Genomic DNA, 57671 nt, shown 5'->3' on the forward strand with positions numbered 1-57671 from the left:
GGCCAGTCGGCTCTGACTTTGACGGATGCTGGCGGTGTTGCGACCCTGACAAACACGGCAACGAACGCGAGCGTCTCGCTTGGCTACGCAGACGGTTCGCACACGGCAAACTACAACTCGGGCGCCGGCGACGGCACCGCGAACTCGCCGCGCAACCAGGCCATGCTTCACATGGCGGAACTGTACGGCGAAGGCAACTTCACATTCGGCATCACGCTGACGGCCGGTTCGACAGGCCCGACGCCCACGCCGACTCCATCCCCGACGCCTTCGGCCACGCCGACGCCGTCCGATACGCCGACTCCGTCTCCGACCCCGACGGCTACGCCGAACCCGGATGCACCGATCGTCTCGATCATCGATCCGGCGGATGGCGCGTACGTCAGTGGCAACTTCACGGTTGAAGCGCTCGCGAGCGACACCGACGGCACGGTCAGCAAGGTCGAGTTCTACGTCGACGGCAACAAGGTTGGCGAGGACACGACTCCGAACGCACGCCGCGGCAGCAAGTCCGCCGCGCGCGGCACGGGAACGATGAAGACCATTACCATCGATGGCGTGAACACCGGCAGCGAGTGGACCAGCTCCGAGCTGATTGCCACCGATGCTGCCTTCGATCACGCCAACGTTGTCGGCGCCTGGTCGACGCACGAGCCGCAGTTCGACTACACTGAACTGTACGCTGCGTGGGATGCGAACAACCTGTACGTCGGTATCCAGATCGTCGACGTGATCGACGTTGAAGATCCGGCCAACGCGGGTTCGTCCGCCGGCACGAAGCCCTTCCAGATGAATCTACCACAGTTTATCGGCATCGACGTCACCTCCGGCGGTTACGGAGTGGACACGGTGAACGGCGACATGTGGGGCAAGGGCCACGGCTTCGGCGGTTCGAACGAACTCGACTACGAGGTCTACTTCGCTTCGAACTTCTTCCAGGGTCCGTTTGTTTGCCCGTACAATGCGGGCTGGGATCCGGACAACGACGCCACGGGCCCGACGGGCAACGGCGTCTATCCGAACGAGCACGCAGGCCTTGACGGCGCTTCGGCGAACCATTGGGCCGGCGGCCCGATCACTGGCCCGGGAGGCAAGAACTACCTGACCTCCGGCCACGATACGAACCGCGACTCGTTCTTCGAAGTTGCCATTCCGCTCGAACTGATTGGCAGCCCGGACCTGAGCACGCAGTCCATCGGCCTGTTCGTCAGCCATGGCGATGGCCCGCTGATGTCCGGCGTCGATTCGCTGCCGGACGATCCGGCCACGGTCGATACGCCTGGCGTGACGGCTTCCAACTCGCCGAACGAGTGGGAAGACTACGACACCTATACCGAGCCCTTCGCGGTCGTTGGTGCCGGCGGAACGGCTACGCCGACTCCGTCTCCGACGCCGATCACGGGCGACAGCTACTCGATCACGATTGATGCCGGCACGCTCAGCGATGGCTCACACAGCCTCGAGGCGCGCGCCATCGACAACGATCTGCTCGAGGGCAGCGACACCATCACCATCAACATCGGCGCCACGCCGACCCCGACCGAAACCCCGACTCCCACCCCGACGCCGACGGACCGCGTTGTTGTCTCGCCGTATCCGCCGGTTGCCGGCCAGACCGTTACAGTGACCTACGATGCCAGTGCGGGCCCGATCACCGGTGCCGCCGCAGTGAATATCTACTGGGCCATCAATAACTGGGATGCCGGCTCGATCACCGAAGAAGCCATGACGAACGCCGGAGGCGAGATCTGGACGAAGGATCTGTCTCTGCCGGCGAACGCCACGCAGCTCGACATGGTCTTCAACGATGGCGCGGGCAACTGGGATAACAACAGTGGCAACGATTGGCACTTCACCGTGACGACGGCGACGGATACCCCGACGCCTACGCCTACGCCGACCGACACCCCAACGGCGACGCCGACGGATACACCTACTGCGACGCCATCGGATACGCCAACTCCGACCCCGACTCCAGGACCGGACGCGGAGATCTACACGACCAACGTGATTGGCAATCCGTACGCGGCGAGCAGCTCGTTCACCGTCGATATCGCGGTGCGCAACAACACGATCGCGCCGGTCGCTTCCTACACGATGCTCGTGACCTATGACGGCGACTCGGCTTCGCTGGTCAGCGTCAGCGACGTCGACCTCGGTGGCGATCCTCCGACTCTCGGCACCGTCTCCGGCAGCGGCACCAGCACTTCTCGCCTGGTCAACGCTCTCGGAAATGGATCGAGCACGCAGTACGAGTTGACGGTCTGCCGTTTGACCTTCAACACGACGGCCAGCCCGAACGGCTCCCACAGCGTGACGATCGCCGCCGACGGCCTGAACGAACCGCTGGTCGATCCGAGTGGTAACCCCATCTCGGCGACCTTCAACAGCAGCGAGACCGATCCGCTGTCCTCGACTCCGACGCCGACTCCGACTCCGTCCCCCACGCCGACCCCGATCGCAAACGGTGCGACCATCGTTCCGTTGCCGGCGGTTCCGGGCAACAGTGTGACGGTGATCTACGACGCGTCGCAGGGACCGATCTCTGCAGCCAGCGACGTCTACATCCACAAGGGCATCAACGCCTGGACCGAAGTTGATGCATCCGATCACCTCATGATCCAGGACGGCTTCACCGGCTACTTCACGTACACCTACACGGTGCCCGCCAACGCGGCGCAGCTTGATATGGTGTTCAATGACGGTGCTGGCAACTGGGACAACAACAGCGGCAACGATTGGCACTTCTTGACGACGTTGAACGACCAGGATTCGGACGGCGATGGATTCTCCGACGCAGTCGAAGACTCCTACGGATCCGATAAGGGCGATCCGAACAGCCGTCCGCTCTTCGGCGACTACAACGGCGACGGCGTCGTCAACATGACCGATGCGATGTTGTTGAGTCGTGCAACGACCGGCGGCGCACTGTTGCCCTACGACCCGATGCTCGACATCAACCTCGACGGCGTTGTCGACAAGTCCGATGCGACCCTGCTCTACTACTGGAGCATTGGATCCAGCACGGCGCCGATGATCCCAATGCCGTAACGGCGAACCAGAAACCATCAACCAAGAGGGGGCGGCTTTCGAGCCGCCCCCTTTGTTGTTTTCAGAGCTTCGCCATGCTGCGCCAGAAGCGGGCGCTGCGGATGGGATGGTCAAGGTGCCATTGCATCAGGCGCACAAGACCCTCGATGAGCTGGATGGCGTGGGAAGTTTCCAGCGCAGGCAGCTTGGAGAGGTCTTCGAGTTCCGTTCGCTGATTCTCATACAGCGCACGCACCGCTTCCGGTGGCAGGGGAAACTCCAAGTCCTGCATATTCGTGATGCGAGGCCAGCAAATCGTGCGCGGCTGCGGGCGTGTTGTGTGGATGCGGCCCTCTGCGATATCCAGCCAGAACACGTGCGGCTTGGCGCCTTCGTCCCAGGGACGCAGCAGCGCCGGATCGATGTTAGGCTCGTAGCCGGCGATGGAGAGCGCTCGCAGCAAGTGATGGAGCGCGGGCGTTGCGGGTGCCTGCGATTCGGCCTCCAGTGCATCCAGTCCCGCCTGCACAACATCGAACATCTGCGCGCTCTCCTGGTGGATCTCGCAGCAGGCGCTGGCGATCTCAACCAGGAGCGCACCGAGCGCCAGGCGCTCCAGATCGCCCCGCAGGGCATCGCGCGACTGGAGCGGGGCCGCTTCTTTCAGCGTCCCCATCTCCGACGTTTCCTTCAGGTAGACGGTGAGTTCCACAGACGCCAGGGGTTGCAGAACTCCGCGCAGGCGGTTCTTGGGATTCCGCAAGCCCTTCGCCATGATCGAAAGGCGGCCGAACGCACCGCAGAAGATATGCAGCACTTCCGACGTTTCGCCGGTTTCGTATCCTTGCATGACGATGGCGGGAAAGCGTTCGATGGCCATTGGAACTTATCGCTCGGATGATGTGTAAACTATGTGCTTCGCCTCTTCGATTGCCAGCGCATCTAGAGCCAATGTTCGTCTTCTTCCTGCTCTTTCTCGAGGAGATGACGTTCCCAGGGCGTCAATTCTTCCGGCTCTGAATCTTCTTCCGGCCGGCCGTAGATGTCGTAGACATCTTCTTCCGTCAGGGACTCGGCCCAGGCCTCTTCGACCGCTTCGCGCTGGGCTCGAATGCGGCGGCGGTGACGCAGGATGAAGTAGGCGAGCACCGTCAGCATGATGATCAGAATCCAAAAAGCGGTCCCGGTCGTCATCAGGATGAACAAATTGTGCATCCGCGACCCCAGCGAAAGTGTCAGGCGCGCATTCCACGCATCGCGAATCTTGGGATCCCAGAGCTCCTTCGTGAGACGCGGGCCGTAGTCGTCGTGCGCCAATTGGCGCATGATGTCGCCGACATGTCCCGGATCGTCGCCAACGCTGGCCGCCACGAGATCCACGGCCTTGTAGCTCACCGCGTAGGCGAGCGTCTGCATCTCCGGATCGCGCGGGAATTGTTCTTCCAGATCCTCGAGTCGAGGCAGCGTCCCGAACACTCGCGCGCGGGCCAGCGCCATCTCGCGGCGCGCATCCCATTCGCCGGACAGGTGCTGGACGAGGCCTTCATTCATCCAGAGCGGCAATCGTCTCCCCGTAGGAAGATTTCCCACCAGCAAGTGACCCAGTTCGTGCGTCAGAACCTGTGACTGCGCGGAAAGCGGGCTGCGGTGCCACGCCGTAGCATTGATCCAGACGGTCAGCTTCTCCGCGCTGGCGGCGGCGGCGATGTGCTCGGGCCGGAAGCCCGTCTGCTCGATGAAGTCGTCCTCATCCTCGACCCAGACGATGTAGGCCGTGCCGTCCCAATCGATCAAGGTCTCCCTCGCGATACGAATACGCGCTTCGTAAGCGAGGTCTTCGATCTGATCGCGCAGCTTCGGACGATCGTCCAGGCCGAGAACCTTGAGTGGTCCCTCTCGTGGACGGATTTCGTCCGTATCCTTCAGCACACGCAGGTGGAACGGCTCGTGTTCGGACGGAATCGTAAACTGGGCCCACCCACCGACGGCCAGCATGGCTATCGCGACAAGAAAAAGAGCCGTTTTGAGGTTCAGGTGAGGCATGAAGATACGTTCTCCGGCCCGGTGGGGGCTGTCAGCGAGAATCCTGGCAAGAAACGACCCCATGGGAATGGAACCGCCCCGGCGTGAACCGGGGCGGGATTGAAACCAGCAGGGGAGGGATTGGGAGATTACTTTTCCTTTTCGTCTTCCTCTTCCTCTTCCTCTTCGTCCTCCTCGTACTCCTCGTCTTCCTCTTTCTCCTCTTTCTCCTCGCGCACTTCCTCGCCCTCGCGCTCCTCTTCCTCGTCATCCTCGTAGCCCAGGATCCCCATGGACACATCGACGCCGGACTTCTTGGCCTTCTCTTTGTCCTTCTGGATCTTCTTCTTGTACATCTGGCGCAGGGCTTCGTTCAGCGTCTCCATCACCTGGGTCTTGGAGACCTCGCGGACGAAGGAAATCTCGTCGCAGAGGAACTTCTTGGCCTGGTCCATGATCTCCTTCTCTTTGCCCTTCAGATCGTCGTTCTGATCCAGGATATAGAGATCGCGCAGGAGGCGGGTGATGCGGGCGGGATCGCCGGACTTCATGATCTCGCGGTAGTTGACGTACTGCAGGCGCGCATCGCTGCGGTTCGGCGACGCCGGCACCTTCAGGTTGGCCAGCACGCGCTTGACTTCGTCGCGAGTCATGGGGCGGCGGATACCGCGCTTCTCGAGCTGATCCGCCGGCACGTACACCTGGGCATTCTGGGCCTGGAAGATGTACATGATCATGTCCTGACCATCCACGTGCATCCGCTTCATTCCGATCACGGTGCAGATGCCGATGGTCGGCTCGACGATCGTTTCGCCCTTGTTAAACTTCATCATGATGAATTCGTCCTCATTCTGGAAACTGGAGTCGTTGGGAAAGGAAAAGGCCGGCCTCTCGTCCCTCGCGAGAAGGTCCAGCCCAGAACGACTGATTGAATACGTCGCTTTTGGCGACACTCGATTTCAAGCGAAAAATGAATGACGGCGGCGGATGGCGGGCCGCCAGGGGCGCGGAACAGACATCCCGTGACCAGTGTTCAGTGGCCAGACAAGAGTGCTTTCGTCCTTCCGCTCCGGGACTTATTCGGAGACAGCCACCTCTTTGCCGGCCCAGTCGATGGCCTTGCCGTCGCCCCAGATGTCTTCGATGCGGTAGTAGTCCCGCGACTCCGGGCTCATGATGTGCACGACGAAATCGCCGTAGTCCAGCACGGCCCACGTTGAGGAGCGCGCGCCGTCCTGCAGCGGCGTCGAGTTGTCGATCTCTTTGATGCCGTTGACGATGGCGTCGCCGATGGCTTTCAACTGCAGGCGCGTGGCGCCTGTGCAGATTACGAACGCGTCCGTGAACGTGCAGACTCCCCGCAGGTCCAGGACGTCAATATCCTCGGCTTTCTTTGAATCGGCCAGGCGCGCGGCCTGAATTGCCCGTTGGATGGCATCCATCACGATCGATTGTCACCTTTCCCGTTCTTGGAATCGAGCCATTCAAGCATGGCCCGGGTGCGCGAGTGAGGCACTCGCCCCTTCTGATTGAGGTTGGTCAATTTGCCCTCGGCCACCAGTCGGGCGGCCCCGAGCATGTCCCGCGAGCCAATTTCGCGCCGGACCGGTTCGACGCCCGGCCAACTGCGCGATGGCTCCATGAAATCCGCCACATACACCGCCATCCCAACGGGCCGCATCTCTGGCTGGCCGGTGGGGTGAAAAGCAATCGCCTCCAGCACTTCCTCGTCCTCGACCCCATAGCGATCATGGGCTTCCTGGGCTGAAATCAATCCGTGCCAGATGGCGGAGTGCTCACGATCCTCCTCCGTCATGGGGAAGATGGTGACCTTCTCCACCAACTTGCGCTGGACATTCTTTGGATAGGGTTTGGCGAGGTCGTGCAGGAGAGCGGCGAGAAGAACGCGTTGGAGATCGATGCCCCATCGATGGGCCAGAACGACACTCATACCCTCGACTCCCAAAACGTGGGCCTGTCGATCAGGCCGGGTTCGGGCAAGCAGTTCTTCGCGAATCTGATGAATCAGCGCCGGTGAATACGTAGCGGATTTCCTTCCTTCCGGCGGCCCGAGGGTGCGCCAGTAGTATTATCGTCATGTTCCGAGTCCCTCGCGTGAAAGGCAACGGTTTTTCGGCCTGTGGAATTCTCGTCGCGGCCATTAAATGGATCGCCCAGGGCAAGAATCCCAACGGTCTGCCCTGGGCACATGTATTTTTGCGATGTCAGAAAGTCGAGTTAGTTGCTCGAAACGGGAAGCGGCGCTGCCAGGTCCGGATCGTCGTTCAACATGACCGCAGGTGAGGATTCGGGCGTGGAACTCATCAGGCTCGGGGAGCTGTAGAGCACCTGGTTCTTGAACTTCGGTGTCACCACGACGAAGACCTTCGAGCGCGATGTCACTTCCTGCTCCATGCTGAACAGCGGGCGGATGATTGGAATGTCCTTCAGCAGCGGAATTCCGCGGCGCACGAAGTTGTTCGTCTCCTTGTCCAGTCCACCGAGGCTCAGCGGCTGACCGTCGCGCAGCGTTACCATCGATTCGACGAGGCGCTCTGAGATGATCGGCTCGTCCAGTGCCGTGTAGCCGGCGAGGCTGTTGAGCACGAGGCGGATCTCGGCCGTTACCATCTCCGTTCCGATCACCGGCTGGATCACCATGTAGATGCCCTCGGCCTTCTCACTCGTCAGGGTCGACGGATCGCTTGCCGTGGAGCCCGGGCGAGCCGCGCCGAGTGTCGTGTTGACCTTCAGGGACGTTGTGTTCGGGACGATGGTCACCGGACGCGGACCGGCGGGGCTGTCGTAATCTTCCGCCACGGCGGAGACGCCCGGAGCCGTCTCGGTCAACTCCGACGGTGTCTGGAAGACCGTGTTGTAGCCGTACGAAGGACGGCGGCGCAGGCTGGACACGATGCCCGGGCGATTGTTCGTCGCCGTCACAGTGCTGCGCGTTACGACCTTGCCGGTGCCTGCCTGAACCGTGAAGTTCAGGAACGAGGCGAGCACCCCCGCATCGATCGTCACAAGGCTGTCGAGACGATTGAACGACTCACCGCCTTCGAAGTAATTGCCGGTGAACTCGAACTGACCGCCAACGGCGCGCTTCCATGCATCCCAATCGAGGCCCAGCTTGTCGATGTCGTCTTCTTCCAATTCCACAGCCAGAACTTCAAACTCTACCTGCGGCGCGGGAACGTCATAGTACTGTGCCACGACGATGTCCCGCTTCCCGTCGCTCACCGAATCTTCGATGTAGATCGTATTGGTATCATCATCCGCCGAGACGCTGCCTTCGCCGGAGAGCGTTGTGTTCGCCACGGCCGCGGCGACCTCGGAGGCACGACGGTACTTCGTGCGCATGTGGTAGTTGATGTTGCCCGTTGAGGAAACGACTCCAGGCAGATCGAGTGCCTTGATCGTCTGGACGACGGACGGCATTTGCTCGGCGGTTGTGACGACCTGCAGGTAGTAGGTCTTCTCGCCGGTCTCCGGATCGGTGTACTTCAACGGACGCGCGGTTCCTTCTTCTAACTGAACGGCGCGAAGTGCATGCGGCAGCAGTTCGAGAGCTTCGGCGTGCTCCAGCGGAATGACTTCGCTGATATAGTGATTGTACTGTTGCTTGTCGCCCGTGCGGAAAATGGTGAAGTCCGAGACGCCTTCCGGAACGTTGCGGTTCAGATTGATCTGTTCGTCCTGATTGTTGTCAGCGATCGCCGGCTGCTGCTGCGCCCAGCCGGTCGCGATCAGGCTCCCCGTCAGCAATGCAGCCGAAAGGAGTTGCGTACACTTCATCATTCCAGTTCCCCCATTGGGATAGAGTGATATGGCCGAGAATTTCCTATTGTATTCTTGCCTCGGCATCAAAACGAACAGGCTTCTCCCGATGGGGAGGCAAGGTGCAAGATGAATATCCTGACTGGAATGACAGAGGTTCGCAGGGGGGTAACTGAGGACTAACGGCGGGCTAACAAACGAGGCAATTTCAGCTCAGATATCCGCGAAGTTGACCAGCTCGCAGACGCGCACGAAGAGCCTTTTCCGCCAAGCCTTGGTCGCGGTCACTGACGAACTCCATCTGCGTGCGGAGAGCCAGAATGCCATCGGGCAGTTTGCCGAGTTCGCGCAGCTTTACGGCATCCTTTTCCGTCACGACCAGGAAGTCAGCCTTTGCCCGGCGGCGCGCCGAATCCCACGCCAAGACATCGGCGCGTGTGACCTGCGAATGATCCGCGAGAACCTTCATTGCACCAACGGTTGCGCCCAGATCCTGAACCGTGTGCTTCACCGAGGCGGGATTGCCAACTCCGCACGCAATCAGCACGCGCGCGCCTTCCAGGTCGGAGGCAGGTCGAGCACGGCGAGCACTGAGATCCATCAGCCCCGACACGGCGATCCGGGTCCGGACGACTGGCACGTGCGGCAGGCGGCGGCGGATTTCTCGACGAATGCGATCCGTGCGTTTCGACTGATCGGCGCGTGTCAGAACGATCAGGTGGGCCTTGGAAAGCACTGTTAGCGGCTCGCGCAACGTTCCGCGCGGGAAGAGGCGCAATTCCGTGATTGGCCGGGTGGCGTCCAGCAGGATGATCTCGGCCTGGCGCTCCAGGCGATGGTGCTGGAGGCCATCGTCCAGGATCAGCGTGTCGACCTTGAGGTTGTCGATCGCCGCGCGACCCGCGCGGGCGCGGTCGGAACAGGCGATAATCGGCGTTCGCTGCAGCGCGCGGGCCATCATGACCGGCTCGTCGCCGGCCTGGCGCGTATTCGAGCGCAGCCGCCGGCCATCGTGGACAATTGTCAAGCGGTCCTCGTCGGCCCGGCCGTAGCCCCGAGTCAGGATTGCCGTCGGGCGTCCATTCTCGCGCAACCACTCCGCCAGCCAGATCGTGAATGGCGTCTTGCCGGTTCCACCCAGGCTGATATTGCCCACAGAGAGCACCATGGCCGGCAGACGCGTGCGAGATTTGGCCCCCAAATCGTAGAGTGCGCGGTTTGCCCAGGCCCCCGCGCCATAAACCGGCGCCACGACCGCCATGGCGGACTGGACGGCTCGCTCCAGTCGCGTCCGGGGGATGCGTTTGTCGGCGATGCGTTGAAAGAGATTGTGAAGGGGCATGGACGGTGAGCCTCGAACGTTGCGCTGGTGTGTTCGTATGTTGGGCGAGGCCCTGGCAGCAACGGGGATTTGGCGTTTCAAGCCCTGGGGCAGAGTGGCTGCGGCTGGTCAGCGCAAAAAACGTACAAATAAAAGCGGGCGGCCCGCCCGAAGGGAATTTCCCTGTTCGGACGGGCCGCTCGCTGCTCAGTACATGGTGGGCGCAAAACGCGACTACCGAGAGTTACCCTCATGGATCGGCTCTCTCGGGGCAAGGACAAAATTGCGCATTTGTGCAAAAAAATGTGTGCGGAAAAAAGCAACCCTGCGCAGTTTCTGGATAATTCTGACCGGTTGTATCCGAAATCAATGTCAATTCCCACCCGAGGCCCGCATTCATGCCAAATCACCTTTACTCACAGTGAGCTTTCGAATTTCGCGCCGATTTTCTAATCTGACGTCACAAGACGGGCTGGAACAGCCGACAGAAATTCTCCACCAATCTCACGCCGGCCCACCGATCGAGGAACGGATCGCCCACTTCGATACTGCGCCCGAAGGCCTTTTCAAAGAGGCGCTCGACCATCTGGATCTCTTGCTTGGAGTAGAATAGCATCCCCAATTCGAAATTCAGCGCCAGGCTCCGCACGTCGAGATTCGCCGATCCCACGCCCGCCAGGCGATCGTCCGAGACGAACATCTTCGCGTGCATCATCGAGCCCTGGTACTGGTAGATCTTCACGCCCGCCTTGAGGAGCGGTTCCCAGTAGTATCGCATCGCGAAGTAGGGAACCCACCGATCCGGCCGGTTGTTTTGGGTCAGCAGGCGCACATCGACGCCGACCAGTGCCGCCGTCATCAGTACCTGCATCAGCGAATCATCCGGAACGAAGTAGGGCGTTGCGAGCCAAAGGCGCTGGCGGGTGCGCGTTCCGGCCAGGAACAGGACGCTGCGCGTGCGATTCACGATCTGGTCGGGACCGGAGGAAACCAACTGAACCCAGCCCCGGCGTCGCGCCTCTGCGTCCGTCTCGTGCGAGGAGTCGTACGTGGGCTCCCAATCCGTTCTGTCCGGAAGGCGCTCCTTGCGCTGCGTCGCGGTGAACTCCCAGTCGGCCCGGAACTCCTCCACCAGTGGCCTGGCCGCGGGCCCTTCGATTCGCAGGTGACAGTCGTACCAGGGGCCGAGCGCTCGATCGCGACCGAGGTACTCTCTGCCCACATTCATCCCGCCCGTAAACGCGACTCGACGATCAATGATGACTAGCTTGCGGTGGTTGCGGAAGTTGATCTGGATGCGTCGGCGCAACAGGTTCAGCGGCAGGAACGGGTGACAGAAAACGCCCCCTTCGCGCAGGCGATGCACAAAACGGCGATGCAACGACACAGAGCCTATCGCGTCGAAGAGCAGGTAGACGTTCACACCTTCGCGGGCCTTGCGCAGCAGCAGCCGCGCAAAACGTTCGCCGCATTCATCCGGCCGCAGGGTGTAGAACTGAAAACAGATCTCGTGGCGAGCATCCTCGATGGCTTCCTCGAGGTGATCGTAGAAGACATGCGCATCGGTGAAGAAACGCACGTCGTTGCCGACCGTGGAGGGGGTTTCGCCCAGTCGCGCCAGCATTCTTTGCAGTCGCTCGACTCCGGCGCGGGCCAGCGTGGTTTGGGCGACTGGGCTGTCGGACTTATGGATCGGGCCGCGGCCCAGCTGACGCAGAGGCTTGCGCACCTCCGGATCGCCGATCGTCCAGAACAAGATCACGCCCAGGAACGGCAAGAATGCCACGCCAAACATCCAGGCGATGGCGCTGGTGGAGTTGCGCTTGATCTTGAGAATGCGAGGAATAGTCAGCGCCGCCATCACCAGGTGAATGGTCGACGCTGCAGCGGTCATCTCGTTCAGGAACCACATGGTGAACGCCCCTCGCAATGGTCCACATGCAATTCCTAGTCCCGCTTTGCCGCGGCGCCAATGGATTTCGCCTTGGCCACGGTCTTGCTTCAAGTCAACGATAACAGAATCTTTCCGGGAGGCAGTGAATTGAATACACGGAAACTGGGAAATACAGATCTTGAATTCACCGTGATCGGCTTCGGCGCTTGGGCCATCGGTGGCCCGTGGGCGTTCGGGTGGGGGCCGACGGATGACGAACTGGCAGTCGCAGCCATCAAGGAAGGCCTCGATCGCGGCATCAATTGGATCGACACCGCGCACGTCTATGGCTTCGGCCACAGCGAAGAAGTCGTCGGCCGCGCGATCAAGGGCCGCGATCGCGACAGCGTGCTGGTTGCCACAAAATGCGGCCTGCTCCAGAATCCCGCCAAGCCATTCGAAGCGATGCCGAAGCTGAAGGCGGCCAGCGTGCGCGAGGAACTGGAAGGTTCGCTGCGCCGGCTCGATGTCGACTACATCGACCTTTACCAGATTCACTGGCCGAACCCGCCCGAGGATATCGAGGAAGCCTGGACCGAGATGGCGAAGATCCTCGAGGAGGGAAAGGTGCGCGCGATCGGCGTCTCCAACTTCAATCCGGAGCAGATGGATCGCGTTGCGAAGATTCATCCGATTGCATCGCTGCAGCCGCCCTACTCGATGGTTGCTCGCGATTCCGAGTTCAGCCAGATCCCGTACTGCAACAAGAACAACATCGGCGTCGTTTGCTACTCACCGATGCACAGCGGCTTGCTGACCGGCAAGGTCACGCACGAGTGGGTGGAGAACCTGGCCGACGACGATTGGCGGAAGACGAAGAACCCGAACTACCAATCGCCGGCGCTCGACATTAATGTCGAGTTCATCGAAGGCGTGCTGCGTCCCATCGCCGACGCGCACGGAGTCGCTCCGGGACAGATCGCCGTCGCATGGACACTGCGCGGCGACCTGATCACATCTGCCATCGTCGGCGCACGCAATCCGCGCCAGGTTGCAGAGACCGTACGCGCCGCAGAAGTCAAGCTGACCGAAGAGGATCTGCAGAAGATTGAGGAAGGCCTGAAGACGAGGACGGCCAAGTTGGAAGCCGCGAAGTAACTACGAGAAGTTTCCATCCGAAACAAGATGAAATCGGCCCGGCATTGCTGCCGGGCCGATTGGGTCATTGCATGTCGAGTATTGCTCAGGCGTTCGCCTTCTTGGCTTCGATCGCTGCCAGGATCTTTTCCGGCGTGTAGGGCGATTCGAACAGTCGCACGCCCACGGCGTCGTAGATTGCGTTGGCGATGGTCGGCAACGGTCCGTTGGTCGAGATTTCCGAGACCGACTTCGCACCGTAGGGGCCGGTCGGTTCGTGCGTCTCGATCAGGAACGTGCGCAGACGAGGTACATCCTGCGTGCTGTAGAGTTTGTAGTAGTTGAACGTCGGGTTCACCATGCGGCCCTGATTGTTGAAGATGTACCGCTCGGTGATGGCCGAGGACAGCGCATTGATGACTGCGCCCTCCGTCTGGCCTTCCGCCAGCGCCGGGTTGATCGCCGTGCCGCAATCGACGCAGGCGACGTATTCCAGACAGCGAACGTGGCCGGTCTCTTCGTCGACTTCGACTTCGGCGAAGTGCGCGGCGAACGGCGGCGGAGACGCGTGCGAAATTGCCGACGCGTGCGCCATTACCTGGTGCTGGTTCCGCATGTACAGCGTACGCAGCGCGATGTCCTGGAAGGTCATGCGCTTGTTCGCGTCGCCCACGACGGAGAACCCGCGGTGCTCGTGAACGAGCTGATCCTTCGCAACGCCGAGGTCTTCCGCGGCAACGTCCATCATCGAGTCGATCAGCTTCTCCGCGGCCTTCTTCACGGCCTGGCCGGAGAGATAGGTCGTGCTCGAGGCGTACGCGCCGACATCGAACGGCGTGATGTCCGTGTCGCTGGAGAACGCAACGACTTCGTCCAACGCAACCTTCAGCGTTTCCGCTGCGATCTGCGTCAGGACCGTGTCGCTGCCCGTGCCGAGATCGGTCGCACCGACGTGCAGATTCACGCTGCCGTCGTCGTTCAACTTCATCGCGGCCGCGGCCATATCGATTTCGGGAATCGACGAGCCCTGCATCAGGATGCACATGCCGACGCCGCGCTTCTTCGGGCCTGGCGCATTGCGTCCCTTGCGGAACTTGTCCTTCCAACCGATGGCTTCTGCGCCCTTCTTGATCGCTTCTTCGAGGCCGCACGACATGATGCTCATGTCGACGCCCTCGCGGCCTTCGCCGAGTGCCTTGAATAGCGGCGACGTTTCGCCTTCCTTGATGTGGTTCCGCAGCGAGAATTCCACCGGATCCATGCCGCACTTCTCGGCTGCCATGTCCATCAGCACGCCAAGAGGTAACATCCCCTGCGTTGCACCGTAGCCGCGATACGCGCCGCCGACGGGCAGATTCGTGTAAGCGGAACGGCCGGTCCAACGAAGGTGCTCGCAACGATACAGCGGGAGGCACTTCGAGCCCGCGTTTGTCAGCACGGTCAGCGCGTGTGCACCGTAGGCGCCGCTGTTCAGAATCGCGTAGAAATCGATCGCCTTGATGTCGCCATTTTTCATCAAGCCGACCTTCATCCGCATGCGGAACGGGTGGCGCGTGCGGGCGGAGACCAGATCCTCTGCGCGCGTGTATTCCATGATGACCGGCTTGCCGGTTTTCAGCGTCAGCATACCTGCGACCGGCTCGAGCAGAATCTCCTGCTTGCCGCCGAATGCACCGCCGACGCGCGGCTTGATCACGTGGATGCGCCCCGCGGGAATCTGCAGAACCTGCGCGCAGATGCGCCGCGCGTGATACGGAACCTGGGTCGCTGTGCGAATCACGAGACGACCGTTCGGATCCAGCCACGACACCGTCACGTGGGGCTCGAGCGCCGCATGCGAGGTGTAGTGATTGTCGAACGTTCCTTCCAGAATGAAGTCCGCTTCCGCCAGACCCTTCTCAACGTCGCCGACGGCGGCGTCACTCATGCCGGCGATGTTCTTCGTCGGATCCCACGGCAGGAAAGACTCGGCGTCTTCTTCATCGTGCAATAGCGGCGCGCCTTCGGACATTGCTTCGTCGACGTCATAGACGGCGGGAAGGACTTCGTACTCAACTTCGATCGCGCGCGCCGCGGCCAAAGCCGTCTCGCGATCCACCGCCGCGACGGCAGCCACGCGATCGCCCACGTAACGCACCTTCGTGTCGAACAGGAAGGTGTCGTACGGCGATGGCTCAGGATAGCCCTGGCCGGCCGTCGTGTGCGGAATGCGTGGCACGTTCTTGTAGCAAATCACCGCCTCGACGCCCGGCATCGCTTCGGCCTTCGACGTGTCGATGCTCTTGATGCGCGCGTGAGCGTGGGGCGAGGTCTTGATAATACCGATCAACGGATTCTTCGGCAGCAGATCCATGGCGTACTCAGCCTGGCCGCAAGCCATGCCGAGCGCGTCGACCTTGCGCTGGCTCGTTCCAACGAGGGCGTCCTTCGCCTTGCCGGTGGCATCCTGCTTCAGCGCCGCCGGGGCGGGCGCCGTGATTTTGCGTGTGTCAGTCACTTGGCGCCTCCTTTGGAGAGTCGTTCCGCGGCCAGAACGGCGGCGTCGAAGATCTTCACGTAGCCGGTGCAGCGGCACAGGTTGCCGTCCAGCGCGAGGCGAACATCCGCCTCGGTCGGCTTCGGATTGTCTTTCAGCAGCGCCTCGAGCGTCAGCGCGATGCCCGGGGTACAGTAACCGCACTGCACACCCGCCGCATCCACCAGGGCTTCCTGGATCGGATGCGGATTCGCCGGCGAACCAAGGCCCTCGATCGTCTTGATGTCGGCACCTTCGCAGCGCGCCGCCAGCGTCAGGCAGGAGTTCGCCGGCCGGCCGTCGATCAGAACCGTACAGGTTCCGCATGTGCCTTCGCGACAGCCGATCTTCGTGCCCGTCAGGTGCGCATTGTCTCGCAGCAGATCGACCAGCGGCAGATCCGGCGCCACGTCGAACTCGCGTTCTTTGCCATTCAGTTTGAATCGGATAATCATCGTTATGCCCCCTTGCCGTTGCCGGAACTGTCGACAGCCAGCGCTTCCGCCAGCGTCCGGCGCACGATCACCGGCGCCACCTTCGAGCGATAATCGCGGCTGGCGCGGAAGTCCTCGCGCACCGTCACGCCTTCGACCGCCGCGGCACCGGCCTTGGCCAGCACTTCATCGGACAACTCGGCGCCGGCCAGGATCTTCTCCGCCGCTTCCGAGCGAAACGGCACAACCGATAGCGCACCGACCGCCACGCGGGCTTCACTGCACTTGGCGCCGTCCATTGTCAGCTTCACGCAGGCCTGAATCAGCGCGTACTCGGTTTGCACTTCTGCATACTTGTGGAACGCGGCGCGCTCGCCGGTCTTCGGCATCGGAATCGTCACGTGCGTGACGAGATCGCCCTTGTTGAGCGTCTTGACCGGGTGCTGGGCGAAGAACTCAGCCGCGGGGATGTCGCGTCCGCCGGACGCGTTCTCGACGCGGACCGTTCCGTCCAGTGCCAACAGAATCGGAGGCAGGGTGGACCAGTAGTAGCACTGTACCACATTGCCGCCGACCGAGATCAGGTTGCGAACGTTGCAACTGGCGGCGCCGAGCAGCGCCTTCTCCAGCAGTCCTCCCCAGGCCTTCTTTACGCGATCGTCGCGGTGCATCTGGCCAAACGTCACCATCGCGCCGATGCGCAGCCCCGCAGGCGTTTCTTCAATCTTGTCCAGCCCCAGGCGCCCGAGATCCACGCCTTCGAAGCCCTTGGCGTCTTTCGTCTGAATAATCGAGACGCCTCCCCCGACCGGCCGCCGGGCCGCGCCGTCTTCAGCCAGCAGCCCCAGGGCCTCCTTCAGATCCGCCGGCCGGTGATAAGCGGTCATTCCAACTGTCATCTCCCGGTTTTTCCTTTCTGTCGCCGCGCCCCACGACACTTCCTGCCCGAGCGCGGACCCATAGTGTCCATCTGATGACTCAACCGAGCACGATCCCCATCACCCCCGGGGAAGTAAAGAGAAAAACCCCGCGGAGAGACCGAACGTCGTGCGCTACGAGATAGCCGAGCGGGATTAGCGGGTCACCCAATAGGAAGACGGCGGGGGAGCCTCGATATTGATCTTCTCGACACCTGTGTAGTCGATCGCCTGCGTGCCGGGCGCGGTTACCTTGCCGCTACCGTATTGCGGCAGATCTCCCCAGGGGCGCACGAAGAGCGTATCCAGGGTTCCTATCGAGCCATCGATGTCGTAAGAGACCTGGGGGCTGAGATCGACGTGGATCGTGTCGTCCCCTTCCCGACTGTCGATATTGACGACCTGGAGCCCCTGGAATTCGGGCGTCTGGATGTCGATGTCATCGGAATCGGCGCCACTGAAGATGCCCAACGCCCGCACGTCGATGAAGTCAATGCCGCCCGTCGTGGAGCCGCTCAGTGCCACGTTGTAATACGACGTGCCCGGCGTGCCGACCACGTTGACTGGGTCCTTCAAGGAGGAGAGGTCGATGATCGCATTCACCGGCGCGGCGGTGGCGCCGTCGATTGTGTCGTTGCCGTCGCCCGGCTCGTACCGCACATCCACGCGACCGATCGCCGGACTCAAATCCATCGTATCGTCATCCGGTCCGCCCCAGATCGTGACGCGGTCCGCGGAGAAAGTGCCGCTGCTGCTGACGCCGATCAGGTCCGTGCCGCCGAGCCCCATCGCCACGACGCGTTCGACGTTTAGCCCAACACATGTCGTGTCCAGAAAGCGCGAGACCGTTGGCGAGCCATCGAACCCGGAGTCAACCAGCAGGAGGTCGCCGTCTTCCGTGCCGAAGACAACCATCTCGTCGGCCTGCCCGCCCTGGCCATCGAAGTTGTTCGACCCGTCGCCCGGCCAGATTTCGATGCGATCGTTGCCGGGGCCACCATCGATATCGTCCGTGCCTGGGCCGGGAAGGATCGTGTCACCGAAGCTGCTGCCGATAATGATGTCGCTTCCGATGCTGCCTTCGATGCGGACCAGGAGGCCGGAGTTGAACGCCGGCGTCGCGACTGCGGAGAGATCGATCGTATTCACCGCATCGTCGCCAATCACGGTGATCGCGTTGACCGCGGCCGTATTGAGCTCCGACCCGAGCGGATCGCTGCCGTTGACTTTCAGAACACCGGCGTCATCGGTGATCGTCACCGAATCGCCGGCCGTCGTCTCGACGGTCAGCGCATCGACCAAGAGACTTGAAGTGACCGCGGCCGGCAACGGTGCCGCCAGGGCAGCCAGGACACCGGAGACAGAGAGTACAGTTCGCACAGATCGCATGAAACAGAAGGCCTTTCTCGCCTGGGAGGCAGGAGCAAATCGGAGGGATTGTAACATAAGCGCAACCGTGGAAGATCGCGACTTACGCTCGCAATCGAAATCCGCCTGTGACTTGGAGGCCCTTCTTGGAATCTGCAGGAACCAGTATGCGCCCTACGAGATCATCCACGGCGCAAGTTATGGCAAGTTGCTCAAACTGAAGGACTGGCTCCTCGATGGTCTCCCAGATCACGTTGCTGCGGGTGAACAGGCAGCACAGAGATTCCGCGCCGATCAACTGGACGAAATTCTCCCCGCGGCCTGGGCGAATGACGAATTCCTGGGGCTGATTCGAGCGATCGAGTTCAATCTCGACAAGTTGCAGGACTGATCCCCCTTCCCCTTGCATTCAGAGCCGCGCCAACCTAGCACACGGCCAACGACCGATCCCCGTTCGCAGGAGCCCCGCCGTTGGTTGCCCTCCCTGAAGCCGCCCCCAGTCCCTTTGTGTCCGCCCCACCCGCGATTCGCCTGACCAAGGCGTTTGCGACTCCGATGAAGAACACGGTCGCGACCGCGCGGACGTGCTATTCCGGGCGCGGAATTATCTCGGACGACGAGGTGGGGGAGCGCGAGCGATTCGGTCCGCTCGCCCAATCGATCTACGAGGCCGGGCACCACACGACGTTCCAGCACGCCAACTTTCAGTTCGCCATCGCGAATGTTTCACGCCAGTTTATCTGGTCCTTCCTGCACGCGCACCCATTCTACAACTCGGAGCAGGTTTCGCAGCGCTACGTCACGGTGAAGCCGGACACGATCTCGGTGCCGGTGCTGGATGGCCCGGCTGCGGCCTTGTACCGCGAGATCGCCGACATGCAGTTCGCGGCCTATCAGAAGTTGTGCGAGATGCTCTCCGGGCCAACAGAGGCGGAATTCTATCGCCGCTTCAAGCGCAGCGAGCGTATGGCGAAGTCGCACGCGCGGACAATCCGCAAGAAGTCGCAGGAAGTCGCGCGCTACGTCCTGCCTGTCGCGACGCACGCGTACCTGTACCACACGATTTCCGCCGTCACGCTGTTCAGGTACTGGCGGATGGCGAACCAGCGCGACACCCCGGCGGAACAGCGCTATGTGCTCGGCGAGATGGTTCGCCAGGTGCTCGAGCTGGATCCGGACTACGAGCTGACACTGCAGGGGCCTCTCGGGGCGGAGGCTCTTCCCGAGGAAGAGATCTTCTGCGCCCAGCCGGATCTCCTGGACGGCGGGCGTGCGGCGGCGTTTCGCGCGGAGTTCGACCAGTCCTTGGATGGCCTGACGTCGAAGCTGATTTCCCACACATCCGGTGCGGAGGCGCAGGTCGCGTCGGCCGTGCGGGAGATGTTGGGCCTTTGCCGCGCGGACCTGGCGGACGCCGACGCGATTGCGTTGGCAATGGACCCGTCGCGCAATCGGCTGCTGGGCGAGTCGCTGAACCTGACGACCATCGGGAAGCTGACCCGCGCGCTGCACCACGCGCACTACTCCTTCCGCCGCAAACTGAGTCACACCGCGGACAGCCAGGACCAGCGCCACCGCATGACGCCTGGGTCGAGGCCGTTCCTGGCGGCGCACTTCGATTCCGAGCCGGACGTGATCGTGCCGGAGCTGATCGCCCAGGATGAGGCCGCCCGCCGTTTCTTCGACGAGACGATGGCGCGCACCTGGGAAGGCATCGAGCGCCTGCGCAGCCTCGGCGTCGAGCCGGAGTGGCTCGGGTACTTGCTGCCGAATGCTGTGGCGATTCGTTTTACGGAAAGCTCGGACCTGCTGAACCTGCGCCACAAGCATCAGATGCGGCTCTGCTACAATGCACAGGAAGAGATCTGGCGGGCGTCCGTGGACGAGGCTCGGCAGATTCGCGAGGTCCATCCACAGCTTGGCCGGCTGCTGCTGCCGCCGTGCACGTTGCGATCGATGGCGCGTACGAAACCCATCTGCCCGGAAGGCGCGCGGTTCTGTGGGGTCGTGGTTTGGAAGAAGGATCTGGCCGAGTACGAGCGCGTGATTTAGCCGCGATCAAGCCGAATTTCGACTCAAGAAAAGGGTTGGATTGCCTCAGGCCGTCGGGCAAAAGAGATCCGGCTCGTTCGGGCAGTCGAGACTGGCGGGATGGGCGTACTCCGGGGGATGAGCTGTTCATGCACAAGATACACAGCCTGCTGATTTTGCTTGGTTTCATTCTGCTCGCGGCTTCGGCTGGAGCGGATGCCTTTGCTATTCCCGATACTCAGGTCGCCGATGGCGAGACGACGCTCATACTGACGTCGACGGCCACGCAGACCATTCCGTTCACGAATCCGCCCGATCTGGCTTTCATGGACGAGATCCCAATGGCAATCGTGGAGCCAAGCGCTGGCGTGACCACCGCGACCGGGCTGGTGGTTGAGGTGCATTGCCTTTGCCCCGATCCCGATTACTACACCTGGATGGCTAACCAGAACGGCCTCTACTTCGCCGATGGGTGGGACGTTGTTTACCTGGCAACCAGCTATCGCGAGGGCTTCCCCTATGACTTCGGCAAGTACCAGGTGATCGATATGTACCGCGCGATTGGCAAGACGCTGGAGATGTACCCCGACATCGATCGGCGGCGCATCTATCTGTGGGGAATCAGCGGTGGCGGCCAGATCGGGTTGAGTATGCTGGCCAGCTCAACGGTCGCCGGCGATGCGCAGGGCGAATATCCCGGGCTGTTTGCATCGTCGTTCTGCTCCGTTGCGATCACGAAGATCACCACGGCCGAAGATCGCGACCTGAATGGTTACGAGGTCGATCCCGATCCGAACGGCTGGACCGAGGAGAACGAGTGGCTGCAGCCGACGGTTGGTCTGTCGAATGTGGAATTGGCTTATCGCGCGGCCGAGCGACAATTGCGCACGCCACAGTACACGGCACAGTGGATCCCCACCGATCCGAACAGCGTCATTCGCTACTTTGAATTCCATGGTACGGCCGACGAGATCGTCGACTATCAGCATCATCTGGATTTCCGCGACGCCATCGGCAACCTTCGTCCGGGCGGGCTGCTGCCTTCCGGAGTCTGGGACAACGTGCTTTGGGCCGACGACTTCCTGCTCGGCACGATCGAAGGCGGCACGCACAACTTCTCCGGCGCTGTGGATCCGACCGAAGACACGTTTCCCGAAATCCTCGAAAAGTACGGTTCCCCATTTGGCTTCTTGACCATCGTGAATCCGAATCCGCTGCTCGCCGATCATGGCGTGATGCCGGAGCTGGACACGCACTTGATCTCCGACGTCAATGTGAACGGAGAAGTCGCCGCCCGCCGCGGTTGGCATATCCAGGGACCGTTGAACGCCGTAACGCTCTTCGAAACGACAAACACCTCTTCCGCATCCGGCTGGTTCTGCTACCAGTAACCGCCCGCAACCCTCGCCCGTTCTCGCCACAGTCCCATGCCGATCAGTCCCAACGACTTCGTTCATTTGCACGTCCACTCGGAGTACAGCCTGCTCGACGGCGCGAACCGCATCGGGCCGATGCTCGACTATGTGAAGACGCTCGGGATGGATGCGATCGCGTTGACTGACCACGGCGTGCTTTTTGGTGCGCTGGAGTTCTACAGCGCGGCGAAGAAGAAGGGCGTGAAGCCTATCGTTGGTTGCGAGGTCTACATCACGCCCGGCGAACGCACGGCACGCGGCCCTGGCGAGCAAAAGAAGACGCACCACCTGTTGCTGTTGGCGGAGAATTACGAAGGTTATCAGAACATCTGCAAGCTCTCGTCCATCGGTTACCTCGAGGGCTTCTACTACAAGCCGCGCATCGATTTTGAGACGCTGGCGCAGCACACGAAAGGCGTCATTGCCACGTCGTCGTGCCTTGCGGGGCTGATTCCGCAGGCGCTGCTCGATCGCGACGAAGCGAAGGCCGACAAGTACACCGCGCAATTTGCGGAGTTGTTCGGGCGCGAGCGCTTCTTCATGGAACTGCAGGACCACGGCCTGCCCGAGCAGCGCGAGACGAACCCGTACATCATCGGTCTGGCGCAACGCCACGGGTTGAAGCTGTTTGCGTCGAACGATTGTCACTACATGACACGCAACGACGCGCAGATGCACGACGTGCTGCTCTGCGTGCAGACCGGCGCGCGCATGTCGGATAAGAATCGATTCCGCTTCACCGGCGAGGAGTTCTACGTCAAGTCCGCGGCGGAAATGGAAGGCCTGTTCGGCGACATTCCGGAAGCGCTGACGAACACGCGCCTGATTGCCGAGATGTGTAATCTCGAAATGCCCGAACGCCAATATCGCATTCCGCGTTTCGAGTGCCCGGACGGCAAGTCCGAGATGGAGCACCTTCGCGACGAAGTTTGGAGAGGCGCGTACGAGCGTTATGGCGAACGCGCCGACAAGGACAAGGATCTGCGCGAACGCATCGAGTTTGAAATCGCCACCATCGATCGCATGGGATTCCCGGCGTACTTCCTGATCGTGGCGGACTTCATCGGACACGCGCGTTCGATCGGCATTCCCGTCGGCCCGGGCCGCGGCTCTGCAGCCGGCTCCGTCGTGGCGTACTGCCTGAAGATCACGCAACTCGATCCGCTCGAGCATGACTTGCTGTTCGAGCGTTTCCTGAACCCCGACCGTACATCGATGCCGGATATCGACATCGACTTCTGCTTCGAACGTCGTGGCGATGTGATCGAGTACGTTCGCAAGAAGTACGGCGAGGATTGCGTCGCGCAGATCATTACGTTCGGAACGATGAAGGCCAAGGCGGCCGTTCGCGATGTCGGGCGCGCGATGGACATTCCGCTGAATGTCGTCGATAAGGTCGCGAAGGCCATTCCCGCCGAACTGAAGATGACACTGCAAAAGGCGCAGAACGAATCGCAGGAACTACGCGATCTGATGGAGGCCGATCCGCAGGTTCAGAAACTGGTGCAGACTGCCGAGCGCATCGAGGGCATGGTGCGCCACGCGTCGACGCACGCGGCAGGCATCATCATCAGCGATAAGCCCGTGATGGAGTACTGCCCGCTCTACAAGGCGCCGAACGAAGAAAAACCCGCCACGCAGTTCACGATGACTGAATGCGAGGAGAGCCTCGGCCTCCTCAAGATGGACTTCCTTGGCATCAAGAACCTGACGATCATTAATCGTGTCTCCAATTGGCTGCGCGAACGCGACGGCATCGAGATCGACTGGGACAAGATCCCGATGAGCGATCCGCCAACGTATGAGGTTCTGCAACAGGGCCAGACGCTCGGCGTGTTCCAGCTCGAATCGGAAGGCATGACGAACCTCGTCAAGCGTCTGAAGCCGACCGAGTTCGCCGACCTAACTGCGCTTCTCGCCATCTATCGCCCGGGGCCTCTGAAGGCGAAGATGGACGACATGTATGTTCGGCGTAAGCACGGCGTCGAGGAGGTCGCTTACGATCATCCGATTCTCGAACCGATTCTGAAGGAAAGCTACGGCGTTATTCTGTACCAGGAACAGGTCATGCGCATCGCTATGGCGATGAGCGGTTTCACGCGCGGTGAAGCAGACGTTTTGCGAAAGGCCATGGGCAAGAAGAAGGAAGACGTCATGGCCAAGATGCAGGCCAAGTTCGTCGATGGCGCCGTGGAACACAGCGACGTCGAACGTGAACTGGCCGAGTACATCTGGAACAACATCGTGACATTCGCTGGCTACGGCTTCAACAAGTCGCACTCCGCGGCGTATGCCGTCGTCACGTTCCAGACGGCGTACCTGCGCGCGCATTACCCGACGTACTTCGCCGCAGCGCTGTTGACGAATGAAATCTATGGCACGACGGACGGAATCGCGAAGTACATCGTGAGTTGCCGCGAGATGGACATCGAAGTCCATCCCGTGCACATCAACAAGTCGCTCGAGTACTTCAACCCCGACGATGGCAAGATCTGGTATGCGCTGAATGCCGTGAAGGGCGTTGGCGGCCGGTTCGCGGAATCTGTTGCGGCGGAGCGCGCCGCGAACGGACCGTTCAAGAGTCTGCAGGACTTCTGTCTGCGCCTGCCGCGCGAGGAGATTAATTCGCGCATGCTGGAGGCGCTGATTAAGGTCGGTGCCTTCGATTCGCTCGAAATCAATCGCGCGGCGCTGCTGGCCGTGCTGCCGCAGATCCTGGAACTTGCCAGCGAAGTCCATCGCGACAAGGCCTCCGGGCTCGACGACATGTTCGCCGCGGATGGCGATGAAGGCGAGGCGCTCATCCAGACGATCGCGCTGCCCAACGTGCCGCCGTGGGACGAGAAGGAGCGCGCCGAGTTTGAGAAGGAATTCCTTGGCTTCTATCTCAGCGATCATCCGCTCAATCGCTTCCGCGTGGAACTCGAATCGTTCAGCGAACAGGACAGCGCGCAACTGAGCGAGCCCAATCCGCCGCTCCGCGAACGCGAACGCCGGCCCTTCGCGACCGTGGGCTACATCAGCGACATCAACATACGCACCGACAAGAATGGCAATCCGTGGGGAATTGTGAAGCTGGAAGATTTGCATGGCAGTTACGATGTGAAGTTCTTCAGCAACACGTACGAAACCTATCGCGACGATCTGCGGCTGGATGAAGTCGTGCAGATCGAAGGCGTGATGGAGCTGTGGAACGAGCGCGTTTCGCTGAATGGAAACGTCGTGCGCCGCGCGGAGGAATTGCGCGCCGACGCAAAGGGCGTGAACGTGGAATGGGACGCCGATAAGCTCGACGAGAAGACGCTGGTGGACCTGAAGGAAACCGTTCGTCGTCACAACGGCAACCGTCCCGTTCGTATCATCGTCCGCCACAAGGACATGACGGCGGCGTACGTTCCGAAGAATGGCTTGAAGATCATGGTCTCTCCGGATTCCGTTCACGCTCTCCAACAATTACCCGGCAAGCCCAAGGTCACCTACATCCCGGCCAAGCGAATGACAACAAACGGCCGCGCCGGCAAACGGCGGCGGGCGTGAGGGCAGGCGCCGATGGCGCCGCGAGTTTTGTATTACACCCGTCTTTTTGCTTGCGTGCTACCCCCAATATGTATATCGATGGTTGTAAAATAACTGCCATTCTCTGCTCTCCGCAGGCTCTTGAGGAGGAGGGGGACTATGAAGAAATGGCTGCAGATATCACGGTTTTTGGTCCCTGGTCTCGCCTTGCTGTTTGGGGCGATTCCACTCGTTCTTTCGGCAGAAGAGCAAGACGTCCGGTCGTACGATGATCCTCTTCCTGCGGATTTGGTTCTTGATTTACCGGGCGATACGCCGATTTGGTTCGTTCGTGTACCCGGCACTAGTGATATCGAGGACCCGGGGTGGAAGCGATTTGGCTTCTTCATGACCCAGTTCGAAGTTACGATTGGGCAATGGGAGGCACTCAACAACCACCCGACCGACAACTACTTCCCTACCCCGCCCGCCACAGGGATGACACAGGAACGCGCGCGCCAGTTCGCATCATCGGTGAATGCGTACATCGAGAACACCTATGGGCATAAGTGGGGGACTTTCTCTCTACCTTCTGTCGACCAGTGGGAGTACGCTGCTGCCGCGGGCTCCGAAACGCCGTTCTACTGGGGAGACGACCCGAATTTAGAGCGGATAGATGATTATGCCTGGTGGGAGGGCAACACATACGGCGGCCGAAAAAAGCCCGTCGGCCTGAAGCTGCCCAACACCTGGAAGCTCTATGATATGAGTGGGAACGTCGAAGAGTGGACTGATCATACCACGTTCACGTGCGGAGGTGGAGGGATGTGGACTCCTGGCATGTGGTATAGTTCCGTCACCGCCATCGGAGGCAGCGTCTCGAGCGAAGGCGCGGATTGCGGCATTGAATCAGCCCATTCCATGGGTTTTGGTGGAACCACCACTCTCTGCGACATCCCGGAGAGCAGTCTGGCATGTAACTACTTCGCCTCGGACATCATCGGACTGCGTCTTGTTCTCGAACCCCCCGCGCATTCCTTCCGGGATTTCACCTTTACTGATGATGGCGAAGGATGGGACTCTCACGAGCTACCTCCATTTCTGGCGCCAGACTTCTCAGTCTTGGCGGGAACACTGACAATGAAGGCGACATCCAGCGGCAATCTTGTGGGTATATGGCAATCACCCGCATTGGAAGTCGTCCAGCGCGGAGACGACCAACCGGCCGGCGCGATCAACCTTCGCGTCCCCTCCTTTGACGAGGAAACGGTGTTCTCTGTTGTCTATCGCATTCGCACCGATGAACCGAACGCGATGCTAGTCCCTCAGTTGCGACTACGCGTGACCGCGGATAACAGCCAATTCGCGGACTTGATGACCATTGAATCAAACGCAGACGCATCCTGGTCTCCGACGCCTCAAAATCGTGACTACACAATGCTCTTTCATCCTCCGATCCCGAGCAGACGGTTTCACTGTCAATTCGACATGGTCGGTCTTGATCCAAGGGATTCTGCGACAGCATCCGTGTTCCTCGAACAGGTTGCCGTTGCAAGCTCCATTAATCCAACGATCATGAACAGCCGAATCGAGAGGATTTATGACTTCGCCAAGGGGACGGAAGATTGGCAGCACTACACCGTGCCGGAGTATTTCGCTGTCCCCAACTTCGCCCATGACGGTGGACTCGGCATCTCGACGAGCGACGCACAGGAATTCCAATTCGGGTTCTGGGGTTCGACTCTGGATCCCGCGAACAATGTCGAGATCGAACCCGAGAGGCTGTATTATGGCGTGTTCACTGTAAGCACGGACATCCCGGACCCAGAGCTTGTACCGACGTTCCGGCTTAGGCTAAATGAATCACTGTTCCGCGTGGGTCGCTTCACGGTGGTAAATTCCACCGGTTCGGCAGAGTACAGTCCAGTGGCTGGTTACCCGCGCACCTACACTGTATTCTTCCCGCCAGGGGCCGGCGTTGATGAGAACTTGCTCGCCTCCTTCGATTTCCTGGCGGATCCGTCGCGCGAGGAGATTGCACCTGGCGGCTCGATCTTCCTGCAGAGCGTCAGGATTGAATCGGTTGATTGGGTTGAATGACCGTTTTCCCTTGGCGCAATCCTGAGCTTCGTCTCTTCTGATTGCGAGGAAGAGGCCAGGAAGAGGAGCGCGTCATGAATCGCGAAAAGACTCTGGGACTTGTTGCCGGTGCGTTGTTGGGCGATGCGTTGGGGGCGCCGTTCAAGAATGTGAAGGGCGGGCACATTCAGCAGCTCGCCGGCGATTGGGTCGATGACTTCCTTGCCGATCCGAACGTCTTTCCCGACAAGCCGGACAAGATCGTTCTCCCGGGTTTGCACACCGGGCATGGCCAGGAGTTTCTCGCTGTTCTCGCGGGCATGGTGGACGATCAATCCGGCCAACATCCCGTCGCGCGTACGGCGGCGAACTTGCGCGACCTCGCAGACACTGTAGAAGCGAATCATCAAAACGTCGGGGCGTTGCGCCAGCCCGGTCGGCCGTTGCGCAAGGCGTTGGAACGATGGGCCGAGCAATTCCCCTGGGATCCCGCCGATCACTTCGCCACTGACGAAGCGAGTGAAGGCGCGTCTGTGTGCATGCGTGGGCTTGCTGCGGCAATCAGTGGCGATGCCGATCCGATCGCGTATGCGCGGCTGACGCATCTGCGCGAAGCCCCCCTCGTGGCTGCATGGACGATCTGGCGCGCCGCGCAATTACTGGCAGAAAATCGAGACGCAGAAGAATTGCTGGAGGAGCTAATCGCGGGGGCGCGTGTCATCGAGGATGAACTGCGCGAAGGCGAAGTGGGGGAGCAATGGCGCGAGATTGGTTTCGGCACGCCGATCGTGCGATTCAGCGAGTGCCTCAGCCCGATTGCGAGCCTGTTGAGAACCGGCGACGATGCATTGGCGGAAAAGACGCTGCTGAATCAGGCAAAGGAATTCGTTCCCGATCGCGGCGTGGCGCATGTCCAGCATGGCTTTGCGCCGATTCTTGTCCCGTGGGTGCTTTACCGCGCGTTGGGGCCGATGTCTCCGATCAACGCCATCGAAGATGCCGTGAATCGTGGCGGCGAAACGCCGCTGGCGGCGGCACTGATTGGTGGGCTGATGGGAGCGCGCCACGGTATCGATCAGATTCCCGACGATATGTTGGCGAAGACGCTGGGTTGGCGCGATGCGGAAGCACTGGCGCTGTCTCCGTCTCCGGATACGGAGGAGGCATGGCTGGCGGACGAGCGGAAGTGGACCGGCAAGGAAGAGGCCCTGCGCGAACCGATTCGCGCGGAATTCCGCAAGCGCCAGACCGATGCGCCGCCGAAGAAAAAGAAGAAGCCGCAGCCGGAGATCGACCAGGCCGCGCGCGAGCAGGGGAAGCTGCCGTTTGCTCCGCCGCCGGAGGTCTGGCTGCGCGAGGCCGGTGACGAACTGGCCCCTTGGGAGAAGCAGCGCCTCAAGTCGGAGCGCGGCCGCAAGCGAATTGGCTGGAAGGAAGACAGGCGCGAAAGACAGCGCCACAAAGGCGAGGACGAGCCGGACGAGTGAAGGCGAGAACAATCAGCCCTTTCTTCGTCCCGTTACCGTGTAGCCCAACGTCATTGGCAGATCGCTTTGACTCCGTCCCCACTTTTCGGTGAGCAGCAACCCAGCCATGATCGGCAGCACCACCAGGCGGGTTGCGTAATTCCATGGCTTTCCCACTGCCTTGACGGACCACAGCCCAAGCGATTGCGCCATTGCCGTGTGCCAGCCACCACGAGGCTCGATCATCTCGGGCTCGAAGCCCGCCTGCTCGAACAAGTGCCGCAAGCCATACTGCGTATAGCGGTAGAAGTCGTAGGGCGCTTCGTGCTCCGGCCAGAGCAACGGCGTCGTCAGTACCAGTGTGCCTCCAGGCCGGCAAACGCGCGCGCACTCGGCCAGGAACGCGCCCGGGTCGGGCTGATGCTCCAGCACTTCTGTACACAGCAACGCGTGGAATTCCGAGTCGCCGAACGGCCATGGGCGCTGCGACAAATCCGCCGTGACCGTGTCGCCGGTTTGCGCCTCGTGAATGCTCTTCGGCCAGTCCGTGCCGACGTATTCCAGGCCGGCTGCTTCGACCCATGGGCGATAGGGCTGTGCGCCGCATCCGATATCCAGCAGGCGCCCGCCGTCGGATAGCTCCGCGCGCCATCGTTCGCATGCTCGTGCTACGGACTCCGCGATCCCGCGCCGCACCAGGCACGAATCCACATTCCGCAGCCCAAGCCGCTCCTTGCCGTAACCGGAGATCAGATCCGCCATGAGTCGCTCCTGCCCAAAGCCTGTGGCGCGCCCCGTTCCCGGAACAAGCGCCTTTTCCGCGCCACACGACAAAACGGCCATCGGTCGCAAGGAAGATCGTGAGTGACAATCCGGCGGGGCGCGGGTACCATTCGTCGTGTTGTGAAACTTCCTGCGGGAGAAAGCTCCATGCGATTCATTCGCTATTCAATGATGATGCTTCTGGTGGCGGTGATGTTTGCCGTTGCTGCGTGCTCCACTGCCGAAAAGGCGAATATCGAAATCCAGGGCGAGTATCCCGGGCGGATCGATGGCGAGATGGCGCCCGTCGCCGGCGAATTCAACGCAGAGGAAGGCATGCCCCCCGGACTGGCGAAGGAAGGCAAAGTCCCGCCCGGGTGGGAGCGCTCCGGCAAGATTCCGCCCGGCCTAGCCAAGAAGGGCGTGAAGATTGGCATGTCGTACGATGAACTGCGGGAGCAAGCCGGCGATTCACTGATCAGCGTCCACATGAATGGCGACAAAGGCAGCGTGGCGATCAAGGGCGAGCTGGACGAGCTCTTTCAAGTGCGCATCGAACAGGGCGTCGTTGTCGGAGGCAACGCACTGCTGAAACCCGACGCTCCGATGCCCCGTAATAAGAAGATCAAGCCGCATCCGATGCCGAGGAAGAAGTAGCGGCGGTCGGCTCCGTCCCTATTTTCCAATAACCCGCGCCAGGTGCTGGCCGGTTAGGCTCTCTTTGCGGGCAGCGACTTGTTCTGGAGTTCCTTGAGCCACCACGTGGCCGCCGGCGTCGCCGCCTTCCGGGCCGAGGTCGATGATCCAGTCCGCGCGGCGAATCAGTTCGAGATTGTGCTCGATGACCAGCAGCGAGAAGCCGCGGTCGATTGCCTTATCGAATACACGCAGCAGTACCTCGAGATCCGCGGCATGCAGCCCGGTTGTTGGCTCATCAAAAATGAGCAGCAGATTGCCCTGCTTTGATGCGGCCGTCGCCAGGTGGCTTGCCAACTTGAGGCGCTGCGCTTCGCCACCGGACAACGTATTTGTCGGCTGGCCCAGCCGCAGGTATCCAAGACCGACATCGACCAGTGGTTCCAGGCCTTTTGTAACGGCACGATAGCCGGCAAAAACCTTCAGCGCTTCCTCGACGGTCAGGTTCAGAATGCGTTCGATGTTGTAGCCGTTCCATTCGACGTCGAGCACGCGATCCTGAAAACGGCGCCCCTCGCACACGTCGCAAACAACTTCGACGTCGGAGAGAAACTGCATGTCGATGACCTTTGTGCCGGTGCCCTCGCATGCCTCGCACCGCCCGCCGGAGACGTTGAATGAGAAGTCCCGCGGCGTCAGATTCTTGCGTCGGCCGATGCGCGAATCTGCCAGTAATCGTCGGATGCCATCGTAGGCTTTCAAATACGTCGCGGCATTCGACCGCGACGACCGTCCGATGGATGACTGATCAACTAGAACGACGTCATCGATTTGCTCAAAGCCGGCAAGTCCGGTGATCTTTCCCGGCTCGACATCGACGTCGCCTTGCTCGCGCCGGTAGTTTGCCCACATGCAGCGCGAAACCAGCGTGGACTTTCCAGAACCGCTGACGCCGGTCACGACTCCCAGCACGCCGAGCGGAAACTTCACCGTCAAGAAGTCGAGGTTGTTCTCGTGAGCGCCCTGCACCTCGACCCATCCGTTCGGCTCACGTCGTCCGAATCGCGTTGTCGTCTTGCCCTTCTTCGCAGGCTTCGCTTCGGCGCCATTCGTCTTCAGAAAGCGCGCGGTCTGCGACTCGGTGGCTTCCGCATTGATCTTATCGGGCGGTCCTGCATACACGATTCGCCCGCCATGTTCGCCGGCGGCCGGGCCGAGATCCACAAGGTGATCCGCCGTACGGATGACGTCCAGATCATGCTCCACGACCACGACGGTATTCCCGAGCGTCTTCAATCGATCGAGAACACCGACCAGGCGATCCGTATCGCGCGGATGCAAACCAACGGTGGGTTCGTCGAGCACATACAGCGTCTCGGTCAATGCACTGCCCAGTGCCGTCGCGAGGTTGATGCGTTGGGCTTCTCCGCCTGACAATGTGCGCGTCTGGCGATCGAGCGTCAGGTAGCCGAGACCGACTTCCGCCAGATAATCGAGTCGTGCGCGCGTCTCGCGCAGAGGGCGTTCGACCGTTTGCTCGGCCTCGCGCGAAAGCTCCAACGCCGCAAACCACTCGCGCAACGCGAGCACATTCATGCGACACAGATCGGCGATGCTTCTGCCACCGACAAGGACGGCTCGGGCATCTGGCACCAGGCGCGTGCCGCCGCAATCTTCGCACTCCGTGAATCCGCGATAACGCGCGATCTGAATCCGCGCCTGCACCTTGTAGCGTTTGGACTCCAGGTATTCGAAGTAGCCGCTGATGCCGGTCCACTTCGCTTTGCCGTCGCGCATGATGCGCAACTCGCGCTCCGAGAGATCCTTCCACGGCTTCCACAGGTCGACGCCGAAATCGTGATTCATTCCGCGGAACCAGTCGAGCCACTCTCCGCCGGTTTCGCCACGGAACGGCGCGATGGCGCCCTCCTCGATCGAAAGCGTCGGATCGGGAATGACGCGGTCCCAGTCCAGCCCCGTGACGCGGCCGAATCCCTGGCACATCGGACACGCGCCGAGCGGGTTGGAAAAACTGAACAGTCGCGGTTCGGGCACGCGGAACTGGCGACCGCACGAATTGCAGACCAAGTCGGAGTGGTAAGTCGTCTCCTCGCCATCGGTCGTCCGCACGATCACGCGCCCATGCCCGACACGGAAGGCCTGGCGCACGGCATCGGCGCAGCGTGTCCGCGCGGATTCCTTTGCCGCCATGCGATCGATCAGAACCGAGAATGCCGTCAGCCCTTTCGGTGGTTTCCAATCCGGTGCATCGAGATCAACCATCTCGTCGCCGATGAACAGACGCGTGAAGCCCTGGCGCTTCATCTCACGCAGCGTCCCGTCGAGTCGCTTGGCGCTTTCCAACTCGATCGGCGCGAGAATGTAGAAGCGAGCTCCGTCGCCAAGATCGAAGATCGCGTCCGTTACCGAACGCGACGTGTCCGCCCACACCGGCTCGTCGCAGTCCGGGCAAACGATCTCTCCGATCTTTGCGAAGATCAGCCGTAGGAAATCGTTGATCTCCGTGGCCGTGCCGATGGTCGACCGCGCGTTCCGAACGGGGTTTTTCTGCTCGAGGGCGATCGCCGGTGGGATGTGATCGATCGCGTCGACATCCGGCCGCGGCATGCGGGCGATGAACTGGCGGGCGTAGGTGGAAAGCGACTCGACGTAGCGGCGCTGGCCCTCGGCAAACAGCGTATCGAAGGCCAGGGAGGACTTGCCGGAACCGCTGACCCCGGTCACGACTGTGCGCCGCCCGGCCGGGAATTCGATATCCACGCCGCGCAGGTTGTGCGTGCGCGCGCCGGTGATTCGGATCGGTGGGTGTCCAGATTTCGACGGTGCCAACGGTGATGCCTCCCGGGGAGCGATGATAGAGCGAAACCCGAGCCAGGAAAGGAGAAAGTGTTTCGGCGGTGTCCGCCGCCTGCCCCAGCCTTCCCTTGAGTTTGGGAACGCTCTTCGCATAGCCTCCCGTTGTTCGCTGGGTGCGGCGCCAATCAGCGCCTGAGACGCGGTTTCGGCCAAGATGCACCGCGGGAGCCCCTGAACCTGAACCGGATCATACCGGCGTAGGGAAGCGAAGCCGTCTTGCCCCGATTGTCCCCTGGCAATTCCGCCTCTCGCTCCCCTCGGAACTATCGATGAGGAGAGCTTCATGTCGATTACCGACTCCAATAAGTCCAAAGCGGCCCTTCAGGCCGAATTGATTACCCGCGAGCCGTTTCCAAACTCGCGCAAGATCTACGTCGAGGGCAGCGACCCATCGATCCGCGTGCCGATGCGCGAGATTTCCCAGGCGGTCACCACGGCCGGCATGATGAGCGGCAAGCCCGTCGATGTGCCGAATCCGCCGATTGCCGTTTATGATACGTCCGGTCCCTATACTGACCCGGACGCAAAGATCGACATTCGGAAGGGACTGCCGGCGCTTCGCGACAAGTGGATCGAGGAGCGCGGCGACACCGAGCGGCTCGGCGATTACACGTCCGACTATACGCGCCGCCGTTGGAGCGACTCCGCGACCGAGGCGATCCGGTTCCCAGTTTCCCGTCAGCCGCGCCGCGCGAAGGCCGGCAAGCGTGTCACTCAGATGCACTACGCGCGCCAGGGCATCATCACGCCCGAAATGGAACACATCGCGATCCGCGAGAACATGAAGAACGAAGCGCTGGGCGAAGTGTTGCGCCAGCACCCGGGCGAAAACTTCGGCGCGGCGATCCCGAAGGTCATCACGCCGGAATTCGTTCGCGACGAGGTGGCGCGCGGCCGCGCGATCATCCCCGCGAACATCAATCACCCGGAAATCGAGCCGATGATCATCGGGCGGAACTTCCTGGTGAAGATCAACGCGAACATCGGCAACTCGGCCGTGTCGTCCTCGATCGAGGAAGAAGTCGAGAAGATGGTGTGGGCGGTGCGTTGGGGGTCGGACACGGTGATGGACTTGTCCACCGGCCCGAACATTCATGAAACGCGCGAGTGGATTCTGCGCAACTCGCCGGCGCCAATCGGGACCGTCCCGATGTACCAGGCACTGGAGAAAGTCGACGGCCGACCGGAAGAACTGACCTGGGACATCTTCCGCGACACGCTGATCGAGCAGGCCGAGCAGGGCGTGGACTACTTCACGATTCACGCGGGGGTGCTGCTGCGGTTCATTCCGCTGACCGCAAAGCGCCGCACGGGCATCGTCAGCCGCGGCGGATCGATCATCGCCAAGTGGTGCCTGGCGCATCACAAGGAGAACTTCCTCTACACGCACTGGGACGAAATCTGCGAGATCATGGCGGCCTACGATGTGGCTTTCTCGATCGGCGACGGTCTGCGCCCGGGCAGCATCGAAGATGCAAACGACGAACCACAGTACGGCGAGTTGAAAGTCCAAGGCGATCTGACGCGCCGCGCGTGGGAGTTCGACGTGCAGGTCATGAACGAAGGTCCCGGGCACGTTCCCATGCACATGATCAAGGACAACATGGACAAGCAGCTCGAGTGGTGCGGCGAAGCGCCTTTCTACACGCTCGGGCCGCTGACGACGGACATTGCGCCAGGCTACGATCACATCACGTCGGCGATCGGCGCCGCGATGATTGGATGGTACGGCACTGCGATGCTTTGCTATGTGACACCGAAGGAGCATCTCGGTCTGCCGGACAAGAACGACGTCCGCGAAGGCGTGGTGACGTACAAGATCGCCGCCCACGCGGCCGACCTGGCAAAGGGACATCCCGGCGCGCAGGCCCGCGACAATGCGCTGTCCAAAGCGCGCTTCGAGTTCCGCTGGGACGACCAGTTCAACCTGTCGCTGGATCCGGAGAAGGCGAAGTCCTTCCACGACGAGACGCTTCCCGCCGAGGGCGCGAAAGTCGCCCACTTCTGCTCCATGTGCGGGCCGAAGTTCTGCTCGATGGAAATCACCCAGCAGATCCGCGACTACGCCGACGAGCACGGGTATTCCGCCGAGGAAGCTAGGGCCAAGGGCATGGAAGAAATGAGCGAAGAGTTCAAAGATAAGGGCGGCGAGATTTACCTGCCGGATTGAGCCATGTCCGGGGCAACCGATTGAACATGATTGTGTATCAGCAGCTCGTTTTTAAGAACTCCGCCGAGGATTCCCGGCGGAGTTCTGGTATTTGCAGCGACTTTTTAGGGTCTGCGCTTAAGCTTGTGTCCCGGCGGCGTTTTTTCTGCCGAAAGCCAACGTCAGCAGGAAGCCGACAAGGACGATGGTCGACGTGCCGAAGACGATCGTCATGTAGCTGTGCAGCGGGCTGGCCAGCCCCCCGAGAAGCTCTGGCTTCCAGGAGGAAAGGCTCATCCAGGTAATCACCAGGACGCCGGCGACGACGCCGATGACCGCTTCGGTGTTGCGCGTGAAGCGCGAGAAGTAGCCGAGCAGGAACAGACCGAGCATACCGCCGCTGAAGATGCCGGCGAGCTTCCACCACACATCGAGCGCGCTCTTCACGTTGATCATGGCTAGTGCCAGGAGGATTCCCAGAATGCCAAGGACGATCGTCGTTCCGTAGAGAACCATCATCGACTGCTTTTCGGTAGCATTAGGGCGAATCAGGCGCTTGTAGAAGTCGGAATAGACCACGGTGGCGGCGCTGTTCACGCTGGTGGAGACGGTACTCATGGCGGCGGCGAAGATGGCGGCGATGAGTAGGCCCGTCGCACCCGTCGGCAACCCGTTGACGATGAAGTACGGGAAGACCTTGTCCGAGTTCCCGGGCTGAAGGTACTCGGCCGGGATCAGATCGGGCTGAACCTTGTAGTAGGCGAAGAGGGCCGTTCCGATGAGGAAGAAGAGGGCCGAAACCGGGATGTAAAGAAGTCCGCCCATCCAGGTCGAGAGAGTCGCTTCCTTGTCGGACTTCGCGGAGATGAAGCGTTGGATGTAGCTCTGGTCGATGCCGAAGTTCTGAAGGTTGATGAAAACGCCGTAAATCATCACGACCCAGAATGTCGACTTGGTCAGATCGAGTCCGAAGCTGCCAAGGCTGAATTTGTGATTCTCCGCACCGATGCGGAAGACTTGGCCGGGACCCTCGGGCATGCCGAACATCAGGATGCCGAGACATGCCAGCGCACCAATGGCGAGCAGGAACCCCTGGATCGTATCATTCCAGACAACCGCTTCCAATCCGCCCACGAGAGTGTAAACGGAGACGGCGATGCCTGTGATGATGATGATCCAGATGATGTTGATGCCGAGCAACTCGCTGACCGGCAAGGCCATCAAGTACATGACTGTTCCCATGCGAGCGATCTGAGTCAGGAGATAGCAGCTACTAGCATAGATGCGCGCCCACGTTCCGAATCGTGCTTCAAGATAGCTGTAGGCGGAGACTTCGTTCCTACTACGGTACAGGGGGACGAAGAACTTCACCGCCAGGAGTGTGGCGATCGGCAGCGAGAGGGAAAACACATAGGCATTCCAGTTCGTCCCCATCGCGTTGCCGGGAATGGCGAGGAAGCTAATGCTGCTGACATAGGTCGCCAGGATGGACATGCCGCATGCCCACCCGGGAAGCGATCGGTTCGCTGCCGTGAACCCTTCGGAACTCTTGCTCTTTTTCAGAAACAGGAAACCGAATGCGACTGTACCGAGCAAGTAGATCGCAATGATTCCCAAATCAATGAATGATACTTTCATGCCATGTCCTTTCAGGCTTGGTCGATTCCGCTTCGTCTTCTACGGTTTTGGAGCGAAACGGGAACGTCTCTGCTGAGAAGGACAGGATTTCACTGTCGCTTGCCCCTCATTTCTTGCCGGAATTCGTCTCTTTGAATGGTCGGCAACTTCCGCGTTCAATGAACTGCGGTCGGAAAATATGCTCTTGGAAGTCTGCGGGGAGTTTCCCCTGGATTCGCTTCAGAATCAGTTCGGCCGCCTTGGCTGAGATTCGGTCGACCGGCTGCTCCACGGTCGTCAGTGGGGGAGAAGTGAACCGAGTCGCTTCGATATTGTCAAAACCAACGACGGACACATCGTCCGGAACCTTCAGGCCTAAGTCTTTCGCTGCAGCCGTCACGCCGAAGGCGATGACGTCGTTGGTGGCGAAGATCGCTGTCGGACGCTCACCCACCGGGCGAGAGAGAAGGTGTCGAGCGGCCTCATGTCCGCCCTCGTCATGCTCGAAGGAACTGACGATCATATCTTCTTCGCGAAGCTCGATTCCGTGCTCGTGCAGCGCATCGCGGAAGACATCCATCTTCTTCCGAGTCAGATTCATGAAGGGCTGGGCACTGATGCAGCCGAAACGCGTGTGCCCGAGCGAGACCAGGTACTCGGCAACATCTCGAACGCCCTGGCTGACATCGGATTTCACATAGTCAGTTGGTACGCGCGGGTAATTCGAGTTCATATAGATGAATGGAATGCGCGCGATCTTCAGACGCCACAGCACGATCTCTTTTTCGGTTCCGCTGGTATCCAGCGGGACGATGATGATCCCATTCACACGATTGCTGATCAGGCGGTTCAAGTACTGATTCCAGAGTTGGAGACTGCCGTCCGTACTGTGGGTGATCACCGTGTACTGCTCGGCGTGCAGCAAGGCCTGGATCTTCTTCGCCATCGATGCGAAGTAGGGATTGGCCAGATCGGGAATCACGAGACCAATGCTCATGTGAGCCGTGGCGGCCTTGCCATCGGAGCTCTCCCGATGCTCGCGAGAAGCCGCGAAAACGCCCTTGCCCCGAACGCGGATCACGCATCCGCGGCTATCCAACTCCTGAATCGCCTTATTCACCGTGGCGAGGCTGACCTGGTACTCCGCGCACAACTCATTGAACGTCGGCAGCGGATCATTCGGGGCATAGACCGAGGTTCGGATGCGCTTCTCCAGATCATCTGCAATCCTCAGATACTGTGGCTTTGGCGAGTTCCCGTTTGGACGTGCCGCAGCCGGAGGCCTTGGCCGTGTTATTTCGTCATGAGCTCCCATGGCTTCTTCTTTCTTTCCGCGGTCCCGAATCTTCATCCAATCCCAATTCCAGTGTCCATCCAGAAGTGTAACCGACTAGAGATGTAGAGTTTCGAACTTCCGGGGAGTCTTGGAGCCGTCTATGATGCCCCATGCGATCGATTCAGAGCCAGGACACCCTCGCCGCTCGCTCTAATTGTGGAGACTCTAGGCCTAGAGATGTGAAGTTGTCGAGGGAAAACTTGCGGCCAATCAAGTTTTCTTTATGATTGATATAAATAGAGTTATCATGAATTCCTTGTCGGTTATGGAACGGCTTTGTTGTAGAGTTGTCGCCAAAACTCCGCTCTAAGTGGTGATAACTATGTTTTTTTGCCGCAACTATGGGCGCCAACTGGCGATATTGAGATGGAAAGACTTGGTTTTATTGGAGTTGATGGCCAATTTCTTGTGGTATAGTTCTCTGCACATTTCTGTTGACTTCAGTGATCTCTATTTGTACTCGTCGTTCACGGTTTTGGAGCGGACCAATGTTCGTTTCTGCATCTTATCGACAAGGAGGCATTCATTGAATCGCAGTCTACTCCATGGCGTCGTTGTTCCTCTTGTCACACCTCTCTGCGAGAATGGAGAGTGTGATGTGGAGGCCGTCCATCGGCTGGTGAATCATGTGGTGCAGGGTGGAGTTGACGGGGTGATGCCGACAGGGACGACTGGTGAAGCATTGGCGCTTTCGCCGACAACGCGCCGGAGGCTGGTAGAGGCGGTGGTAGAAGCTGCCGCCGGCCGCGTGCCTGTCGTTGTGGGCATCGGCTCGACGTCTCTCGAGCAGGTTCTCGACCTCTGTGAGCATGCCGGCGAGGCTGGCGCGCAGGCGGTGGCCCTGCATCCCCCCCCCTACTTCCCGCTGGACGATGCTTCGCTTTCTCAGTTCTACCAGGCGGTCATCGATCGCAGTCCGGTGCCGGTGGAGCTTTACACAATTCCATCGTTTACCGGAAACGGCCTTTCGCTGGAGCTAGTTGATGAACTGATGGGTCGCGAGAAGGTCATCGCGCTGAAAGACAGCACGGGGGATCCGCATTATCGAGTCCAGGCAATCGAAGTCGCACGCAAGCATGGCAAGGGTGTGCTGGCGGGCGACGAGATGGCCATTGTTGAGGCAGCCAGCGAAGGTGCCATCGGCATCGTTCCGTCGACTGCCAACTTGTTACCCGGACAATTCGCGCATTTGTGGAAGCTCTGTATCGAGGAGAGCTGGGCTGAAGCCCGAGCGCTTCAGAAGGTTCTCAACGAGCCGATTGCGGACGCCATTGCGCAGGGAGGATGGCTCGGCATGATGCGCAAGCTGAAGTCGGCCCTCTTCGACAAGGCGATCTGTTCTCCCTGCATGGCGTCCGTTTTTGCCGCCTCTCCAAAAGAGGAACTCATCTAGTTGGTCGGCCCTCTGGCCGATCGATAACCGACGGAAGGAAGAACATTGAAGAACAAGACCATTCAAAAGCAGAAAGCAGGATTCACACTGATCGAACTTCTGATCGTGGTCGCGATTATCGCAATCCTGGCGGCTATTGCGGTTCCGAACTTCCTTGAGGCGCAGACGCGTTCCAAGGTCAGCCGCGTTCATGCCGACCAGCGCACGATTGTCACGGCCATCGAATCCTACTCCATCGACTGGAACCGCTATCCGCCGGCATCGCGTCCGTTCGGAAACACGCGCGTTCGCAATCGGGTCATCGATCGCTACATCATGATGACCACTCCCGTCGCCTACATCACGACGATCCCGAAGGATGTCTTCTGGAATGGTCGTGAGCAAAACATCCCCCTGACCTGGGGAGCGGACGTGTTCGATTACTTCGAGCGCCAGTCGACTCCGCTCGTCACAAACCCTTGGGGACCGGATTCAGAGCTTCAGTCCGCCCTATGGTTCCTCAGTTCCTGGGGACCGGATGGCGAGATCGATAGCGACAACAATGCAACGGGCCCAAGTGGCGACGGTCCGTACTACATGCACATCCAGTACGATCCAACGAACGGTTCGATCAGTGATGGAGACATCTCGCGCTGGGGACCGTAAGGTCTCGATTCGCGATACATTCTGTAACTAGAAAATAATCAATCCCGAGGAATACCCAGCCTAGCAAGACATCTTCTGAAAGGAGAATGTAATGACATTCAAGGAGAGAATTCCGAAGAAAACCAAGGCGATTTTGACAGCCTGCGCCATGATGGTCGCAACGGCACCACTGGCACAGGCGGACCAGATTGCTTTCACGTCGTTCGAGGACGCCGTGGGTGAGATGGGCTTTGTGACGAGTATCGTCGCGCCCGATCCCGTCCCGTCCTCGCCCGCCATCTGGTGGATTTATCCCAGCGCCGCGACACCGAATCCCGGCGACGCGGATATGGCGATCTTCGCCAGCGACAGCTATAATGACTACTTCACAGTCAACTATCCCGGCACGATTCCCCTGGTTTCCACATCGAACCCCGCAGTAACCGGACGCGATGGCGCTGCTGAACTGACCGCGGAAGACGTCGGTCAGGACGGCATAAGCGGTGGGACCGTCTCAATCACGTTCGATCCGGTCAATGTGAATGGCTATTCGAATGTTCAGGTCAAGATGCTCCTGGCGTCGACCGACGCCTTGAACTTTGAGACTTCCGACTACATCCGCGTCGAGTGCCACGAGGTCCTTGGTCCCGTGACCCGCATTGGTGGATTCACCGCCGATGGCACCGCAGCCATGGCGCAAGATACCGACTTCGACGATGTCGGCGATGGCACGGCCCTGGGTCTGACCTACCAAGAGTTCACGTTCGATGTGCCGACCGGTGTTGTCAGCTTCCAGTTGGAACTCGACGTGTCCGTCGATAGCAGCGAAGAGGTCTTCATCGACAACATTCGTATCGAAGGCACTCCGGGCGGAACAGTTCGCGATCCGATCATGCTGGTTGAGGCCACCGACCTTGACTACGGTCGTCTTGCCGAGAGTGGAACCGTCGATCAGGTCGTCACGATCACGAATCACCCGTCAGCGACTGCAACGCTGGTCGTGGACGGCACAACGGCCCTCACAGGCGCCGATGCAGGCAACTTCTCGATCCAGACGGCGCTTCCTCTGAACATTGCACCGGGTGCATCGGAAGATGTGACGGTTCGTTTGACGGCACCGGCGAGCGGTGGAGATATCTTTGACGACGCCCTGCTGACGCTGCACTCGAACGACAATGTCTCGGCGACGCACGACGTCAACTTGACTGGTCGCGTATTCTCGACGACCCCGGTCACCGTTGAGGTTTCCGGTGTTCAGAATCCGCCGACGACCTTCGGAACCATCGACGAAGCCGTCGACTATCTCGACGTCAACGCAGTCGGCGCGCCGTGGGTCATCAATGTGACCACCGACGGCCCGGCCGTTGAGCCTTCCTGCATCGATCTGAAGACGGCTGCTTTCGGCGGCGTCACGATCAATGGCGATGCAGATGCCAATGACACGCCTTACACGATCATCACCGATGCAGCCACCGCCGGCAGCCAGGCCAACTACGCGACGGGCACGACCTACGCCGCCCTGGTTCTCGAGGCTGATGAGGCAACCTATAACATCAACAACCTGATCTTCGTGCCGGCGTACGTTGGTGCCGGCGTGACTCTCGATGACACGGTCGGCGGTTCCTCCGGCGTGCGTGTGATGACGATCGACACGTACGAAAACGGTCCTCTGACCGCTTTTGATCTGACGCTCGAAGACATCACGATCGCCGGCAGCAAGACCGGCAACGTGGCGGCGATGGATCCAGACACGAACGAGTGGGCGGACACGACGCACTACGGTCGCGGTATCAATACGTTCAGCAGTTCAACGGAAGATCCTTCTCCGACATTCGCAAACATGGTGATGCGCAATGTGAAGATCTTCAACACGGAACTCGAGAACTTCAGCCACGGCGGCGACTACATGAACCTCGACGTGCTTGAGGGCTGCGTCTTTGCATGGTCCGGCGAGTCCTGCTTCGTCGTTGGCGGCACGAACACGGGCACGCTGAACATTCAGGGAACGGCCACAGACCGCATCCTCGTTCGCGGTAGCGGCCAAGTCGACGTTGATGAAGAAGGCATGACGGTTGTTCCGGATGCCGACTACGACTGGACGTACATGGGCTGGGTCGACGTTCTTGAGAACGGCGGCGAGAACGACATGGGACCGGGCCAGGGCCCGACGCTCATGGAATACTGCCGCTTCGCCTACAACAGCCAGACCAACGACGATGCCGACGGCACCGACACCGGCATTCGCTACGGCTACGGCGACACCGCGGCCGTTTCGACCACGACGGATCGCACCATCAGCAACTGCACGTTCCACGATGGCCAGAACCCCGCGGGCACGCAGTATGCCATCAACTTCTACGGCCTGATGGACGGCATCACGTTCAACGTGACGGATTGTATCCTCTCCGGCGCAGGCGACACTGGCATCAACATGCGCGCTGGTGGCGAGTCGACAACCAACCTGACGAACACCGCCCTCGTGACGGCTGGAACCGACGCTCTGGCCGCCGAATTCGACGGCACGTACGACGGCTCGGCAGGTAACTTCACGCTGAACCAGACCAACGTCATCAACGACGATCCGGCCTACGTCAGCACGACCTACACCTATGGTGCCAGCGACGACTTCCTTCGTCCGTCCGCTGCCGCCTACGATGCAGCAGCCTCCGGTGGCGGCCCGCTGTTCGGTGGCGCAGGCCCGGGCAATACGAGCGTGGTCGACTGGGCGCTGTATAACTAACCCAAACGAATCTCCAACCCTCCTGAACCATGTGGTGGTGAAGCTCGTGGCCGGCTGCAAGGCCGGCCACGAGTCTCTTTTCTGGGAAAAGAAAATCTTAATGCGCTGCTCATATCTTCCACTCAATCTCTTCTCTCTCCTTCTCTGCCTGATGGCGTCTTTCGCTTCCGCAGATTTGGTCAGCGGCGAACCGATCATGCTCGGCGATGGAACCATGAACGGTCCGCTCTCTGCCGATGCGATCACCTCGGAGCCGTACGGATATGCGTACCTCTACGGAGGAGAACAACCCGACCTGTTTGTGGGTTCGACGAGTGGACTCTACTTGTATCAATGGCTGGAGACCGACGCCGAGACGAACGCTCCCGTCTTCGGAAACAGAGTGAGAGTATCCCATCCGTGGGATGCAGACATCGATGCGCGCAGAGGTACTGTCCTGCAACTTGACGGTACTACCTACGGAGTATTTATCGAAGGAGACGAGCTGGTCATTTGCACGTTCGATCTCCCGACACTCAAGTTTACAGAAACGGCCCGGCTCTCCTACGATGGCTTAGTTCCACGCAATCCAGTCTGCGTGACTATCGGACCGAATGCGGACGGCACGTTTCAGATTGTCTTTGGTATCAGCGATGGAACATCCAGCGCGGCGAGCGACTTCGATCGCTGGGACTGGCGCTATCGCATGTACGATGGCGCCGGCATCACGCGCGGTTATCTGTCCTACTACTATCTATACGGAATGCGTCTCTCGAAGCTCGACGAGACTGGCAAGTTCACGAATATTGCACGCATCACGGACGGGACGGACGAAGTTCTCTTCTACCTGCCCGGCTCAACTTTCGTCAATCTGGGCGAAGGTTACGAGCGGGATCTGATCGTTGGGGCCCGCACAGGGGTCTTTCCCTATCGGCACAATACGGCAGGTGAGACCGGGGCCTCTTTCGAGGAAATGAAGTTCGTCGCGGATCTCGATGGTCTTGTCATGCGCCATCCGAACATTCGTCCCAGTACAATCGCCTATCCGGATCCTGAGACTGGTCTCAGCAATCTGATTTCCGGCGGCGAAGGAATGATCAGCTTCAATCGATTCACCGGCGAGTTCACCGAAAACGGTGCGCCGATCTACGGGAGAAACGTCCCCGTCCTCGAGGCGAATGCCCAACTCTATCATGGCTCTCTCGGAGTTGCCAATACAGTCGATTGGAACGGCGACGATGTTGACGATCTGGTGATCGGCAACTCCACCGGACACATCTGGTATTTTGAGAATGCCGGGACGAACACAGTGCCCCTTTTTCAACCCGGCACGTATGTGGAAGCGAACGGCAAACCGATCCAACTGCAACCTGGCTACTGGAGAGACATCCAGGGGCCTGCGGAGTCGCGGTGGGGGTACATTTGCCCCGAGGTCGCCGATTGGAATGAAGACGGGCTGCCCGACATCATTACCGGTGGATCAACTGCTCAGTACATCGTGTACATGAACGTCGGAACCCCCACCGAACCGCAGTTCGGTGAAGGCAAAGTCCTTCGCCTGGACGGTAGCGAATTGCACGGAACCTGGCGCTCGAAGGCGGGTGTTGGAAAACTCGGCGATCGCATGGCGATCGTGGCGCTCGATGATCAGAACGAGTTTCATTTGTACTGGCGCCTGGATGACTACAATGTCGAGGACGGCGGAAAACTGCACCTGGACGACAACCGAACGATTACAGCGACACCCGAATTCCGGCGCTCCGGCGCAATGGGGCGCGTGAAGATCAACCTGGACGATTGGGACGAAGATGGCGCGACGGACTTGTTCGTTGGCACGTTTGGGCGCACTTCTATTCCTTCGCCGGATGCCGGTCTTCCATCTCACCTTCTCAAGAAATCCTCTGTCCTCCTTCTGCGAAATGCCGGCACCGACGAAGAACCCGTCTTCGAATTCCCGAAGTACTTCGCTTCTGATGGCGTGCAGATCTACTACGGCGGGCACTCGATCGGGCCGGACGTCTGTCACTTTGGCGCGTTCGGTCGGAAGGGCATCGTTGTCGCCAATGAATCGGGCCGCGTTGTCTTCTACCACGCGCTGAAGCTGAGTCTTGAAACGTGGGAACCAGGCGCAAGGGCTGCCTCCAATGACTAAGAAGTCGCTGCTCTCAGTCATGCTGACAGCGGGATTGGCCTCGTCGGCGATTGCCGCCGGGCCGATTAGTGGGCAGCCCCTGATGCCGCCCGATGCGGACCCGACGTCCTTTGTCTGGAGCGATGGTGTTTCGACATCGCGATTCCCCGCGGGCGTGGCGGACGTGTTCGGAAACGGTCCCTACGATGCGTTTGTCTCCCTGGAATACATCTATCCGTTCGAGGGTTTTCACGCATCCGGCGCACCGATCTACGGCGATCCCGTGGCGACGACAAATGGCGCGGGAAATGGACGAATCGTTCTTGGTTCGGACGACAAGATCTACGGTCTATTCTGGTCCGTGAAGACAGTGACCATCCGGGAATTCGACAAGTCGACTCTGACATTCGGTACCGATGTTTCGCGGACATTGAGCCTTCCCGCAAACATCCATCGCGCGACCGGAATTCTGCGGCCGGACGGGAAGTTGCTCGTGGCAACGACCGTGGCAGACGGCGAAGGGTATATGCCTCCTTCGCCTCCCGATGCCGACGAACCTGGTTACTATCCCTACGATGGCAGCCGGCGCTGGCGCGGGGGAACGCCCGGATACAAGCTCTACACGCAGTTGTTCGCCTCACCTTCGCTTGGATACCCAGCACAGGATGGCCCTGCGTATGGCGGCGAGAAGGTTTTCTTGTATGAGAACACGTCGCTGAGTTTCCTGGAGCCGCCAACGCCATCGAACGAGGCGATTCTCGTCGGAACCGATAAGGGAGGAATCATCCGTCTGTTCGAGATCGCCGCGGACGGCAGCATCTCAGAGCAGCGGAGCATCCTTCCCGACAGTCATGGGATTGGAATGATCCACAATTGCGTCTACCCGAATGCGACCGGCATGCCCGCGGCCGATGGACAGTGGAGCAACATGCTCGTCGGTGATACCGGGCTCCTGTGGTATTATCCGTACGCCGGTTCAACGACCTCTTCTGGGTTTCCGATGTACGAACCGGCGATTCCTGTTCGGCGCCGTAACGTTGAACATCGGCTTGGAGATCTGCCGGTGATCTCGGCGGGAGATATCGACGGCGATGGATTGCAGGATATTCTGGGCGGCAACGACGCGGGGCGCGTCTTCTGGATGAAGAATGTAGGGACGGAGTCGGTTCCTGAATTCGCCACGCCGGAGTATCTGACTGCCGGCGGAGCGGAGTTCGTCATGCGTCCGGGACCGGTGAAGTCACTTCAGGGTCCGACAGAGAGCGCGTGGGGCTATACATGTCCTTCACTGTACGACATGAACAAGGACGGGAAACTGGATATCATCCTTAGCAGCAGCCTCGGCCTCGTCCATGTCCTGTTGCAGACACAGTCAGATCCCGTCGCATTTGGCAAACCGCAGGCAGTCTACTCCGACGGCCAGCCGATGGGGATTACGTGGCGCCAGCAGGTTGCCGGAACGAATTGGGGGATCGAAGGCAACGATCAGTTGGTGACCTTTGATGAACGCGATTTCCTGCGCGTTTTCCATCGACTCGATGCCACGAATGTCGTCCCCGGAGAAGTCCTGCGACTGGCGGATGGAGAACCGATTACAGCGAACACGAAATTCTGTGGCCAGTACGGCCGCACGAAGACAAACGTCGTCGATTGGGATGGCGACGGAGTGTACGATCTGCTGTTCGGCGTTCGGCGTTGGCACTCGATTCCGAATCCCGTCACAGGCCTTCCGCAAGCCGCCGGTGGAACGCGTCAATCCGGCGCTCTCTTCATGAAGAACGTCGGCAGTAACGCATCGCCTGCTTTCGATTTCCCCGTTCGTCTGCAGTACGATGGAAGCTTGATCGAGTTGGGCGCCCACTCCGCTTCGGTGGCACCGCTCGACATGGGAGTGGGGGGCAAAGCCCTTCTGATTGCTGAAGAAACTGGAAGCGTGATGTTCTATTCTCGGAGTGACCTGAGCCCTTGATGACTACGATTCGACTTCATAGCAAACGCAAGATCACAATGATCGCCGGTGTCCTCGCGATCGCCGCCAGTGCCATCGCACAGGGCGATTCGAGCATTACCCAGACGGTGCCAGGGGCACTGGAGAGCATCGAGCTCTCTCAAGGACCATTGGTCCCTGGGGAGCGGAATGAGTCGCAGGTTCTTGGCGTCGCGGATATCAAAGGCAATGGGCCCTACGATTTGTTTTTGGCCTACGATGAGTTGTATCCGTATGCACAGCACAATTCCAGTGGCGCGCCCGAATATGGCCCGGCAATCAAACTTCACCCGCCCATGCTGAACGGGGCGATCGACGAGGAAAACCTCCTCCTGGCTGCGCCGCTGGCCGAGGCCGATGCGTACTTCGCACGAATCGCGATTGCCGCGGGCCACGTCAAGACTATGGAGCCCGATAATTACATTACATTCGAGGTCGAATTCAACGATGGCTCGAGCGTCGTTTTAGGATCATTCCGGGGCGATGCAGAACTGGCGACCGGTTGCCTGGCACTTGATACAAATGGGGACGGCGTTGGCGATGAACTTCCGCTCGATGTTGCCTTCCGCAGTTACACGTTCCCGATTCCCGAAGGCGAATGGCCGGTCACGCTTCGTATCCTGGTCGACGTCGACGGGGGGGAAGAAGTTGGGATCGACGGAATCGAGATTCTCGAAGCGTGCGGTTCTGAAGTCATTTCGATAGCAAGGTCCGGATTCGAGAATGATGATTCGGAACTGACATTCACGACGAATCTCTCTGCGGGTTCCGTCTCGTCGAACACCGTTGATTTTCGGGGCGCGCTATTGGCCGGAGATGGATTCAACGATTTCGTCGCAGTCGCACCCGCTTACGTCGATACCCTCTTCTCTCAGGCCAACCTCGATCTCGGTTTCAACAGTTGGGAAGGCGATGGCTTCCTGATGGTCGAGGACACAGGCCAGGATGGACTTCCGGGGGAAGTCGCCCTGACGTTCGAGCCCGTCGCAGAACCGCCATCGTTGCAGACGGTTTCCGGCACGCGGATCGAGTACGCGCCGTCGTTGCTCGGGACCTCGCATGTTGCCTCGGGCGGTGGTTTGGTACTTGACCCCGCCGATGGCGTCCAGGGCTTGAATGTAATCCCAGCGGCAGCAATGTCGATGAGTGCGTGTACGTGGTCGGCGTGGATCAATGTTGATTCGTACGAGACCGGCGCGTTCACCACCACTCATCCCCACACGATTCTGAGCGGTTACTCCAGCGGTTCGCTCGCCGCAGTCTTCCGCCTCTTTGAGGGCAAGGTTCAGGCCGGATGGTACGATGGAGAGCGCTATCTGCTGTCGACAATCGAACAGCCGATCGCCACGGGAGAATGGGTTCACGTTGCGGTTACGATCGATGGCAGTTCTGCTCCGCGGCTCTTCGTCAATGGCCTGGAGCAGCCCGCAACGATCTCAAGTGGCGACCCAACCGCTCCGATTCCCGCGTTGGACGATTTGCGAATCGGTTATCATTCCGATACGGGCAGTCTTCGCATCCTCGACGGATCAATCCGCGACTTCCGGATGTATGATCGCGATATGTCCGAGGCCGAACTGACCGCAATGGCCGCGGCTGGTGCGAATACCTACAACATCATTCCTGCGGAAGAACTGAACGCCGGAGATCTTGTGACGATGCCGGACGATCGCCTGATTGCGGCGTCCTTCGCCGGCAACAGCCTGGTTCTCATGCAGTATGATCGCGAAGGTTCTCAATTCCAGGAAATCGCGCGGCAGGCTATCCCCGGTGTCGGAACACTCCACTCGCTGGCCGCCTCGGTCGATGGGAGCGACGGAATCGCATTGCACATGTCGACGCGCGGTCCGGCGGACTACCTGTCCTATGGCCACCCACTCTACAGCGAAGACTTCATGCCGTACGACGGCGCAGGCATCTGGCTCGGCGGCAAACCGTACGATCTGTTCTACCAGGCCGGAGTGACGTTCTTCGGAGACTCGACGATCTTCTCGGATGTGAGCGAAACGGGCCAGGATGTCCCACAAGTTCCATACGGGATCGCTGGGTTGGCGCCCTATGCCGATGGGCTTGTCGCCGGTTCTGAACTGGGAATGTTATACTCTTACACGACCGACGAAACAGGGGAGATCACGGGCCGACGCTACCTCTGGCACGAAGGCCAGGAACTCCTTCTTCATCCATACGGAGACGCGCGACCAATTGCGATCGCGAACGAATCTCAGGATGGCTACGATCTTCTCGTTCAATCTCCCGCAGGACTTCATCTCTATCGCCCGATCTCGCTGGAAGACATGATCTTCCAAGCGATTCAGCCGATTCAGGCGGAGGCTGTTTCTCTGTACTTCGGTCGCGACGCAGTCATCACCAGTGGCGATATCAATGGGGACACCATCCCCGATCTGATCGCCGGCAATGCCTCGGGTGAACTGCTCTGGGCCCAGGGAATCACGAGCACCGAATACAGTGCTCCGACGCCTCTCTCGATCGACGGTGAAGCCTACAACTACGACGCCGGATATCGTGGCTCGCTACAGGGGCCGGCGCAGGGTCGCCTGGGTTACACGGCGCCGACGGTTTTCGACTGGGACGGCGATGGCCGCAACGACCTGCTACTTTCCAATATCAGCGGCGATTACTTCCTGGTCCGTCACCGCGATACCGATTCGGCAGAATTCGACGCGCCGGTGCCGATCTATCTCGATGGTCTGGAACTGCGCACGACGTGGCGTAACCAGCCGGCGATCGCTGCCCTGGGAACCGAAGCCAAGCCGGCTCTTGTGACGTTTGATGCAGACGACAAACTTCATCTGTACTGGCACTACGACGCGCAGAACGTGATGGATGGCGGCCTTCTTCTGGCGGAGGGGGGAGAGGCCATCGATGCAAACGAACTCGACTCGAGCGGTACTGGTCGAGTTCGTTTGCAGCTCTATGATTGGGATGGCGACGGCGCGCTCGATCTTCTTCTCGGGGCATGTCCTGAAACGTCCATTCCAAGCCCTGAGAGCGGATTGCCTCGTCATTCCGACTACAATCACGCGGCAATTCTTCTGATGAGAAATGTCGCCAGCAATGAAGCGCCGGCATTTGCCGATCCATTGATTCTCGCCGATGAAAACGGGCCGATCGATCTGGGGGACGAGACCTGCTCTCCCGTCGCGGTGCCTGGCGCATCTGGGACGCAACTGCTGTTTGCAAACAGCCTCGGCGAAGTTCAGCGCGTAGCCGACGATAACCTCCTGAAACTGTCCGGATTCATTACATACTAAGGGAGTCAGGGAATTCATATGAACTGCACGTCATTCAAGACATTTGCGACGATAGGAGTTGCGGCCGCTGCCATGGTTGCACCGGCAGCCGCTCAGACGATCCGCGAGCCGCAACCTTTCCGTGTGTATCAACGCAGTAGCGAAGACACAGCTCGCATTCCTTTCAGGATCGAGTCGGTACCTGCGACGATCAAGAAGATCGAGGTGTCGCTCGTGGACTCGGAAGGGAAGTCATTCTTTGCGCGCCACCTGGCGAATCCCTCCGGAGATGTCTCCGGTGCGATCGACGAAGTGCCTGTGGGCGGGCCGTATCGGTTTGCCGTAGAGTATTCAACCGCGGATGGGTTGCTTCTGACGCAGACTTCGACAGATCTCCTCGTTGGCGATCTGTGGATTCTCGCCGGTCAGTCGAACATGGAAGGCACGGCGCACCTGCAGGACCTGGAGCCGCCATCTGACATGGTCCACGTTTTCCGGCTTTATGATGAATGGACAATCGCCAAGGATCCGCTCTCTGATCCTAACCTCGCAGTCGATCCCGTTCATTGGCGGAGCACAATTTCTCAGATCCCCGATTCAGAGAACCTGGATTTTATCGCAAGATCGAATGGGTTCAGCAGCACCGATCTTGTGGTGCGCAAGCGCCCGGTCGCGGAACCTGTTCGCAAGGCGCTTTCGAATGCCGGCGTCGAGTGGCATGACTTCCTGGAAGCCATGCGTCCCGATAAAGGTGCGGCGCTGGAATCGGAATTCCGGCGGAATAGAGGTGCGGGCCTCGGCGTCGCATTCGGAAAGCACCTGCAGGAAGAAACCGGTGTCCCGATCGGGCTCATCATGAACGCGAACGGTGGCACGAATATGTCGCAATGGGACCCGAACCTGGCCAGCTACGGCGGCGAATCGCTCTATGGGTCTCTTCTTCGTCGCGTCGATCTGCTCGGCGGCGAGGTGACTGGAATCGTCTGGTACCAGGGCGAATCCGACGCCGAATCGCAGGAGCAGATCGACAACTACAGCGAGCGTACGACGAACTTCGTTCAGCAGCTTCGTCGCGATTTCAACGCCCGTGATCTCCCGTTTGTTCTCGTGCAATTGGGCCGAGTTTACGACAAGCGCCGGAACTCCTCGTATTGGATGAGCATTCAGACGCAGCAACTGGAACTCGAGCAATCGCTTGGCAATGCGTGGCTGGCTGCAGCGACCGGCGAGAGCATGAGCGACCACATTCACCTCGACGGCAAGGGCCAGCGCGAACTTGGGCGCAAGCTCGCCGATATTGTGCTTGGCGGTGTCTACGGATACGATATCGAGCGCGGCCCTCGTTTGAAGTCTGCGGTTCGGACAGATGCAAAGACGATTCGCCTCGAATTCGACTCCGTGAACGGATCGCTTGTTTCCACTGCTCCTTTCCCCGGCTTTGTTGTGCGGGATTCGCATCGAAGCTACCAGACGATTGAAGATATCTCCATCGATCCGAACGATGGAAACGCCGTGATTCTCACCATGCTGTATCCCATCGGAGACGGCGCCACGGTGACATTCGGGGAAGGAATTAACCCCGTTATCGGACTGGCAGATGAACTCGATCTGACCGTCCCCGTGTTTGGACCTATCACTATCGAAACGGAGCAGACTCGCTAATGAAGTTACTCAAGCGAACACTGACCCTGGCAGCCATGACGGCGCTGCCGTTATGTGTCTCGGCGGAACTCCTCGTGTCGGAGTCTTTCGATTACCCGGCTGGCACCATTACGCAGACTCCGAATTGGGCGACATTCGGCACACCCGGTTCCAAGACGGTCATGATCGAGGATAGTTCCCTCGAGTACAAGGGTCTGCCGAAGTCAACCGGCGGCCGCGCCATCGTTGATGACGAGGGTGACGAACGCGTCTCCATGGCGATCATCCCGGGAGTCACGAGTGGCACGGTGTATTACTCGCTGCTTGTGAACCTGACCAAGATTCCAACCGAGAAGACCTATGCAATGCACCTGAATGGGAGTCGCTATTCAGGGCGCATCCTGTTTCTGGATGCCGGGGATGGGAAGTACAAGATCGGCATTTCCAACACAACGGCCGGACAGTACGCCGACCGCACATTCTCACCTGGCGAGACAGTGCTGGTTGTTGTTCGCTATCGGTTCGATGCGACACCGACCCAGGATGAAGTCGCTTTGTTCCTCGACCCCGATCCTTCCGCCGATGAACCGGCACAACCAGACGTTGTTCGGCTGGATCGCTCCGAATCGCTCATTGACGAGTTCGTCTTCCGCCAGTGGGACGGCGTCGGCTCCTACGAGGCCGATGATTTGCGCATCGGGACAACGTGGGATGCGGCGATGGGGCACGAGGAAGTCTCGCAACGCGTTCTCGAAGCTCGGGCCGCGATGATGAAGTGGGCGCAGCCCCGGGAAGCCAATCGCCTGAAGTACGAAAACCCCGGCCTCGTCGATCAACTTGGCGTTGGCCTGTGGGGGCTTCCCCTGCCGATGGATTGGGACAATGACGGCGACTATGATATGATCATGTCGTCCCGCGCCGCACCGTACAGCGGCACGTTCCTCTTCGAGAACTACGGCACAGACGTTTTTGGCCCTCCTGTTGAACTGGGGCCCGCAAAGAAGGACTTGACGATTACGCATACTTCGGAAGGCCCCATTATTGTAACCCCCGGCGTCATGTATCGCGACTTCTCGAATGGACTCTTCGGAAAGCCTGAGTCGATTCCCTTCAAGCAGGATTTCTATGCGGGACGTGTAAACCAGTGGGAGTTCGCCGATTGGGAAGGCGACGGCGACCTCGACTTGATGATCGGTATCAGTGACTGGCGCGATTACGGCTGGGACGATGCCTTCAACGAGAAGGGCGAATGGATAGCCGGGCCGCTCCACGGACACGTCTACATCTCGATCAACGAAGGTAGCGATGAACATCCATCCTACGTGGAACCCTTCGAAGTTCAGGCCGGCGATTCCCTGCTGGATACGTATGGTGCGCCTTCGCCGAACTACGCCGATTGGGATGGCGACGGCGACATGGACCTTCTCTGCGGAGAATTCCTCGATCGGATCACTTTCTTCGAGAACGTTGGTACGCGCGAAGCACCGAAGTTTGCCGAAGGTCGCTTCCTGGAAGCCGATGGCAAGACGATCCACATGGACCTGGAGATGCTGCAGGTCGACGTCCTCGACTGGGACAAGGATGGTGATCCGGATATCATCGTTGGCGAGGAAGACGGCCGCGTCTCGCTGATTGAGAATGCAGGAAAGGGCCGCGCAAAAGCGCCGGTTTACTTCAAGCAGCGCGCCTACGAGATCAAGTTCGGTGCTCTCGATACGCCCTGGCCCGTCGATTGGGACGGCGATGGGGACGATGACATCATTCTCGGCAATACGGCTGGTTTCATTGCTTTGCTGGAGAATCTCGATGGTGGAAGCCCGCCGCAGTTCAGCACTCCGCAATTCCTGGAAGCAGACGGTGAAGTGATTCGCATCATGGCGGGAGAGAATCTCTCCATCCAGGGACCGGCCGAGGCCAAATGGGGTTACACGGCCGTGACCGTAGCCGACTGGAACAGCGACGGACTTCCGGACATCGTTACGAATTCGATCATCGGCAAGATCGTGTGGTACAAGAACGTTGGCACGCGGACAGAACCGAAACTCACTGGACCGCTGAGCATCGAGCTCGATGTCGACGGCGAGACACCCTATCCCGCATGGAACTGGTGGAAGCCGGAAGGCAAGGAACTCGTCACGCAATGGCGCACGACGCCGATGACGATCGATATGAACGAAGACGGAAAGATGGATCTCGTTCTGCTTGATACCGAAGGCTTTCTGGCATTCTACGAACGCACTGGAGATCCCACGAAGACCAGCGTCGTCTCGGCACCGCAGCGCATCTTCCGTATGGCTTCGGCCGATTCGACGTTCAACAACAATGGCGAAGTCGAGTCTTACGACTTCAACGAAGACGGCGTGAACGACCTCTTGCAGCGCTCCCTCGATGGTGGAGTCGTCTATGTATCCCGTACCCCGATTGATCGCAAGACGGTCACCGTGACCGAACAGGGGATGGTGGAGAAGGGAACTGAACTTCTCACGCCAACCATGAAGGAGCAAACTCTGCTCCGCATGAACATGGGATGGGCCGGCCGAGCCGGACGCCGCAAGTACGTGATGGCTGACTGGGACGCAGACGGCGACCTGGACCTACTCGTGAATTCACGCGGAATCAACTTCCTCGAGAATGTTGGCAAGAAAGGCGAGTTCGTCTTCAAGGATCACGGCCGTATCACGCCGCATCGTCTGGCGGGCCATACAACCTATCCCACGGTCGTCGATTGGAACCGCGACGGTGTGCTCGATCTGCTGATCGGCGCGGAAGACGGATGCCTTTATTACTACCAGAGGGATAAGTCCTCGGAACTTCTCCAAGAATACTAATCCACAATCAATGAAGAGATCGCACCTACGAAAGGATAGATCATGAAATCGCAAAGAGGCTTCACACTCATTGAACTGCTGATCGTCGTCGCAATCATTGCGATCCTCGCAGCTATTGCCGTGCCGAACTTCCTCGAGGCGCAAACGCGTTCGAAAGTCTCGCGCGTCAAGGCCGACATGCGGACCGTTGCGACGGCCATGGAATCCTATCGCGTGGATTTCAATAAGTACCCACCAGTCTACATTAGGTTCGGTTCCACCGAGATCAAGATCACGCCGGTCGTGCAGCGGTATGTGCGCTTAACGACGCCAATCGCCTACATCACGACAGTTCCGCTCGACCCGTTCTTCGGTGGCCGTGAATCCGATCTGCCTGTTTGGGGCCTGCCGGTGTTTGACTACTGGAGCTACGACGAACCGTATCTCTGGGGGCCGCGCCGCGGGACGTCCTGGTGGGTTTCGTCCTACGGACCGGACAAGGAGAAGAACGGCAACTCCGCGACGGCTCCCGACGGTAGCTCGTTCTCCTGGAGCACCCCGTACGATCCCACAAACGGCAGCATCAGTGCCGGTGAAATCACTCGGTTGTCCGATGGCTTCCAGACCGAAGACTACGCACCCTGACAATCTCTAATACGGAGTTGATCAAATGGCTGGTTTTGAGAACAGATACCCGGGCGATTTGCCCAAGGTCGGCATTCGGCCGATCATCGATGGCCGGCGCAATGGCATCCGTGAATCTCTTGAAGAGCCCACGCTTGCCATGGCGCGAGCGGCTGCTGAATTGATTGAGAACAACCTGCGCCATCCGAGTGGGCAGAAGGTGGAATGCGTCGTTCCTGAATTCTGCATCGGTGGAGCGACGGAGGCCGGACGCGTCGATGCACTTCTCGCAAAGGAAGGCGCGACGGTTTCGCTGAGCGTCACTCCTTGCTGGTGCTATGGTTCGGAAACCATGGACATGGATCCCCTGCGTCCAAAGGCAATTTGGGGATTCAATGGCACCGAGCGCCCGGGCGCCGTCTACCTCGCGGCAACGCTCTCTGCGCATACGCAGAAGGGACTTCCATGCTTCGGCATCTATGGCCAGGATGTGTTGGAGTCCGGCGACCTGACGATCCCGGAGGATGTGAAGGAGAAGATCCTGCGCTTTGTGAAGGGTGGATTGGCTGTCGCGACGATGCGTGGCAAGTCCTACCTCGCGATGGGCGGTGTCTCGATGGGAATCGCCGGGTCGATCGTCGATTGTCCGCTGATCGAGGAATATCTCGGCATGCGTGTCGTGCAGATCGACATGACCGAATTCGTCCGGCGCATGAATCTCGGAATCTACGATCGTGACGAGTTCCGCAAGGCCCTCGCATGGGTGAAGGAAAACTGCCAGGAGGGCGAAGATCGCAATCCACCCGACAAGCAGCACACTCGCGAACAGAAAGATCAGGATTGGGAGATGTCCCTGAAGATGGCGCTGATTGCTCGCGATCTGATGGTCGGCAATCCTGCTTTGCGCGATATCGGTTTCGGCGAAGAAGCTGAAGGGCACAATGCCATTTGTGGCGGATTCCAGGGCCAGCGTCAGTGGACCGATTACTATCCTAACGGCGATTTCCTCGAGGCGATTCTCAACTCCTCGTTTGATTGGAATGGCATCCGCCAGCCCTACATCGTCGCCACAGAGAATGACTCGCTCAATGGCCTGACGATGTTGCTTGGCAACATGCTGACGGGCACCGCGCAGATCTTCGCCGATGTTCGTACATACTGGAGCCCCGACGCCGTGAAACGCGTTACCGGGCACAGTGTGAGCGGCGACGCGGCAAACGGCTTCCTGCACTTGATCAACTCGGGACCGGCTGCTCTCGACGGCTGTGCCGAGATGAACGATGTAGACGGAAAGCCGACCATGAAGCCATTCTGGGAGATGACGAATCCCGACGTGAAGGCTTGCCTGAAGGCGACCACTTGGCATCCTGGAACGCTGGAGTATTTCCGTGGCGGCGGCTGGTCGACAAAGTTCGTCACCCGCGCAGGAATGCCATGTACAATCTTCCGCCTTAACCTTGTAAAGGGGCTTGGCCCGGCACTGCAGATCGCCGAGGGCATCACCACCGGATTGCCGGAGGATGCTCACAAGAAGCTCGATCTGCGTACCGATCCCACATGGCCGACCACTTGGTTTGCCCCGCGCCTGACAGGCACATTCCCTTACGAGTCCGTCTATTCAGTGATGAATAACTGGGGCGCGAATCACTGCGTCTTGAGCCCCGGGCACATCGGCGACGACCTCATCACGCTCGCTTCGATGCTTCGCATTCCGGTTTACATGCACAACGTCGAGGCGACTCGCGTTTTCCGCCCGAGTTCCTGGTCGAGCTTCGGGACGACTGACCTCGAGGCCGGCGACTTCCGCGCCTGCCAGGCATACGGAGCGCTGTACAAATGAGCGGTGTTTTCATCGGCGTTGACGTTGGAACCGGAAGCGCACGCGCGGGCATCTTCGACCGCAACGGTCGGATGTTGGCTTCGGCGACGCAGGCCATTGCGATGAATCGTCCGCAGCCGGATTTCGTCGAGCAATCGTCCGACGATATCTGGAAGGCCGTCTGTCATTGTGTGAAGTCGGCCGTGGCCTCTGCATCGGTCAAGGGCTCGGATGTATGGGGAATCGGATTCGATGCAACATGCTCGCTCGTTGTCGTGGATGCTGAAGGAGAGCCGGTCTCAGTTTCCCCCTCGGCCGAGGATCAATGGAACATCATCGTCTGGATGGACCATCGCGCCATCGAGCAGGCAGAGTTCATCAACTCCGGCGATCATGAAGTTCTTCGCTACGTCGG

The 57671-nt window shown here is 59.9% G+C and carries 37 protein-coding genes and 1 riboswitch (2 of these 38 running past the window's edge); of the genes, 21 read left to right on the top strand and 16 right to left on the bottom strand.

Features of this window, described 5'->3' with window-relative positions; all coding sequences use genetic code 11:
- A protein-coding gene (locus tag KQI84_13810; protein MCB2155953.1) for a hypothetical protein crosses the window boundary here: on the top strand, positions 1-3051 show its 3' portion. It extends 9051 nt beyond the left edge of the window; the window shows 3051 of its 12102 coding nt (coding positions 9052-12102); its start codon lies off the left edge, out of view; its stop codon occupies positions 3049-3051.
- A gap of 61 nt (positions 3052-3112) precedes the next feature.
- Here the strand turns inward: KQI84_13810 and recO are convergent, their stop codons facing one another.
- The 8 genes from recO to cls form a co-directional block, all read right to left on the bottom strand.
- Positions 3113-3910, bottom strand: a complete 798-nt coding sequence (gene recO / locus KQI84_13815; protein ID MCB2155954.1) for a DNA repair protein RecO — start codon at positions 3908-3910, stop codon at positions 3113-3115.
- Between the two features lie 62 nt (positions 3911-3972).
- Positions 3973-5073 (bottom strand): hypothetical protein, encoded by a 1101-nt coding sequence (locus KQI84_13820; protein MCB2155955.1) that lies wholly within the window; start codon positions 5071-5073, stop codon positions 3973-3975.
- Between the two features lie 128 nt (positions 5074-5201).
- Complete coding sequence (locus KQI84_13825; protein MCB2155956.1) at positions 5202-5885, bottom strand: hypothetical protein; 684 nt, start codon at positions 5883-5885, stop codon at positions 5202-5204.
- Between the two features lie 243 nt (positions 5886-6128).
- A complete protein-coding gene (gene rsfS / locus KQI84_13830) occupies positions 6129-6497 on the bottom strand; it encodes a ribosome silencing factor (GenBank protein ID MCB2155957.1) in 369 nt (122 codons plus the stop codon).
- A complete protein-coding gene (gene yqeK, locus KQI84_13835; GenBank protein MCB2155958.1) occupies positions 6494-7003 on the bottom strand; it encodes a bis(5'-nucleosyl)-tetraphosphatase (symmetrical) YqeK in 510 nt (169 codons plus the stop codon). The genes rsfS and yqeK overlap by 4 nt, the downstream gene beginning before the upstream one ends.
- Before the next feature lie 287 nt (positions 7004-7290).
- Positions 7291-8853, bottom strand: coding sequence for a hypothetical protein (locus KQI84_13840; protein ID MCB2155959.1), 1563 nt, complete (start codon positions 8851-8853; stop codon positions 7291-7293).
- A gap of 187 nt (positions 8854-9040) precedes the next feature.
- Positions 9041-10174 carry a tetraacyldisaccharide 4'-kinase gene (gene lpxK, locus KQI84_13845; GenBank protein ID MCB2155960.1) on the bottom strand — a complete coding sequence of 378 codons (1134 nt, stop codon included), beginning with the start codon at positions 10172-10174 and terminating at the stop codon, positions 9041-9043.
- Between the two features lie 439 nt (positions 10175-10613).
- Positions 10614-12065 carry a cardiolipin synthase gene (gene cls / locus KQI84_13850; protein ID MCB2155961.1) on the bottom strand — a complete coding sequence of 484 codons (1452 nt, stop codon included), beginning with the start codon at positions 12063-12065 and terminating at the stop codon, positions 10614-10616.
- Positions 12066-12194: 129 nt separating this feature from the next.
- Here cls and KQI84_13855 point away from each other — a divergent pair, with 129 nt between their 5' ends.
- Entirely contained in the window at positions 12195-13184 is a 990-nt protein-coding gene (locus KQI84_13855; protein MCB2155962.1) for an aldo/keto reductase, read from the top strand.
- A gap of 85 nt (positions 13185-13269) precedes the next feature.
- On the opposite strand, the gene KQI84_13860 is transcribed toward KQI84_13855, so the two are convergent.
- The 4 genes from KQI84_13860 to KQI84_13875 all read right to left on the bottom strand — a co-directional run bounded on the left by KQI84_13860 (position 13270) and on the right by KQI84_13875 (position 18418).
- A complete protein-coding gene (locus KQI84_13860; protein MCB2155963.1) occupies positions 13270-15543 on the bottom strand; it encodes a molybdopterin-dependent oxidoreductase in 2274 nt (757 codons plus the stop codon).
- A gap of 113 nt (positions 15544-15656) precedes the next feature.
- The gene (locus tag KQI84_13865; GenBank protein ID MCB2155964.1) at positions 15657-16133 is read right to left on the bottom strand and encodes a (2Fe-2S)-binding protein; all 477 of its coding nucleotides are present in this window, start codon (positions 16131-16133) and stop codon (positions 15657-15659) included.
- Between the two features lie 2 nt (positions 16134-16135).
- Positions 16136-16999: an FAD binding domain-containing protein gene (locus tag KQI84_13870; protein ID MCB2155965.1), complete on the bottom strand. Its 864-nt coding sequence runs from the start codon at positions 16997-16999 to the stop codon at positions 16136-16138.
- Between the two features lie 186 nt (positions 17000-17185).
- Positions 17186-18418 (bottom strand): hypothetical protein, encoded by a 1233-nt coding sequence (locus KQI84_13875; protein ID MCB2155966.1) that lies wholly within the window; start codon positions 18416-18418, stop codon positions 17186-17188.
- 67 nt (positions 18419-18485) lie between these two features.
- On the opposite strand from KQI84_13875, the gene KQI84_13880 reads away from it, so the two are divergent.
- The 6 genes from KQI84_13880 to KQI84_13905 all read left to right on the top strand — a co-directional run bounded on the left by KQI84_13880 (position 18486) and on the right by KQI84_13905 (position 28904).
- A complete protein-coding gene (locus KQI84_13880; protein MCB2155967.1) occupies positions 18486-18788 on the top strand; it encodes a hypothetical protein in 303 nt (100 codons plus the stop codon).
- Between the two features lie 80 nt (positions 18789-18868).
- Positions 18869-20449, top strand: a complete 1581-nt coding sequence (locus KQI84_13885) for an FAD-dependent thymidylate synthase (protein ID MCB2155968.1) — start codon at positions 18869-18871, stop codon at positions 20447-20449.
- 128 nt (positions 20450-20577) lie between these two features.
- Entirely contained in the window at positions 20578-21819 is a 1242-nt protein-coding gene (locus KQI84_13890) for a hypothetical protein (protein MCB2155969.1), read from the top strand.
- Between the two features lie 36 nt (positions 21820-21855).
- A complete protein-coding gene (gene dnaE / locus KQI84_13895; GenBank protein MCB2155970.1) occupies positions 21856-25380 on the top strand; it encodes a DNA polymerase III subunit alpha in 3525 nt (1174 codons plus the stop codon).
- Between the two features lie 138 nt (positions 25381-25518).
- Complete coding sequence (locus tag KQI84_13900; protein MCB2155971.1) at positions 25519-27438, top strand: SUMF1/EgtB/PvdO family nonheme iron enzyme; 1920 nt, start codon at positions 25519-25521, stop codon at positions 27436-27438.
- Between the two features lie 74 nt (positions 27439-27512).
- Positions 27513-28904 (top strand): ADP-ribosylglycohydrolase family protein, encoded by a 1392-nt coding sequence (locus KQI84_13905; protein MCB2155972.1) that lies wholly within the window; start codon positions 27513-27515, stop codon positions 28902-28904.
- 12 nt (positions 28905-28916) lie between these two features.
- Here the strand turns inward: KQI84_13905 and KQI84_13910 are convergent, their stop codons facing one another.
- On the bottom strand, positions 28917-29645 hold the full coding sequence (locus tag KQI84_13910) for a class I SAM-dependent methyltransferase (protein ID MCB2155973.1): 729 nt from the start codon (positions 29643-29645) through the stop codon (positions 28917-28919).
- A gap of 168 nt (positions 29646-29813) precedes the next feature.
- Here KQI84_13910 and KQI84_13915 point away from each other — a divergent pair, with 168 nt between their 5' ends.
- Positions 29814-30302, top strand: coding sequence for a hypothetical protein (locus tag KQI84_13915; protein ID MCB2155974.1), 489 nt, complete (start codon positions 29814-29816; stop codon positions 30300-30302).
- An 18-nt stretch (positions 30303-30320) separates the two neighbouring features.
- On the opposite strand, the gene uvrA is transcribed toward KQI84_13915, so the two are convergent.
- Positions 30321-33131: an excinuclease ABC subunit UvrA gene (gene uvrA, locus KQI84_13920; protein ID MCB2155975.1), complete on the bottom strand. Its 2811-nt coding sequence runs from the start codon at positions 33129-33131 to the stop codon at positions 30321-30323.
- A 128-nt stretch (positions 33132-33259) separates the two neighbouring features.
- Positions 33260-33379, top strand: a riboswitch (TPP riboswitch).
- Between the two features lie 62 nt (positions 33380-33441).
- Here uvrA and thiC point away from each other — a divergent pair.
- Positions 33442-35328 carry a phosphomethylpyrimidine synthase ThiC gene (thiC, locus tag KQI84_13925; GenBank protein ID MCB2155976.1) on the top strand — a complete coding sequence of 629 codons (1887 nt, stop codon included), beginning with the start codon at positions 33442-33444 and terminating at the stop codon, positions 35326-35328.
- A gap of 117 nt (positions 35329-35445) precedes the next feature.
- Here thiC and KQI84_13930 read toward each other — a convergent pair whose 3' ends face one another.
- Together KQI84_13930 and KQI84_13935 are read right to left on the bottom strand one after the other, a co-directional pair.
- Positions 35446-36945 (bottom strand): sodium:solute symporter, encoded by a 1500-nt coding sequence (locus KQI84_13930; protein ID MCB2155977.1) that lies wholly within the window; start codon positions 36943-36945, stop codon positions 35446-35448.
- Positions 36946-37051: 106 nt separating this feature from the next.
- Positions 37052-38275, bottom strand: coding sequence for a GntR family transcriptional regulator (locus KQI84_13935; GenBank protein ID MCB2155978.1), 1224 nt, complete (start codon positions 38273-38275; stop codon positions 37052-37054).
- 307 nt (positions 38276-38582) lie between these two features.
- Between KQI84_13935 and KQI84_13940 the strand changes: the two genes are divergently transcribed.
- The 11 genes from KQI84_13940 to KQI84_13990 form a co-directional block, all read left to right on the top strand.
- Positions 38583-39653 (top strand): dihydrodipicolinate synthase family protein, encoded by a 1071-nt coding sequence (locus tag KQI84_13940; protein MCB2155979.1) that lies wholly within the window; start codon positions 38583-38585, stop codon positions 39651-39653.
- A 60-nt stretch (positions 39654-39713) separates the two neighbouring features.
- Complete coding sequence (locus tag KQI84_13945; protein MCB2155980.1) at positions 39714-40298, top strand: prepilin-type N-terminal cleavage/methylation domain-containing protein; 585 nt, start codon at positions 39714-39716, stop codon at positions 40296-40298.
- Between the two features lie 91 nt (positions 40299-40389).
- Positions 40390-43017 (top strand): hypothetical protein, encoded by a 2628-nt coding sequence (locus tag KQI84_13950; protein MCB2155981.1) that lies wholly within the window; start codon positions 40390-40392, stop codon positions 43015-43017.
- Between the two features lie 100 nt (positions 43018-43117).
- Complete coding sequence (locus tag KQI84_13955; GenBank protein MCB2155982.1) at positions 43118-45148, top strand: VCBS repeat-containing protein; 2031 nt, start codon at positions 43118-43120, stop codon at positions 45146-45148.
- On the top strand, positions 45141-47096 hold the full coding sequence (locus KQI84_13960) for a VCBS repeat-containing protein (protein MCB2155983.1): 1956 nt from the start codon (positions 45141-45143) through the stop codon (positions 47094-47096). The genes KQI84_13955 and KQI84_13960 overlap by 8 nt, the downstream gene beginning before the upstream one ends.
- Positions 47096-50386 (top strand): LamG domain-containing protein, encoded by a 3291-nt coding sequence (locus tag KQI84_13965; protein MCB2155984.1) that lies wholly within the window; start codon positions 47096-47098, stop codon positions 50384-50386. Before KQI84_13960 ends, KQI84_13965 begins: the two co-directional genes overlap by 1 nt.
- 18 nt (positions 50387-50404) lie before the next feature.
- Positions 50405-52027 (top strand): sialate O-acetylesterase, encoded by a 1623-nt coding sequence (locus KQI84_13970; protein MCB2155985.1) that lies wholly within the window; start codon positions 50405-50407, stop codon positions 52025-52027.
- Complete coding sequence (locus KQI84_13975; protein MCB2155986.1) at positions 52027-54834, top strand: VCBS repeat-containing protein; 2808 nt, start codon at positions 52027-52029, stop codon at positions 54832-54834. The genes KQI84_13970 and KQI84_13975 overlap by 1 nt, the downstream gene beginning before the upstream one ends.
- Before the next feature lie 42 nt (positions 54835-54876).
- On the top strand, positions 54877-55458 hold the full coding sequence (locus KQI84_13980; protein MCB2155987.1) for a prepilin-type N-terminal cleavage/methylation domain-containing protein: 582 nt from the start codon (positions 54877-54879) through the stop codon (positions 55456-55458).
- A 25-nt stretch (positions 55459-55483) separates the two neighbouring features.
- On the top strand, positions 55484-57277 hold the full coding sequence (locus tag KQI84_13985) for an L-fucose isomerase (GenBank protein MCB2155988.1): 1794 nt from the start codon (positions 55484-55486) through the stop codon (positions 57275-57277).
- A protein-coding gene (locus KQI84_13990) for an FGGY-family carbohydrate kinase (GenBank protein MCB2155989.1) crosses the window boundary here: on the top strand, positions 57274-57671 show its 5' end (the start). The gene runs 1264 nt beyond the window's last position; 398 of the gene's 1662 nt are visible here — the first part of the coding sequence; it begins with the start codon at positions 57274-57276; the stop codon falls past the right edge of the window. Before KQI84_13985 ends, KQI84_13990 begins: the two co-directional genes overlap by 4 nt.

The organism is bacterium (genome assembly GCA_020444065.1).
Classification (GTDB): Bacteria; Sumerlaeota; Sumerlaeia; order SLMS01; family JAHLLQ01; genus JAHLLQ01.

Coding starts and splice junctions, on each gene's coding strand:
- KQI84_13825 (MCB2155956.1), bottom strand. CDS start 5,885: ATGATGAAGTTTAACAAGGGCGAAACGATCGTCGAGCCGACCATCGGC.
- dnaE (MCB2155970.1), top strand. CDS start 21,856: ATGCCGATCAGTCCCAACGACTTCGTTCATTTGCACGTCCACTCGGAG.
- thiC (MCB2155976.1), top strand. CDS start 33,442: ATGTCGATTACCGACTCCAATAAGTCCAAAGCGGCCCTTCAGGCCGAA.
- KQI84_13975 (MCB2155986.1), top strand. CDS start 52,027: ATGAAGTTACTCAAGCGAACACTGACCCTGGCAGCCATGACGGCGCTG.
- KQI84_13870 (MCB2155965.1), bottom strand. CDS start 16,999: ATGACCGCTTATCACCGGCCGGCGGATCTGAAGGAGGCCCTGGGGCTG.
- yqeK (MCB2155958.1), bottom strand. CDS start 7,003: ATGAGTGTCGTTCTGGCCCATCGATGGGGCATCGATCTCCAACGCGTT.
- KQI84_13860 (MCB2155963.1), bottom strand. CDS start 15,543: ATGGCTTGCGGCCAGGCTGAGTACGCCATGGATCTGCTGCCGAAGAAT.
- KQI84_13820 (MCB2155955.1), bottom strand. CDS start 5,073: ATGCCTCACCTGAACCTCAAAACGGCTCTTTTTCTTGTCGCGATAGCC.
- KQI84_13985 (MCB2155988.1), top strand. CDS start 55,484: ATGGCTGGTTTTGAGAACAGATACCCGGGCGATTTGCCCAAGGTCGGC.
- recO (MCB2155954.1), bottom strand. CDS start 3,910: ATGGCCATCGAACGCTTTCCCGCCATCGTCATGCAAGGATACGAAACC.
- KQI84_13900 (MCB2155971.1), top strand. CDS start 25,519: ATGAAGAAATGGCTGCAGATATCACGGTTTTTGGTCCCTGGTCTCGCC.
- KQI84_13865 (MCB2155964.1), bottom strand. CDS start 16,133: ATGATTATCCGATTCAAACTGAATGGCAAAGAACGCGAGTTCGACGTG.
- KQI84_13890 (MCB2155969.1), top strand. CDS start 20,578: ATGCACAAGATACACAGCCTGCTGATTTTGCTTGGTTTCATTCTGCTC.
- KQI84_13875 (MCB2155966.1), bottom strand. CDS start 18,418: ATGCGATCTGTGCGAACTGTACTCTCTGTCTCCGGTGTCCTGGCTGCC.
- KQI84_13955 (MCB2155982.1), top strand. CDS start 43,118: ATGCGCTGCTCATATCTTCCACTCAATCTCTTCTCTCTCCTTCTCTGC.
- KQI84_13970 (MCB2155985.1), top strand. CDS start 50,405: ATGAACTGCACGTCATTCAAGACATTTGCGACGATAGGAGTTGCGGCC.
- KQI84_13905 (MCB2155972.1), top strand. CDS start 27,513: ATGAATCGCGAAAAGACTCTGGGACTTGTTGCCGGTGCGTTGTTGGGC.
- KQI84_13930 (MCB2155977.1), bottom strand. CDS start 36,945: ATGAAAGTATCATTCATTGATTTGGGAATCATTGCGATCTACTTGCTC.
- KQI84_13935 (MCB2155978.1), bottom strand. CDS start 38,275: ATGAAGATTCGGGACCGCGGAAAGAAAGAAGAAGCCATGGGAGCTCAT.
- KQI84_13965 (MCB2155984.1), top strand. CDS start 47,096: ATGACTACGATTCGACTTCATAGCAAACGCAAGATCACAATGATCGCC.
- KQI84_13910 (MCB2155973.1), bottom strand. CDS start 29,645: ATGGCGGATCTGATCTCCGGTTACGGCAAGGAGCGGCTTGGGCTGCGG.
- cls (MCB2155961.1), bottom strand. CDS start 12,065: ATGTGGTTCCTGAACGAGATGACCGCTGCAGCGTCGACCATTCACCTG.
- KQI84_13840 (MCB2155959.1), bottom strand. CDS start 8,853: ATGATGAAGTGTACGCAACTCCTTTCGGCTGCATTGCTGACGGGGAGC.
- lpxK (MCB2155960.1), bottom strand. CDS start 10,174: ATGCCCCTTCACAATCTCTTTCAACGCATCGCCGACAAACGCATCCCC.
- KQI84_13950 (MCB2155981.1), top strand. CDS start 40,390: ATGACATTCAAGGAGAGAATTCCGAAGAAAACCAAGGCGATTTTGACA.
- KQI84_13980 (MCB2155987.1), top strand. CDS start 54,877: ATGAAATCGCAAAGAGGCTTCACACTCATTGAACTGCTGATCGTCGTC.
- KQI84_13915 (MCB2155974.1), top strand. CDS start 29,814: ATGCGATTCATTCGCTATTCAATGATGATGCTTCTGGTGGCGGTGATG.
- KQI84_13960 (MCB2155983.1), top strand. CDS start 45,141: ATGACTAAGAAGTCGCTGCTCTCAGTCATGCTGACAGCGGGATTGGCC.
- KQI84_13940 (MCB2155979.1), top strand. CDS start 38,583: ATGTTTTTTTGCCGCAACTATGGGCGCCAACTGGCGATATTGAGATGG.